The sequence below is a fragment of the Ewingella sp. AOP9-I1-14 genome (genome assembly GCF_052375995.1).
Lineage (GTDB): Bacteria > Pseudomonadota > Gammaproteobacteria > Enterobacterales > Enterobacteriaceae > Ewingella > Ewingella allii.
Genome location: NZ_JBQSVA010000009.1, coordinates 57,098 through 114,467, shown reverse-complemented (window position 1 = coordinate 114,467; position 57,370 = coordinate 57,098). Strand labels below are relative to the sequence as shown.

Annotated in this window: 53 protein-coding genes (2 of these 53 cut by a window edge); 29 read left to right on the top strand and 24 right to left on the bottom strand. The window is 54.1% G+C overall.

Annotation, left to right across the window (positions count from 1 at the left end; genetic code table 11):
- Both ACT3RT_RS20160 and fabR read right to left on the bottom strand, forming a co-directional pair.
- Positions 1–222: the 5' portion of a YijD family membrane protein gene (locus ACT3RT_RS20160; protein ID WP_353503866.1), read on the bottom strand. The gene continues 138 nt to the left of window position 1, outside the view; the window shows 222 of its 360 coding nt (coding positions 1–222); the start codon lies at positions 220–222; the stop codon falls past the left edge of the window.
- A complete protein-coding gene (fabR, locus tag ACT3RT_RS20155; RefSeq protein WP_353503865.1) occupies positions 197–874 on the bottom strand; it encodes an HTH-type transcriptional repressor FabR in 678 nt (225 codons plus the stop codon). Before fabR ends, ACT3RT_RS20160 begins: the two co-directional genes overlap by 26 nt.
- Before the next feature lie 223 nt (positions 875–1,097).
- Between fabR and sthA the strand changes: the two genes are divergently transcribed.
- Complete coding sequence (sthA, locus tag ACT3RT_RS20150) at positions 1,098–2,498, top strand: Si-specific NAD(P)(+) transhydrogenase (protein WP_034794659.1); 1,401 nt, start codon at positions 1,098–1,100, stop codon at positions 2,496–2,498.
- Here the strand turns inward: sthA and oxyR are convergent.
- Complete coding sequence (oxyR, locus tag ACT3RT_RS20145; protein WP_353503864.1) at positions 2,481–3,401, bottom strand: DNA-binding transcriptional regulator OxyR; 921 nt, start codon at positions 3,399–3,401, stop codon at positions 2,481–2,483. The two genes, sthA and oxyR, sit on opposite strands and share 18 nt — an antisense overlap.
- Before the next feature lie 161 nt (positions 3,402–3,562).
- Between oxyR and ACT3RT_RS20140 the strand changes: the two genes are divergently transcribed.
- Complete coding sequence (locus ACT3RT_RS20140) at positions 3,563–4,321, top strand: glutathione peroxidase (RefSeq protein ID WP_353503863.1); 759 nt, start codon at positions 3,563–3,565, stop codon at positions 4,319–4,321.
- A gap of 206 nt (positions 4,322–4,527) precedes the next feature.
- Here ACT3RT_RS20140 and argH read toward each other — a convergent pair whose 3' ends face one another.
- From argH to argC, 4 genes are all read right to left on the bottom strand, one after another.
- A complete protein-coding gene (argH, locus tag ACT3RT_RS20135) occupies positions 4,528–5,904 on the bottom strand; it encodes an argininosuccinate lyase (RefSeq protein ID WP_496203628.1) in 1,377 nt (458 codons plus the stop codon).
- 69 nt (positions 5,905–5,973) lie between these two features.
- The gene (locus ACT3RT_RS20130; protein ID WP_353503861.1) at positions 5,974–7,194 is read right to left on the bottom strand and encodes an argininosuccinate synthase; all 1,221 of its coding nucleotides are present in this window, start codon (positions 7,192–7,194) and stop codon (positions 5,974–5,976) included.
- 61 nt (positions 7,195–7,255) lie between these two features.
- Positions 7,256–8,029: an acetylglutamate kinase gene (gene argB / locus ACT3RT_RS20125; protein ID WP_185688876.1), complete on the bottom strand. Its 774-nt coding sequence runs from the start codon at positions 8,027–8,029 to the stop codon at positions 7,256–7,258.
- A 55-nt stretch (positions 8,030–8,084) separates the two neighbouring features.
- Positions 8,085–9,089: an N-acetyl-gamma-glutamyl-phosphate reductase gene (argC, locus tag ACT3RT_RS20120; RefSeq protein ID WP_496203627.1), complete on the bottom strand. Its 1,005-nt coding sequence runs from the start codon at positions 9,087–9,089 to the stop codon at positions 8,085–8,087.
- Positions 9,090–9,314: 225 nt separating this feature from the next.
- Here argC and argE point away from each other — a divergent pair, with 225 nt between their 5' ends.
- Entirely contained in the window at positions 9,315–10,469 is a 1,155-nt protein-coding gene (argE, locus tag ACT3RT_RS20115) for an acetylornithine deacetylase (RefSeq protein WP_353503860.1), read from the top strand.
- 277 nt (positions 10,470–10,746) lie between these two features.
- On the top strand, positions 10,747–13,395 hold the full coding sequence (gene ppc, locus ACT3RT_RS20110; protein ID WP_496203626.1) for a phosphoenolpyruvate carboxylase: 2,649 nt from the start codon (positions 10,747–10,749) through the stop codon (positions 13,393–13,395).
- A 75-nt stretch (positions 13,396–13,470) separates the two neighbouring features.
- Here the strand turns inward: ppc and metF are convergent, their stop codons facing one another.
- The 3 genes from metF to metB all read right to left on the bottom strand — a co-directional run bounded on the left by metF (position 13,471) and on the right by metB (position 18,239).
- The gene (gene metF / locus ACT3RT_RS20105; protein WP_353503858.1) at positions 13,471–14,385 is read right to left on the bottom strand and encodes a methylenetetrahydrofolate reductase; all 915 of its coding nucleotides are present in this window, start codon (positions 14,383–14,385) and stop codon (positions 13,471–13,473) included.
- A gap of 255 nt (positions 14,386–14,640) precedes the next feature.
- A complete protein-coding gene (locus ACT3RT_RS20100) occupies positions 14,641–17,076 on the bottom strand; it encodes a bifunctional aspartate kinase/homoserine dehydrogenase II (RefSeq protein WP_353503857.1) in 2,436 nt (811 codons plus the stop codon).
- A 2-nt stretch (positions 17,077–17,078) separates the two neighbouring features.
- Positions 17,079–18,239, bottom strand: a complete 1,161-nt coding sequence (gene metB / locus ACT3RT_RS20095; RefSeq protein WP_496203625.1) for a cystathionine gamma-synthase — start codon at positions 18,237–18,239, stop codon at positions 17,079–17,081.
- Between the two features lie 333 nt (positions 18,240–18,572).
- Here metB and metJ point away from each other — a divergent pair, with 333 nt between their 5' ends.
- Positions 18,573–18,890 (top strand): met regulon transcriptional regulator MetJ, encoded by a 318-nt coding sequence (metJ, locus tag ACT3RT_RS20090; protein WP_034794630.1) that lies wholly within the window; start codon positions 18,573–18,575, stop codon positions 18,888–18,890.
- Between the two features lie 236 nt (positions 18,891–19,126).
- Here metJ and rpmE read toward each other — a convergent pair whose 3' ends face one another.
- Positions 19,127–19,339 (bottom strand): 50S ribosomal protein L31, encoded by a 213-nt coding sequence (rpmE, locus tag ACT3RT_RS20085; RefSeq protein WP_353503855.1) that lies wholly within the window; start codon positions 19,337–19,339, stop codon positions 19,127–19,129.
- Between the two features lie 203 nt (positions 19,340–19,542).
- On the opposite strand from rpmE, the gene priA reads away from it, so the two are divergent.
- From priA to rraA, 7 genes are all read left to right on the top strand, one after another.
- A complete protein-coding gene (priA, locus tag ACT3RT_RS20080) occupies positions 19,543–21,738 on the top strand; it encodes a primosomal protein N' (RefSeq protein WP_353503854.1) in 2,196 nt (731 codons plus the stop codon).
- A gap of 173 nt (positions 21,739–21,911) precedes the next feature.
- Entirely contained in the window at positions 21,912–22,982 is a 1,071-nt protein-coding gene (gene cytR / locus ACT3RT_RS20075) for a DNA-binding transcriptional regulator CytR (RefSeq protein ID WP_396132739.1), read from the top strand.
- A gap of 98 nt (positions 22,983–23,080) precedes the next feature.
- The gene (ftsN, locus tag ACT3RT_RS20070) at positions 23,081–24,079 is read left to right on the top strand and encodes a cell division protein FtsN (protein ID WP_396132738.1); all 999 of its coding nucleotides are present in this window, start codon (positions 23,081–23,083) and stop codon (positions 24,077–24,079) included.
- 113 nt (positions 24,080–24,192) lie between these two features.
- The gene (hslV, locus tag ACT3RT_RS20065) at positions 24,193–24,723 is read left to right on the top strand and encodes an ATP-dependent protease subunit HslV (protein ID WP_353503852.1); all 531 of its coding nucleotides are present in this window, start codon (positions 24,193–24,195) and stop codon (positions 24,721–24,723) included.
- A gap of 11 nt (positions 24,724–24,734) precedes the next feature.
- Positions 24,735–26,069, top strand: a complete 1,335-nt coding sequence (gene hslU, locus ACT3RT_RS20060) for an ATP-dependent protease ATPase subunit HslU (protein ID WP_353503851.1) — start codon at positions 24,735–24,737, stop codon at positions 26,067–26,069.
- 93 nt (positions 26,070–26,162) lie between these two features.
- Positions 26,163–27,089, top strand: a complete 927-nt coding sequence (locus tag ACT3RT_RS20055; protein WP_485903793.1) for a 1,4-dihydroxy-2-naphthoate polyprenyltransferase — start codon at positions 26,163–26,165, stop codon at positions 27,087–27,089.
- Positions 27,090–27,198: 109 nt separating this feature from the next.
- Positions 27,199–27,684, top strand: coding sequence for a ribonuclease E activity regulator RraA (gene rraA, locus ACT3RT_RS20050; protein ID WP_034794610.1), 486 nt, complete (start codon positions 27,199–27,201; stop codon positions 27,682–27,684).
- A gap of 85 nt (positions 27,685–27,769) precedes the next feature.
- Here the strand turns inward: rraA and zapB are convergent, their stop codons facing one another.
- Positions 27,770–28,009 (bottom strand): cell division protein ZapB, encoded by a 240-nt coding sequence (gene zapB, locus ACT3RT_RS20045; RefSeq protein WP_100935183.1) that lies wholly within the window; start codon positions 28,007–28,009, stop codon positions 27,770–27,772.
- Between the two features lie 622 nt (positions 28,010–28,631).
- On the opposite strand from zapB, the gene ACT3RT_RS20040 reads away from it, so the two are divergent.
- The 3 genes from ACT3RT_RS20040 to glpX all read left to right on the top strand — a co-directional run bounded on the left by ACT3RT_RS20040 (position 28,632) and on the right by glpX (position 32,230).
- The gene (locus ACT3RT_RS20040; RefSeq protein WP_100935182.1) at positions 28,632–29,483 is read left to right on the top strand and encodes an MIP/aquaporin family protein; all 852 of its coding nucleotides are present in this window, start codon (positions 28,632–28,634) and stop codon (positions 29,481–29,483) included.
- Between the two features lie 44 nt (positions 29,484–29,527).
- Positions 29,528–31,051 (top strand): glycerol kinase GlpK, encoded by a 1,524-nt coding sequence (gene glpK, locus ACT3RT_RS20035; RefSeq protein ID WP_034794600.1) that lies wholly within the window; start codon positions 29,528–29,530, stop codon positions 31,049–31,051.
- A gap of 168 nt (positions 31,052–31,219) precedes the next feature.
- On the top strand, positions 31,220–32,230 hold the full coding sequence (gene glpX / locus ACT3RT_RS20030) for a class II fructose-bisphosphatase (RefSeq protein ID WP_353503849.1): 1,011 nt from the start codon (positions 31,220–31,222) through the stop codon (positions 32,228–32,230).
- 75 nt (positions 32,231–32,305) lie between these two features.
- On the opposite strand, the gene emrD is transcribed toward glpX, so the two are convergent.
- The gene (gene emrD, locus ACT3RT_RS20025) at positions 32,306–33,490 is read right to left on the bottom strand and encodes a multidrug efflux MFS transporter EmrD (RefSeq protein WP_353503848.1); all 1,185 of its coding nucleotides are present in this window, start codon (positions 33,488–33,490) and stop codon (positions 32,306–32,308) included.
- Between the two features lie 316 nt (positions 33,491–33,806).
- Here emrD and fpr point away from each other — a divergent pair, with 316 nt between their 5' ends.
- Positions 33,807–34,553, top strand: coding sequence for a ferredoxin--NADP(+) reductase (fpr, locus tag ACT3RT_RS20020; protein WP_396132733.1), 747 nt, complete (start codon positions 33,807–33,809; stop codon positions 34,551–34,553).
- A gap of 21 nt (positions 34,554–34,574) precedes the next feature.
- Here the strand turns inward: fpr and ACT3RT_RS20015 are convergent, their stop codons facing one another.
- Entirely contained in the window at positions 34,575–34,994 is a 420-nt protein-coding gene (locus ACT3RT_RS20015) for a DUF805 domain-containing protein (protein ID WP_353503846.1), read from the bottom strand.
- Positions 34,995–35,143: 149 nt separating this feature from the next.
- Here ACT3RT_RS20015 and ACT3RT_RS20010 point away from each other — a divergent pair, with 149 nt between their 5' ends.
- Both ACT3RT_RS20010 and tpiA read left to right on the top strand, forming a co-directional pair.
- Complete coding sequence (locus ACT3RT_RS20010) at positions 35,144–35,743, top strand: DUF1454 family protein (RefSeq protein WP_353503845.1); 600 nt, start codon at positions 35,144–35,146, stop codon at positions 35,741–35,743.
- Positions 35,744–35,876: 133 nt separating this feature from the next.
- Positions 35,877–36,644 carry a triose-phosphate isomerase gene (gene tpiA / locus ACT3RT_RS20005; protein WP_034794587.1) on the top strand — a complete coding sequence of 256 codons (768 nt, stop codon included), beginning with the start codon at positions 35,877–35,879 and terminating at the stop codon, positions 36,642–36,644.
- A gap of 147 nt (positions 36,645–36,791) precedes the next feature.
- Here the strand turns inward: tpiA and ACT3RT_RS20000 are convergent, their stop codons facing one another.
- The 3 genes from ACT3RT_RS20000 to cpxP all read right to left on the bottom strand — a co-directional run bounded on the left by ACT3RT_RS20000 (position 36,792) and on the right by cpxP (position 39,990).
- Entirely contained in the window at positions 36,792–37,781 is a 990-nt protein-coding gene (locus tag ACT3RT_RS20000) for a sulfate ABC transporter substrate-binding protein (RefSeq protein ID WP_396132731.1), read from the bottom strand.
- Positions 37,782–37,967: 186 nt separating this feature from the next.
- Complete coding sequence (gene pfkA, locus ACT3RT_RS19995) at positions 37,968–38,954, bottom strand: 6-phosphofructokinase (RefSeq protein WP_353503843.1); 987 nt, start codon at positions 38,952–38,954, stop codon at positions 37,968–37,970.
- Positions 38,955–39,483: 529 nt separating this feature from the next.
- On the bottom strand, positions 39,484–39,990 hold the full coding sequence (cpxP, locus tag ACT3RT_RS19990; protein ID WP_353504052.1) for a cell-envelope stress modulator CpxP: 507 nt from the start codon (positions 39,988–39,990) through the stop codon (positions 39,484–39,486).
- A gap of 151 nt (positions 39,991–40,141) precedes the next feature.
- Here cpxP and cpxR point away from each other — a divergent pair, with 151 nt between their 5' ends.
- The 3 genes from cpxR to trmL are packed head-to-tail and all read left to right on the top strand — an operon-like array spanning position 40,142 to position 42,720.
- A complete protein-coding gene (cpxR, locus tag ACT3RT_RS19985; RefSeq protein WP_034794579.1) occupies positions 40,142–40,843 on the top strand; it encodes an envelope stress response regulator transcription factor CpxR in 702 nt (233 codons plus the stop codon).
- Positions 40,840–42,210 (top strand): envelope stress sensor histidine kinase CpxA, encoded by a 1,371-nt coding sequence (gene cpxA, locus ACT3RT_RS19980; RefSeq protein WP_353503842.1) that lies wholly within the window; start codon positions 40,840–40,842, stop codon positions 42,208–42,210. The genes cpxR and cpxA overlap by 4 nt, the downstream gene beginning before the upstream one ends.
- A 36-nt stretch (positions 42,211–42,246) precedes the next feature.
- Positions 42,247–42,720 (top strand): tRNA (uridine(34)/cytosine(34)/5-carboxymethylaminomethyluridine(34)-2'-O)-methyltransferase TrmL, encoded by a 474-nt coding sequence (gene trmL, locus ACT3RT_RS19975; RefSeq protein WP_353503841.1) that lies wholly within the window; start codon positions 42,247–42,249, stop codon positions 42,718–42,720.
- Between the two features lie 63 nt (positions 42,721–42,783).
- Here trmL and cysE read toward each other — a convergent pair whose 3' ends face one another.
- The 5 genes from cysE to ACT3RT_RS19950 form a co-directional block, all read right to left on the bottom strand.
- Positions 42,784–43,605, bottom strand: coding sequence for a serine O-acetyltransferase (cysE, locus tag ACT3RT_RS19970; RefSeq protein ID WP_034794571.1), 822 nt, complete (start codon positions 43,603–43,605; stop codon positions 42,784–42,786).
- Positions 43,606–43,687: 82 nt separating this feature from the next.
- Positions 43,688–44,707 (bottom strand): NAD(P)H-dependent glycerol-3-phosphate dehydrogenase, encoded by a 1,020-nt coding sequence (gene gpsA / locus ACT3RT_RS19965; protein ID WP_353503840.1) that lies wholly within the window; start codon positions 44,705–44,707, stop codon positions 43,688–43,690.
- Positions 44,707–45,177, bottom strand: a complete 471-nt coding sequence (gene secB, locus ACT3RT_RS19960) for a protein-export chaperone SecB (protein ID WP_034794567.1) — start codon at positions 45,175–45,177, stop codon at positions 44,707–44,709. Before secB ends, gpsA begins: the two co-directional genes overlap by 1 nt.
- Before the next feature lie 68 nt (positions 45,178–45,245).
- Positions 45,246–45,497 (bottom strand): glutaredoxin 3, encoded by a 252-nt coding sequence (grxC, locus tag ACT3RT_RS19955; RefSeq protein ID WP_034794565.1) that lies wholly within the window; start codon positions 45,495–45,497, stop codon positions 45,246–45,248.
- Between the two features lie 49 nt (positions 45,498–45,546).
- Complete coding sequence (locus tag ACT3RT_RS19950) at positions 45,547–45,978, bottom strand: rhodanese-like domain-containing protein (RefSeq protein ID WP_353503839.1); 432 nt, start codon at positions 45,976–45,978, stop codon at positions 45,547–45,549.
- A 303-nt stretch (positions 45,979–46,281) separates the two neighbouring features.
- On the opposite strand from ACT3RT_RS19950, the gene gpmM reads away from it, so the two are divergent.
- The 3 genes from gpmM (at position 46,282) to ACT3RT_RS19935 (ending at position 50,271) form a co-directional block, all read left to right on the top strand.
- Positions 46,282–47,826: a 2,3-bisphosphoglycerate-independent phosphoglycerate mutase gene (gene gpmM / locus ACT3RT_RS19945; protein ID WP_496203624.1), complete on the top strand. Its 1,545-nt coding sequence runs from the start codon at positions 46,282–46,284 to the stop codon at positions 47,824–47,826.
- A gap of 226 nt (positions 47,827–48,052) precedes the next feature.
- Positions 48,053–49,318 carry a murein hydrolase activator EnvC gene (gene envC / locus ACT3RT_RS19940; protein ID WP_496203632.1) on the top strand — a complete coding sequence of 422 codons (1,266 nt, stop codon included), beginning with the start codon at positions 48,053–48,055 and terminating at the stop codon, positions 49,316–49,318.
- Between the two features lie 2 nt (positions 49,319–49,320).
- A complete protein-coding gene (locus ACT3RT_RS19935) occupies positions 49,321–50,271 on the top strand; it encodes a divergent polysaccharide deacetylase family protein (RefSeq protein WP_496203623.1) in 951 nt (316 codons plus the stop codon).
- Between the two features lie 66 nt (positions 50,272–50,337).
- Here ACT3RT_RS19935 and tdh read toward each other — a convergent pair whose 3' ends face one another.
- Both tdh and ACT3RT_RS19925 read right to left on the bottom strand, forming a co-directional pair.
- A complete protein-coding gene (gene tdh, locus ACT3RT_RS19930; protein ID WP_034794554.1) occupies positions 50,338–51,363 on the bottom strand; it encodes an L-threonine 3-dehydrogenase in 1,026 nt (341 codons plus the stop codon).
- Between the two features lie 9 nt (positions 51,364–51,372).
- Positions 51,373–52,569, bottom strand: a complete 1,197-nt coding sequence (locus tag ACT3RT_RS19925; protein ID WP_496203622.1) for a glycine C-acetyltransferase — start codon at positions 52,567–52,569, stop codon at positions 51,373–51,375.
- Between the two features lie 243 nt (positions 52,570–52,812).
- Here ACT3RT_RS19925 and rfaD point away from each other — a divergent pair, with 243 nt between their 5' ends.
- The 5 genes in view from rfaD to ACT3RT_RS19900 are tightly spaced (at most 32 nt apart) and all read left to right on the top strand, a layout consistent with a single transcriptional unit that may run on beyond the window.
- Complete coding sequence (gene rfaD, locus ACT3RT_RS19920) at positions 52,813–53,745, top strand: ADP-glyceromanno-heptose 6-epimerase (protein WP_353503835.1); 933 nt, start codon at positions 52,813–52,815, stop codon at positions 53,743–53,745.
- A 32-nt stretch (positions 53,746–53,777) separates the two neighbouring features.
- Complete coding sequence (gene rfaF / locus ACT3RT_RS19915) at positions 53,778–54,827, top strand: ADP-heptose--LPS heptosyltransferase RfaF (RefSeq protein WP_486033757.1); 1,050 nt, start codon at positions 53,778–53,780, stop codon at positions 54,825–54,827.
- A complete protein-coding gene (gene rfaC / locus ACT3RT_RS19910) occupies positions 54,827–55,789 on the top strand; it encodes a lipopolysaccharide heptosyltransferase RfaC (RefSeq protein ID WP_496200913.1) in 963 nt (320 codons plus the stop codon). Before rfaF ends, rfaC begins: the two co-directional genes overlap by 1 nt.
- A complete protein-coding gene (locus ACT3RT_RS19905; RefSeq protein WP_353503832.1) occupies positions 55,789–56,958 on the top strand; it encodes a glycosyltransferase in 1,170 nt (389 codons plus the stop codon). Before rfaC ends, ACT3RT_RS19905 begins: the two co-directional genes overlap by 1 nt.
- Positions 56,959–56,978: 20 nt before the next feature.
- On the top strand, positions 56,979–57,370 hold the start of the coding sequence (locus tag ACT3RT_RS19900) for an O-antigen ligase family protein (protein ID WP_353503831.1). It continues 871 nt past the right edge of the window; the window shows 392 of its 1,263 coding nt (coding positions 1–392); the start codon lies at positions 56,979–56,981; its stop codon lies beyond the right edge, outside the window.

Here is a 57,370-nt window from a genome sequence, read left to right as displayed (position 1 = left end):
GAGCAGGAAGCTGGCCGCCGCTAAGGTCGGTAATCCCTTGGCCATTTCTTTGTGGTGATAGCGCAGATGCAGGCAATAGACCGCAAGGCAAAGTGCTATCACGGGAAAAACGGAGAAGGTTACTACGGAGCTAAAAAACGCGTCGAACGTGCCGTTGATCGACAGTCCGGCAATCAGAGCCAGGAGCAAAGTGCCATTATCCTGGTTCGGTTGTTCGGTCATCTTCAGTACCTCTGGACTTATTAGTTGGAGACACCGCCGTGCGCTCCTGCTGACGGCGATACCAGTAATATGCACCTTTAGAAATCATACGTAGCTGCAGCACCAGTCTCTCTTCGAGCTGGCGACGCTGGGCTATATCAACATCCAGCGCTTCGGCACCGGCGTTAAAGACGATGATCACCATGGCTTCTGCCTGCGCTTCAGTAAAGCTACGCGGCATGTGGTTTTCGAGTTGTAAATAATCTGCCAGTTCTGCAATAAAGTGCTGAATTTCGCGAGCGACGGCGGCGCGGAAGGCCGCAGAGGTCCCGGAGCGTTCGCGCAGCAGTAAGCGAAAGGCGTTAGGATTATTGCCAATGAACTCCATAAAAGTCGATACGGAGGTGCGAATCACGCTGCCACCTTTGGCAATGCGCTGACGCGCTTGACGCATCAGTTGACGAAGCATTAACCCACTCTCGTCTACCATGGTCAGGCCGAGTTCATCAACATCGCGGAAATGGCGGTAAAAAGAGGTGGGTGCGATCCCAGCCTCGCGGGAAACTTCACGCAGACTTAAACTGGCAAAGCTGCGTTCAGCACTGAGCTGGCTAAATGCCGCCTCAATCAGTGAGCGGCGCGTGCGCTCTTTTTGTTGTGCTCTTACGCCCATAACCTTCATCCGCAGTGTTTTCTTCTTATTAAAGGTGTTAATAAAATGACTCGTTATGATTTCACTATACCAAATTTTTTAACCCGCCGAGGTATAGAAAAGAGAGGATAAAGTGGGTCTGAATGTTGCGGTTTTCCCACGAATTGACAACTGCTTGTAGGGAAAACAGGACTAATATGTTACTTTCTCGTTGTTATTTTGTATAAAAAATAGGTTTCGAACCATGCAACAGCAATCTCATTTTGATGCCATTATCATCGGCTCAGGCCCTGGCGGAGAAGGCGCCGCTATGGGACTGGTTAAACAAGGGGCCAGAGTTGCGGTCATCGAACGCTATAATAACGTCGGTGGCGGCTGTACTCACTGGGGAACCATCCCTTCGAAAGCCCTGCGCCACGCCGTCAGCAGAATTATCGAATTCAACCAAAATCCGCTGTATAGCGACAATTCCCGCACCTTGAGTTCAAGCTTCCCCGACATCCTGCGCCACGCTGACTCAGTGATTAATCAGCAAACTCGCATGCGTCAGGGTTTTTATGAGCGCAACCAGTGCCAACTTTTCGCCGGTGACGCCAGCTTCGTGGATGAACACACTGTCAGCGTGCGCTACGCCGATGGCACCCATGAAGAGCTTACCGCCGACAATATCGTCATCGCCTGCGGCTCGCGCCCTTACCGCCCGCACGGCGTCGACTTTAGCCACCCACGCATCTACGACAGCGACTTAATCCTTGAACTGAGCCACGAGCCGCGCCACGTCATCATCTATGGCGCCGGGGTGATCGGTTGCGAATACGCGTCGATTTTCCGTGGTTTGAATGTCAAAGTCGACTTGATTAACACCCGTGACCGCCTGCTGTCATTCCTCGACCAAGAGATGTCTGACGCCCTCTCCTACCATTTCTGGAACAACGGCGTGGTGATTCGTCACAACGAAGAGTTTGAGAAGATTGAAGGCGTTGAAGATGGCGTGATCATGCACCTGAAATCCGGCAAGAAGGTCAAAGCAGACGCCCTGCTTTACGCCAACGGACGTACAGGTAACACCGACCAACTGGGCTTAGAAAACATTGGCTTAGTGGCTGATAGCCGTGGCTTGTTGAAAGTGAACAGCATGTATCAAACCGCGCTGTCGCATATCTATGCCGTGGGTGATGTCATTGGCTACCCGAGCCTGGCGTCGGCAGCTTACGATCAGGGCCGCATTGCCGCGCAGGCAATGATTCAGGGCGAAGCCAAAGTTCACCTGATTGAAAACATTCCGACCGGGATTTACACCATTCCGGAAATTAGTTCTGTCGGTAAAACCGAACAAGATCTGACCGCCATGAAGGTACCGTACGAAGTGGGCCGCGCGCAGTTTAAACATCTGGCACGGGCGCAAATCGCCGGGATGAACGTGGGGAGTCTGAAGCTGCTGTTCCATCGTGATACCAAAGAAATCCTTGGTATTCATTGCTTTGGCGAGCGTGCGGCGGAGATTATCCACATCGGGCAGGCGATCATGGAACAGAAAGGCGAAGGCAATACTATCGAATATTTCGTTAATACTACCTTCAACTATCCAACCATGGCGGAAGCGTATCGCGTTGCCGCCCTGAATGGATTAAACCGCCTGTTTTAACGCAGCGTTATCCATATGAGCTTGCATGTGAACCTTAATGGCTTCCGCAAGCTGCTCATAGCGGCCACGCAGCGGGGAGCCGGGACGATATACCAGAGCAATGGTGCGTCTCGGTTCCGGCTTGTCGCACACCAAATAGGTCACGCCATCGCGGCTGCGCTCTTTTGGCACCGACAATGACGGTAACAGCGTAATACCACTGCCTGCCGCGACCATGTTGCGCAGGGTTTCAAGGCTCGTCGCGCGGAAATGCGTGTCTTCATCCGCCCCGGCCTGGAAACAGAAGCCCATCGCTTGATCACGCAAACAGTGACCATCTTCCAGCATCAGCAGCTTTTCTCCGGCTAAATCAGCCATGGCAACGCGATCGCGCGAGGCCCACGGGTGCTCGTCATAAATCGCCAGCTTCATCGGCTCATCAAACAGCGGCACCTCGATAAAGGCTTCGCTCTCTTTGACCAAGGCTAAAATCGCGCAATCAAGCTTGCCGCTGTCGAGCTGCGCCAGCAGTTGCTGGGTCTGGGCTTCGTGTAAGTACATTTCCAGCTTTGGAAAGGTTTTGTGCAACGTAGGAATGATTTGCGGCAGCAGGTAAGGCCCAACGGTCGGGATAAGCCCGATGTGCAGCGGCCCGGACATCGCCTCGCCTTGCTGGCTGGCCATCTCTTTCAGCACTTTCACTTCGCGCAGCACGGTTCTGGCTTGATCCACCAGCAATAAACCCGCCTGGGTGAACAGCACTTTGCGGCTGGTTCTCTCAAGCAGCATCACGCCCAGCTCATCTTCCAGCTTGCGGATCTGCCCGCTTAAGGTCGGCTGGCTCACATGACAAGAATCCGCAGCGCGTCGAAAATGACGGAACTCCGCCAAAGCCACCAGATACTCCAAATCACGAATATTCATTTTTCCTCCATTGCCATAACAGGTCGAGACGATAGCTCGCGGCGATAGATAAGATAGCAATCAACGATTATAACTATCAACAACAATCGTTAATAATGGCACACATCGAAACGATACTGACAGAGCGCAAGTTTTATATTTTATAAATTAAGAGGTTACTGATGTTTACAAGCCACGAAGGGAAACAAGTTCCACAAGTTACTTTCCACACTCGTCAAGGAGACCAATGGCTGGATCTCAGCACCGATCAACTGTTTAAAAATAAAACGGTCATTGTATTTTCGCTGCCGGGTGCCTTTACCCCGACATGCTCTTCGAGCCACTTGCCGCGCTACAACGAGCTGGCAGGCGTGTTTAAGAGCCACGGCGTAGACAGCATTCTGTGTGTCTCCGTCAACGATACTTTCGTCATGAATGCGTGGAAGGCTGAGCAAAGCGCCGCCAACATCACCTTCATTCCTGACGGCAACGGCGAATTCACCAAAGGCATGAACATGCTGGTTGAAAAAGCTGATTTAGGCTTCGGCCCGCGCTCTTGGCGTTACTCCATGCTGGTGCGTAACGGCGTGGTCGAGAAGATGTTCATTGAGCCAAACAAGCCGGGCGACCCGTTTGAAGTGTCTGATGCCGATACCATGCTGAAGTATCTGGCGCCGGATTATAAAGTGCAGGAATCAGTTTCCGTGTTCACTAAGCCGGGCTGCCCTTTCTGCTCTAAAGCGAAACAAATGCTGCAAGAGCGCGGCATTCAGTATGAAGAAATTGTATTAGGTAAAGACGCGACTACGGTCAGCCTGCGCGCTGTAACAGGCCGTGCAACTGTGCCACAAGTCTTTATTGGTGGTCGCCACATCGGGGGAAGCGACGATCTGGATGTCTATCTGAACAGCGAAGCAGACGTGTGCGAAGTGGCACAATAAGACGACGCGTAAAGATTGTAAGAGAATTAAGATAAGTAAAACGAAAGAAGCTCAAAATCAGGGTATTGCTGCAAGGCAAGCAGCCTGATGGCGAGTGAGAGACTACGTGAACATTCGGCGGACTTTATGTCCGCCTTTTTTTTGCCGTTTTTCACCTAAAGAAAAGGCCCCTGAACAGGAGCCTTTTGGTCTAACGCAGTGAGCTATTACTCACCTAAGCGACTTTTAGCATCGCTGATAGCCTGAGCAACCTGCTGTGGTGACACGCCGCCCTTGGCTGCGCGCTTGTCGAGGCAAGATTGCAGTTCAAGGATTGGGTAAACGTCATCGCCAATCACGCTGCTGAATTTTTGCAAATCGGCCAATGGCAGAGCTTCCAACGCTTTGCCCTGAGCAATGGCTTCCACCACGGCTTCACCGACAATATGGTGGGCTTCGCGGAATGGCACACCTTTGGCGACCAGATAATCCGCCAGCTCGGTGGAGTTCGCGTAGCCCTGCTGCGCGGCTTCTTTACAACGCGGACGTTTGACCTGAATACCGTCCAGCACCAGCGCCGCCATTTGCAGACAGTCCATCCAAGTGTCGAGCGCGTCGAACAGCCCTTCTTTGTCTTCCTGCATGTCTTTGTTGTACGCCAGCGGCAGGCCCTTCATGGTCATCATGATGCCCGTCAGTGCGCCCTGCACGCGGCCACACTTGCCACGGATAAGCTCCAGCGCGTCCGGGTTTTTCTTTTGTGGCATCAGGGATGAGCCAGAGGTCACGCGGTCGGACAGATCTACAAACGACGCTTCTCCGCTGTTGAAGAAAATCAGGTCTTCGGCGAAGCGCGACAGGTGGATCATGCTGATAGAGGCGTTCGACAGCAGCTCCATCACATGGTCGCGGTCGGAAACGCTATCCAGGCTGTTTCGGGTGGCAGAGGCAAATCCTAACCAACCGGCCAGCTGCTCGCGGTCCATTGGGTACGCAGTGCCCGCCAGTGCGCCAGTGCCCAACGGGCTGACGTCCAGACGTTTCAGAGTATCTTGCAGGCGGCTTTCATCACGCGCCAGCATCTCGACATAAGCCAGACACCAGTGGGCGAAAGTTACCGGCTGGGCGCGCTGTAAGTGGGTGTAGCCCGGCATGACCGCGTCTTGGTTCGCTTGCGCAGTGGCGACCAGCGCCTGCTGCAAGTGGCGCACGGCTTCTTGCAGGTTCAGTACCTGCTCTTTGCACCATAGTTTCAAGTCAGTGGCGACCTGATCATTACGGCTGCGGCCGGTGTGCAACTTCTTGCCGAGGTTACCGACTTTGTCGATAAGCTTGCCTTCCACCCAGCTGTGAATGTCTTCTGCGTCGCTGGCTAAGATGGCGCGCGGATTAGCACGCACTTCTTCCAGCAACACGCCTAAGGCTTCTTCCAGTTGAACCTGCTCTTCGGCGGTCAGCACGTTAACCGTTACCAACGCCTTCGACCACGCCACCGAGCCAATAATATCCTGCTCGGCAAGACGGTAATCGAAACGCAGGGAATCATTTAATTCTTTAAAACGCTGGTCTGCCGCCTGAGTGAAACGCCCGCCCCAAAGTGCCATAACCTGTACTCCTTGATCTATGCAAAAGGGCGCAGCCTGTGCGCCCTTAAAATATTTTCTACGCGCGAATTACTGCTTCTTTGAGTTCAGCGCACGAATTCTGGATGACAACGAGAACAGACGGATAAAGCCGCCCGCGTGGCTGTGATCATACACTTCATCTTCACCGAAAGTAGCGAACTCTTCAGAGTACATGCTGTTCGGAGAACTCTTCTGGATAGCCGTCGCGGTGCCTTTGTACAGCTTCACCACCACTTCGCCATTCACATCTTCTGCCAGCGCGTCAGCGGCGGCTTGGATAGATTCACGCAGCGGAGCGAACCAACGACCATCATAAACCACGTAAGACATTTCATGGCCCAGCTGCTCACGCCATTTGAAGCTGTCACGGTCCAGAACCAGCTGCTCAACGCCACGCAGCGCAGCCATCATAATGGTGCCTCCCGGCGTTTCGTAGCAACCACGGGATTTAATGCCCACCAGACGGTTTTCAACGATATCGATACGGCCAACGCCGTGTTTCACGCCCAGCACGTTCAGCGCTTCGAGGCACTGGAATGGTGTCAGCTCTACGCCGTTAACCGCCACCACTGCACCCTTCTCAACTTTAACGGTGACCAACTCAGCTTCGTCCGGCGCGTCTTCTGGCGCGACTGTCCATGCCCAGCAATCTTTGTTTGCTGCATTCCATGGGCTTTCCAGCACGCCGCCTTCGGTAGAGATGTGCCACGCGTTTTCGTCACGGCTGTAGATTTTTTCCAGCGACGCGGTGGTCGGGATATTACGCTCTTTCAGGTAATCCAGCAGGGCTTCGCGAGAACGCAGGTCCCACTCACGCCAAGGAGCGACCACTTTCAGCTGTGGAGCCAGCGCGGTGTAAGTGGTTTCGAAACGCACCTGGTCGTTACCTTTACCTGTCGCGCCGTGGCACAGCGCATCAGCGCCCACTTTCAACGCCAGCTCAACCTGTGCTTTAGCAATCAACGGACGCGCCATTGAGGTACCGAGCAGGTAGCTGCCTTCATACAACGCGCCGCTTTTCAGCACCGGGTAAACGTAGTCTTTGATGAACTCTTCACGCAGGTCAACCACGTGGCACTCAGATGCACCGGTACGCAGGGCTTTCTGCTCGATCCCTTCGAGGTCAGCACGTTCTTGGCCGATGTCTGCAACGAAAGCGACCACTTCACAGTCGCCGTAGTTTTCTTTCAGCCAAGGAATGATTGCCGAGGTGTCCAGACCGCCAGAATAAGCCAGAACGATTTTCTTGATGCCTTTGGTTGCTGCCATGATGATTTCCTTTAAAAATTTTATTGATTTAACAATTCAGTCAATGGGTTAAGCACGAAGATCACGCCAGAATACGCGTACCGATCGCCGTGCCATTAAACAGTGCCGGAAGCTGCTCGGCGTGACGCCAGCTGGCGATATCCACCGGGCGACCAAGAGAGCGCGCGGCGTCTAACGCGGCGTGAACCTTCACAATCATGCCGTCGGTAATGATGCCTTGCTCAATCAGTTGTTCCGCTTTCTGCGTGGTCATTTCCGGTATGCGCTGGCCTTTGCCGTCGAGAATACCGCTCACATCTGACAGCAGGATTAAATCTGCGCCCAGCGTGGCTGCCAGCGCCGTCGCGGCTTGGTCAGCATTCACATTCATCAGTTCACCATCGGCGGTGATACCAATGGAGCTGATAATCGGCAGGTAGCCTGCGCCAGTCAGGGTGTTAATCAGCGCCGGAGAGCCGACTTCTGCTTTGCCGACATTACCAAGCTCTTCGCTCAGTTGCGTTACCACCACCGAGCCGCCGTCTGCCAAAGACAGGCCAACGGCGTTGATGTCGTTTTTCACCGCCCACGCCAGCAGGGTTTTGTTGGCGCTACCGGCCAATGCGCCGGTGATGATGTCGATTTGGTCCGCAGGGGTTACGCGCAGGCCAGCCTTCTTCACCACGGGCAGGTTGAGTTTCTTCATCAACTCATCGACCAGATAACCGCCGCCGTGAACGATCACCAATGGGCGCTGATATTGCTGGCGATAAGTCACCAGCGCCATGAACAGGCGCTCGAGCGCTTCTTCATTGTCCAGCAACACACCACCTAATTTGATAACTAACGGATTCATAGCTGTTCGCGCCTCAATCGGTTTAAGTAAATGTTTGATTTTAGACCAAGATAAATTAAAGCAGCGATTGGGTTTCTGGGAAACCAAAGCGCAGGTTCAGACATTGCACTGCTTGCGCCGACGCGCCTTTTAGCAGGTTATCTTCTGTCGCAACCACAATCAGGTGCTCGCCTTTCACCACAAAACCGATGTCGCAGAACGGCAGGCCCACCACGTCTTTCAACGCCGGAACGCCCTTGGTGTAGAGACGCACCAGAGGTTTGTCGTGGTAAGCGTTATGGAAGGCTTCCGCCACGTCCTGCGCCGTCACGCCCGCTTTCAGGCGGCAAGTGATGGTGGCCAGAATGCCGCGCGGGAAGTTGCCCAGGTGCGGGGTAAAGATCACCGGCACGCCGAGATGCTCTACAATTTCTGGGTGGTGACGATGATTGAACAGGCCGTAAGGTTGCAGGCTGACTTCGCAGAAGCTGGTGCCGAGAGAGGCTTTACGCCCCGCGCCGCTCACGCCGCTGGTCGCGTTAATCACCGGCCACTGGTCTTCATTCAACAGGCCATTTTCCACCAGCGGTTTTAACGCCAGCTGAGACGCCGTTGGGTAGCAGCCTGGGACCGCGATGAGTTGCGCGGTTTTGAGTTTGTCGGCTTGCCATTCAGCAAGGCCGTACACCGCCTCGTCCAGCCAGTCGAGGTGCTGGTGTTCAAAGCTGTAAAATTCGGAGTAGAAATCAGGCTTGTTGACGCGGAATGCACCGGACAGGTCAAACACCACGCAGCCCGCGGCCAAAAATTGCGGCGCCAAATCGTGACTGACTTCATGGGCAGTGGCTAAAAAAACCACATCGATATCTTTCGCCGCGTCTTCCACGTTTTTCATTGGCAAAACAGGCAGATCGAGGATGCCTTTTAACTGAGGGTGCAAATCAGAAAGCAATTTTCCTGCATCTGCACTTTGCGCTGAAACCATTAAAGCGGTTATGTTCATCTGCGGGTGGCGGTTCAGGTAGGCAGCGAGTTCAGCTCCGGCGTAGCCTGTGGCACCAACAATCAGCGTATTCAACATGGGGTCTGTTCACCTTCTCAACTTAACTGTATGGCTTTGCGATACAGCGTACTTCTTAGGTAACAGGGTTCACCGCGTCATACGCCGTTCACCCGCGAGATTCTCAGCAACTGCGTTGGGTTAAACCGACCGTTCTTTCCGGTTCCCTTACGCGCTGGCATATTGTATTTTTATTCACATAAACTGCATGAATATGAATACTACCCTAACTAAAGGCTGTCAACAGTGAAGATGAAATTACCTCCTTTTATTGAGCTTTATCGGGCGTTAATCGCGATACCTTCGATCAGTGCCACAGACAGCGCATTAGATCAAAGCAACGAAAAGCTAATCAACCTGTTAGCAGGCTGGTTCCGCGATCTAGGCTTTAAGGTTGAAATCCAACCTGTGCCGAATACTCGCAATAAATTCAATATGTTGGCAAGCGTTGGCCAAGGCGCTGGCGGCCTGCTGTTGGCGGGCCATACCGATACCGTCCCCTTCGACGATGGCCGCTGGACTCGCGACCCTTTCACCCTGACCGAGCATGAAAATAAGCTCTATGGTCTGGGTACCGCCGACATGAAAGGTTTCTTCGCTTTTATCGTCGATGCGCTGCGGGATATTGATACGACCAAACTGACTAAACCTCTATATATCCTCGCCACCGCCGATGAAGAAACCACCATGGCAGGCGCGAGCTATTTTTCGAAAAATACCGCCATTCGCCCAGACTGCGCGATCATCGGCGAACCGACGTCGTTGAAGCCGGTTCGTGCGCATAAAGGCCATATTTCGAATGCGATTCGCATCACCGGGCAATCGGGCCACTCAAGTGACCCGGCGCGCGGCGTGAACGCCATCGACCTGATGCATGACTCCATTACCCAGCTGATTGGCCTGCGTAACACTTTGAAAGAGCGCTACAACCACAGCGGCTTTGTCATTCCTTATCCAACCATGAACTTCGGCCACATTAGCGGCGGCGATGCGGCCAACCGTATTTGCGCCTGCTGTGAGCTGCATATGGACATCCGCCCACTGCCGGGGCTGACGCTGTCTGATCTCGACGGCCTGTTACAAGAAGCGCTGGAGCCAGTTAGCAGTCGCTGGCCGGGCCGCGTCGCCATCGAAGAGCTGCATCCGCCGATTCCGGGCTATGAATGCCCGCCGGACCACCAGTTGGTGCAGGTGGTGGAGAAGCTGCTGGGCGTGGAAACGGAGATTGTTAACTACTGTACCGAAGCGCCGTTTATCCAAGAGCTGTGCCCGACGCTGGTCTTAGGGCCGGGTTCGATTGAGCAGGCACACCAGCCGGATGAATACATTGATACCGCCTTCATCAAGCCGACTCGCGAGCTGATCGCGCAAGTGGTTCATCACTTCTGCCATCACGTATAAGTGAAGAAAGAGCAGCCATATCAAGGGCGTCGCAGGGCGCTCTTGATACTGGACAATATGCTGATTAGACAAACTGATACCTTGTGAGCTGTAATTAAATTTCAGCCACATTGACGAAAAATGCCTTTTTTTAGTGAAGGAAACGACGTTTTTGCGGTAAAACAGTTGTGTAATTAAAAAAAGAGAAAGTTTGGCAGACAGAAAAAGGCGTCACAGCCTTACGGGTGAAAGTTATCTACAAATTATAAAAATCGGGTCCGAGGTCAACAGAGGTAATATGAACGAACAATATTCCGCAATGCGCAGTAATGTCAGTACCTTAGGTAAACTGCTTGGCGACACCATCAAAGATACGTTGGGAGAACATATCCTTGATCGTGTTGAGAAAATTCGTAAGTTATCCAAATCCTCACGCGCTGGAAATGAAGCAGATCGCCAAGAGCTGCTCTCCACGCTGCAAAACTTGTCCAACGACGAGTTATTGCCAGTGGCCCGTGCTTTTAGCCAATTCCTCAATCTGACCAACGTGGCCGAGCAGTACCACAGCATTTCGCCTAATGGCGAAGCGGCCAGCAACCCTGAAGTACTGGCGCAGCTAATTGAGCGCCTGAAAGCCAAAAATCTGACCGATCAGCAACTGCGTGACGCGGTTGAAGAGCTTTCTATCGAGCTGGTGCTGACGGCTCACCCAACAGAGATTGCCCGCCGGACGCTGATCCACAAATTGGTGGAAGTGAACAACTGCCTCAAGCAGCTCGACCATAACGATCTGGCGGATTACGAGCGCAAGCAGATTATGCGCCGCCTGCGCCAGCTGATTGCCCAGTCATGGCATACCGATGAAATTCGTAAACACCGCCCTTCCCCGGTTGATGAAGCCAAATGGGGATTTGCGGTCGTTGAGAATAGCCTGTGGGAAGGCGTGCCGTCATTCCTGCGCGAGTTCAACGAACAGCTCGAAACCTCGCTGGACTACAAAATGCCAGTAGAAGCCGTGCCGGTTCGCTTCACATCTTGGATGGGTGGCGACCGCGACGGCAACCCAAACGTCACGGCAGACATCACGCGCCACGTTCTTTTACTGAGCCGCTGGAAAGCCACTGATCTGTTCCTACGCGACGTCGCGGTGCTGATTTCCGAGCTTTCCATGACCGAAGCCACTGATGAACTGCGCGAGCGCGCCGGTGGTGAAGAAGGCATTGAGCCTTACCGCGTGATCATGAAGCGCCTGCGCAGCCAGCTGACCTCCACGCAGGTCTATTTGGAAGCGCGTCTGAAAGGCGAACGCCTGCCACAGCCTCACGATTTATTGGTCAACAATGACCAGCTGTGGGAGCCGCTCTACGCCTGCTACCAGTCACTGGTTGCCTGCGGCATGGGCATTATCGCCAACGGCCAGCTGCTGGACACCCTGCGCCGCGTGCGCTGCTTCGGCGTGCCGCTGGTGCGTATCGACATCCGCCAAGAGAGCACCCGCCATACCGACGCCATTGCCGAAATCACCCGTTACCTTGGTTTGGGCGATTACGAAAGCTGGTCAGAGTCTGACAAACAGGCCTTCCTTATCCGCGAACTGAACTCACAGCGCCCGCTGGTTCCGCGCTTCTGGGAGCCGAGCGAGTACACCAAAGAGGTGCTCGACACCTGTCAGGTAATTGCCGAAGCGCCGGAAGGCTCAATTGCCGCTTACGTCATTTCTATGGCGAAAACGCCGTCTGACGTGCTGGCCGTTCACCTGCTGCTGAAAGAGGCGGGTTGCCCGTTCACTCTGCCGGTAGCGCCGCTGTTCGAAACCCTTGATGACCTTAACAATGCTGACTCCGTAATGACTCAGCTGCTGAATATCGACTGGTATCGCGGCACCATTCAGGGCAAACAGATGGTGATGATTGGCTATTCCGACTCGGCGAAAGACGCTGGCGTGATGGCGGCTTCATGGGCGCAATACCGCGCTCAGGACGCATTAATCAAAACCTGCGAGAAAGCGGGCGTGCTGCTGACGCTGTTCCACGGACGCGGCGGCTCTATCGGTCGCGGTGGCGCTCCGGCCCACGCGGCCTTGCTCTCTCAGCCTCCGGGCAGCCTAAAGGGTGGCCTGCGCGTCACCGAACAGGGCGAGATGATTCGCTTCAAGTTCGGCCTGCCAGAAGTCACCATCAGCAGCCTGGCGCTCTATACCGGCGCGATCCTGGAAGCCAACCTATTGCCGCCGCCAGAGCCGAAAAAAGCTTGGGTGGAGATCATGGAGCAGCTGTCCGACGTCTCCTGCAACATGTATCGCGGCTATGTGCGCGAAAACAAGGATTTCGTGCCTTACTTCCGCGCGGCGACGCCGGAGCAAGAGCTGGGCAAACTGCCATTGGGCTCACGCCCGGCGAAACGTAAGGCCAACGGCGGCGTCGAAAGCCTGCGCGCTATTCCGTGGATCTTCGCCTGGACGCAAAACCGCCTGATGCTGCCAGCCTGGCTCGGCGCGGGTGCGGGCCTGCAAGCCGTGGTAGATGCCGGTAAACGCGATGAACTTGAGGCGATGTGCCACGACTGGCCGTTCTTCTCGACGCGTATCGGCATGCTGGAGATGGTCTTCGCCAAAGCCGACCTGTGGCTGGCGGAGTATTACGACCAGCGTCTGGTGGATAAAGAGCTGTGGCCGCTGGGCCAGAAGCTACGCGACCAGCTGGCAAGCGACATCAAAGTGGTGTTGGCGATTTCCAACGATGACCACCTGATGGCTGACCTGCCGTGGATTGCCGAGTCTATCGCCCTGCGTAACGTCTACACTGACCCACTGAACGTGCTGCAGGCTGAGTTGCTGCACCGTTCACGCCAGTTAGAGAAAGAAGGCAGTACGCCAGACGCGCGCGTTGAGCAGGCGTTGATGGTGACGATTGCGGGCGTGGCGGCGGGTATGCGCAACACCGGCTAGTGCTGACAAGTTAAGAGAAGCAAAAACTAAAAACCGGCGATTAAGCCGGTTTTTTTATGCATAAGATTTGAATGGTTAAACGGCCGCACTCAATGGAGTGGCAAGGCCCGGACGCACCCCCAGCGTGTGGCAGATGGCGTAACTCATTTCGGCGCGGTTCAAGGTGTAGAAGTGGAAATCCTTCACCCCTTCGCGGCTGAGGATTTTCACCATGTCCATGGCGATGTTGGCTCCCACCATTTTGCGGGTTTCCGGGTCATCGTCTAAGCCTTCGAACTGGCGCGTCATCCAGTGCGGCACGCGCACGTTGGTCATGGTGGCAAAGCGCGTCAGCTGTTTGAAGTTAGAGACTGGCAGGATACCCGGCACGATTTCCACATCAATGCCCTGTCCGGCACAGCGATCGCGGAAACGCAGGTAGCTTTCCACGTCAAAGAAGAACTGAGTAATGGCGCGATTGGCACCGGCGTCGATTTTGCGTTTCAGGTTAATCAGGTCAGCCTGCGCGCTTTTGGCTTCAGGATGAACTTCAGGATACGCCGCCACGGAGATATCGAAGTCGCCCACGCCTTTCAGCAGTTGCACCAGATCCGTGGCGTATAACTCAGGAACGCCGCCGCCCGGAGGCAGGTCACCGCGCAGCGCCACGATGTGGCGGATACCGCTGTCCCAGTAATCCTGGGCGATTTGCGTCAGTTCTTCACGGGAGGCGTCCACGCAGGTCAGATGCGGCGCAGCTTCCAGCCCGGTACGCTCTTTAATGCCTTTGATGATGCTGTGCGTGCGCTCACGTTCACCGGAGTTCGCGCCGTAGGTCACGGAAACGAATTTCGGCTTAAGGCTGCTCAGGCGATCGATAGAGCTCCACAGCGTGTCTTCCATCTCGCTAGTGCGCGGCGGGAAAAACTCAAAAGAGACGTTAAACTGGCCCTGCAACTCTGACAGGTTCTGGTTCAAAGCTTCGCGTTGATTGGCGTGGAAAAAACTCATGCTTTCTACCTCGTGGCTCACGACATCTTGTTATTGATTTGTTCTAGATTTGTAAGCATCTAGACGTCTAAACACCTAAACGTATGGATAGACAATGAAGGATGCGAGCAAATGTGTCAACGACAAAAAAGCGTCTAACTATGATTAATCTTCACTCAAATTGAATGAATTTCAAGTTGGGGAATAAAGTATTGGCGAGTAGGAAAAAACGGCATGAAGCCCCTCCCGACAGGCGTCGGAAGGGGTTTAAGAGAATTAAAGTAGCTGGCTCAGACGGTTAAGGTCAGATTGCAACGCGCCGGCGGTGACATCGCGCCCCGCGCCCGGCCCGCGAATCACCAGTGGGTTATCGCGATACCAGCGGCTTTCGATAGCAAACACGTTATCGCAAGGCAGCAGCGACGCCAGCGGATGGTCATCGCGCACGGCTTCCACGCCAACGCGCGCCTTACCGTTGGCATCAAAACGCGCCACGTAACGCAGCACCAGCCCCATTTCGCGCGCCGCTTCCAGACGTTGCAGCATCTGCTGATTCAACGCTTCGCCATCTTCAAAGAATTGGTCAACCGAGCCGGTTTCGCAGCCTTCCGGCACTAAAGACTCGACGCGAACGTGGCTCGGCTCGATATCGTAGCCCGCCTCACGCGCCAAAATAATCAGCTTGCGCATCACGTCCTGACCGGACAAATCAACGCGCGGATCAGGCTCCGTCAGCCCCTGCTGCCACGCCAGATCCACCAGCTCGGTAAATGGCAAGGTGCCGTCAAATTGCAGGAACAGCCATGACAGCGTGCCGGAGAATATCCCGCTAATCGCCAGAATGCTGTCGCCGCTTTCGCGCAGGTCACGCACGGTGTGGTTAATCGGCAAACCCGCGCCCACGGTGGCGTTGTACAGCCAGTGGCTGCCGGTTTTGGCGAAGGCGTCGCGAATTTGGCGGTACTTGTTGCTGTCAGAGGCCCCGGCCAGTTTGTTGGCGCTAATCACGTGGAAACCGTAACTGGCGAAGTCCAGATACTGGTCTGCAATATCGCCGCTGGCGGTGACGTCGAGCACCACCAAATCGTCATACGGGTGAGCACGCATCCACAGGAACAGCGATTCTTCATCGTGATCGCGGGCTTCGTCTTCAAAGAAGGCCAAGGCGCGACTGGCGTCCAGCCCGTCGTAGTTGAGCAAACTGCGTTTACTGTCCACCACGCCGGCCAGCACGAATTCAAAACCACTGCGGGCGGAAATGTTTTTCTGCTCGCGGGCAAACAGCTCAAGCCAGCGCGAACCGATATTGCCTTTGCCAAACAGCATCAGGCCGATACGCTTTTCAGCGCGGAACAGGGTCTTATGCAGCCCCTGAATCAAATGCTCAGTTGGCCCAAGACGCAGCACGGCAACCAGACTAATGCCATCTTCGGCTTGCCAGATGAATTCCACCGGCTGGTCTTTGAGTTCTTGATAGAAACGGTGGCTGTGCAGCGGGTTCTTGCACACCCCGGCCCCCACCAGCGCGACCATCGCCAAACCTTCACGCAGCGATAAACGTGCCGGCAGACCGGCCTCTTCCAGCACCAGCAGCGCGCTGTTTACCACTTCTGAGGTGTAGCAAAGCTGCAGTAGGTTGCGATCCGGGTGGATGCCGGTGGCCAGCGGTTTGATTTGCGCGCGTTTGAGCAGCAGCTCGACGTCTTTATGCGCCAGCTGAAAATCGTGCTCGCTAGGGATAGCGATTTCGATCAGACAGATATCGTCGTGGCTGGTGACGATTTTCGCGCCGGTGCCGGAAGCCAGCACGCGCTCAATGCGCGTCGAGCCTTGCTCCGGCTGATAGCTACAGCGCAGCTGCAAGTCGATATCGCTGCCGGACACCGGCTGAAGCGTACGGGTATGCAGCACTGGCGCGGCAAGGCGGGCCAGCTCGCTGGCTTCGTCCAGACGCAGCAGCGGCAGCAGGCAGGCATCTTTCACTTTGCGCGGGTCGGCGCTGTAAACACCGGCGACGTCGCTCCAGATGGTGACGCGATTCACCCCCGCCAACGCGCCAATTTGCGTCGCCGAGTAGTCACTGCCGTTACGGCCCAGCAGCACGGTTTCGCCCGCATCGTTACGCGAGATAAAGCCGGTAACCACCAGATAATGCTGAGGATGTTGCGCCAGCAGTTGCTGTAATAAAGGATAAGAGCGACCTTCATCCACCTGTGGCTGAGCGGCGCGCTCGGCGCGCAGGAACTCGCGCGCGTCGAGCCACGCGGCAGGAAGCTCTTTTTTCGACAATACGGCGGCCATCAGGCGGGCAGACCACACTTCGCCATGCCCGACCACTTCAGCGTAAACCGCGTCGGTAATCTTGCCATCAAGCAACACGGCCAGACGCTCAAGGTCTTGAATGAAATGAGCAATAAGCGGTTCTGCCATTTCTGGCGGCAGAAGCCCTGTGATCAACTCAGTATGATAGCGACGTAGCGCCTGCTGCACCTGATGTGCCGACAGACGATCGCTTTGGCTTAGCTTCAACCAGCTGATCAGCTGGTTGGTGGTACTGCCCGCCGCCGACACCACCATCATGTCGCCCGGATTGCCGTACTCGGCCATGATCCCAGCCACGCGCAAATAACATTTCACGTCGGCCAGACTGCTACCACCAAATTTGTGCAACTGCCGACTTCCTGCCGGCGCTGCTACCGCTATTGCATTCATTCTTACCTCGTTGCCGCTGCCTGGAATGCGTGTTCCAGATCAGCAATCAAATCTTCACTGTCTTCGAGACCTACAGAAACTCTGAGCAAACTGTCGGAAATCCCCGCCGCTTTGCGCGCTTCAGGTGCCATGCCTGCGTGAGTCATGGTGGCCGTGTGGGATATCAGACTTTCCACCCCGCCCAGAGACTCCGCGAGGGTAAATAACTTCAATTCCGCGAGGAAATGACGCAAATGGGCTTCATCTCCGTCGAATTCAAAACTGATCATCGCGCCAAAACCATACTGCTGGCGGCGAGCGATCTCATGCCCTTGGTTTTCTGGCAGAGAAGGATGATACAGCTTTTTCACCTGCGGTTGCTGCTGTAAATAAGCAACAATAGCTAACGCATTTTCCTGCTGCTGTTTCACGCGCACGGTGAGCGTGCGCAGGCCGCGCAGTAATAAATAGCTGTCGAAAGCCGCACCGGTCACGCCGATGTTATTCGCCCACCACGCCAGTTCGGTCGCGTGCTCGGCAGTTTTCGAAATCACCGTACCAGCCACCACGTCTGAATGACCGTTCAGATATTTAGTACATGAATGGACTACTAAATCCGCGCCAAGTTTCAACGGCTGTTGTAAAGCCGGGCTGAGGAAGGTGTTGTCCACCACGGTAAGCGCACCGACCGCGTGCGAAGCATCGCAAATGGCCTGAATATCTACCACGCGCAGCAGCGGATTGCTTGGGGTTTCAATCAACACCAGCTTAGGTTTTTCCTCGAGCGCCGCCGCCAGAGCCTGCGGGTCGCCTTGATCCACAAACTTCACGCGATAGGCACCGCGCTTGCTCAAGCTGTCGAACAGGCGGTAGCTGCCGCCGTAGCAGTCGTGAGGCGCTAGCAGCAGATCGCCAGGCTTAAGAAACACCGTACACACCAGATGAATGGCCGACATGCCGCTGCTGGTCATTACCGCGCCGGCACCGCCTTCAAGATCGGCCAGCGCGCGCTGCACGATATCGCGCGACGGGTTGCCGCGTCGGGAATAGTCGTGGGCTCGTGGCTGATTAAAATCTTCGAAATTATAGGTGCTGGAAAGGTTAATCGGTGGAACCACACAGCCATATTGCTGGTCACTATTGAGGCCACTTCCGACGGCTATCGTCGCTTGCTTGAGCGTCATACGTTGTTTCTCCCTGCCGGGGGTGCTGAGGATGAGGTAACAAAGATTAATCGCTGACAAGATAGACGTCAATACATCTGGACATCTAAACTTCTTTGCGTATAGATTGAGCGTCAGGGGAATACCCGCTAAAATTGTAGGTATCAGAGCCCTCTGGCCTTGTGCAGCGTGGAAGAGCCGGACTGGCATTCAGTGGCTGAATGAATAACCCAGCGCACATTTCTCTGAAATTACCGGTCCTGAAGGGACATTTATTTAGTGAGATCAGTGAAAATCGGGCATAATCCCCCGGTTTTCAGAACATTATTTTTTTTGATAAATTTAAGGTGTCCCATGGCTGAGTGGAACGGCGAATATGTCAGCCCTTACGCTGAACACGGTAAGAAAAGCGAGCAAGTAAAAAAAATCACGGTATCCATTCCGCTGAAGGTTCTTAAAATTCTCACTGACGAACGTACTCGCCGTCAGGTGAACAACCTGCGCCATGCGACCAATAGTGAATTGCTGTGTGAGGCTTTCCTGCATGCCTTTACCGGCCAGCCTTTGCCGAACGATGCAGACCTGCGTAAAGAGCGCAGCGATGAAATTCCAGAAGCAGCGAAAATCCTGATGCGCGAGCTGGGCGTTGACCCTGATACTTGGGAATACTAAGTAAAAGCTGATGATGAAGACCTGTGCGGCCACGCCGTGCAGGGATCATTTTTAGTGGCAGAGTGTTTTTCAGTGGAAGAGCGTTTTAGTGGAAGAGAGCTCTGTTCGTGCAGGCTGTGCGTGAAATGGATAAGCGAAGCGTTTTAGTGAAACGGGTTGTGGTTTACCAACCTTTTGCTAAATAGCAGGCAACAAAAAAGGCGCCATTGGCGCCTTTTCTTGCTCTACAGCAAATATTACTTGCTGGATGGCACGCTGAAACGCTTGTTGAAGCGGTCAACACGGCCACCGGTAGCAACTTCACGTTGTTTACCAGTATAGAACGGGTGGCAGTTACCACAAACGTCCAGGTTCAGATCGTGACCCACTGTTGAGCGAGTTTTGATCACGTTACCGCATGAGCAGTTTGCAGTAACTTCTACGTATTTAGGATGGATACCGTCTTTCATGGGAAAACCTCTTCTTAAGGCCGCGTCGCTATCCAACCCTGTTTCGTCGGACACCACGCGTAGTGGATGATTAGGTTTTGATGCGAAATGCACCAAAGGCGGCGAATCATACAGAATCTATTTATGCCGCGCAATGATGTTCATGCATTTCGAACGACACAGTGTACACTATCTCGTCATTTTTTTAAAGTCTGGACCCCTTAATGCCTGTTGCCCACGTTGCTTTACCCGTCCCGCTCGCCCGCACGTTTGACTACCTTTTGCCTGATGGCATGGTGGTAGTAAAAGGCTGTCGCGTCAGCGTACCCTTCGGTAAACGCGATGCAATTGGCATTGTCGTCGCGGTCAGCGACAGCAGCGAGTTTGGCATCGACAAGCTCAAACCGGTGCGCGAGGTGCTCGACGCCTCCAGCCTGTTTACCCCAGATTTATGGCGCATCCTGCTGTGGGCCGCCGACTATTACCATTTTCCCCTTGGCGAAGTGCTGTTCCATGCCCTGCCCGTCTTACTGAGACAGGGAAAGCCTGCTGAATTAACCCCGCTGTGGCAGTGGTTCGCCACCGAACAAGGGCGGGCGACGCCCCTTGAGAGCTTAAAACGCGCGGCAAAACAGCAGCAGGCGATGGCGGCCTTAATGCAGGGCGGAATTTATCGCCATCAGGTCAGCGACCTTGAGCTAACCGACGCTGCGCTACAGGCTCTGCGGGCCAAAGGGCTGGCCGACCTGCGCAGCATTGCGCCCGAGACTCACGACTGGCGCAGCGACTTCAGCGTGGTGGGCGAACGCCTGCGATTAAACACCGAACAGGCCACCGCCGTCGGGGCGATTCGCAGCGAAGATCAGCAGTTCTCGGCATGGCTTTTGGCCGGTGTGACAGGTTCAGGCAAAACCGAAGTCTATCTAAGCGTGCTGGAAAATATTCTGGCGCAGGGGAGACAGGCGCTGGTGATGGTGCCGGAAATTGGCCTGACGCCACAGACCATCGCGCGCTTTCGCGAGCGTTTTAGCGCCCCGGTGGACGTGCTGCACTCTGGCCTGAACGACAGCGAACGCCTCGCCGTCTGGCTGCGCGCCCGCAATGGCGAAGCCGGGATTGTGATTGGCACCCGCTCCTCCTTATTTACCCCTTTTGCCCGGCTGGGCGTGATCATCATCGATGAAGAGCACGACGGCTCATATAAGCAGCAGGAAGGCTGGCGCTACCACGCGCGCGATCTGGCCGTGTTCCGCGCCCACGAAGAAAATATTCCGATCATTATGGGGTCGGCGACGCCGGCTCTCGAGACACTCAACAACGTCGAGTTGGGCAAATATCGCCAGTTAAAACTCACCAAGCGCGCCGGTAATGCCAAGCCGCCACAGCAGCAGCTGATTGATTTAAAAGGCATGCCACTCAAGGTTGGCCTTTCTCAGCCGCTGATCCAGCGCATGCAGCAGCATCTGAAAGCCGATAATCAGGTGATGCTGTTCCTTAACCGCCGGGGCTACGCGCCCGCGCTGCTGTGTCACGAATGCGGCTGGATAGCCGAGTGCCAGCGCTGCGACCACTACTACACCCTGCACCAAAACCAGCGTCAGCTGCGCTGCCACCACTGTGACAGCCAGCGCGCGGTGCCGCACCAGTGCCCGCACTGCGGCTCGACGCAGCTGGTTTCGGTGGGTGTCGGCACAGAACAGCTCGAGCAGGAGCTTGCCCCGTTGTTCCCCGACACGCCCATTACCCGTATCGACCGCGATACCACCAGCCGCAAAGGCTCGCTGGAGCAGCATCTAGCGGAAGTGCATCGCGGCGGCGCGCGCATCCTGATTGGCACGCAGATGCTGGCTAAGGGGCACCACTTCCCCGACGTCACGCTGGTCTCCTTGCTGGATGTCGATGGCGCGCTGTTCTCAGCTGATTTCCGCTCCGCCGAGCGATTCGCCCAGCTTTATACCCAGGTTTCAGGCCGCGCGGGCCGCGCTGGCAAGCAGGGGGAGGTGGTGCTACAAACCCACCATCCGGAGCATCCGCTGTTGAAAGTGCTGCTGGAGCAGGGCTATGACGCCTTCGCCAAGCAGACGCTGGCCGAGCGTAAAAGCGTCTTTTTACCGCCATACACCAGCCATATTCTGATTCGCTCCGAGGATCACGATAATCAGCAATCCCAACTGTTCTTGCAGCAGTTACGCAATTTGCTGGAATCCAGCCCGCTAAAAGATGAGTCGCTGTGGATACTCGGCCCCGTCCCGGCGCTGGCCGCCAAGCGCAACGGCCGTTTCCGCTGGCAGCTCTTATTGCAGCACCCTTCACGCCGCGTTTTGCAGCAGCTGCTGAAAAGCTCGCAGTCGCTGATTAACGCCCTGCCCCAAGCGAAAAAGGTTAAATGGACGCTGGATGTCGACCCTATCGACAGCTAATCGATTGCATTTATGCGGGATGGATCTAAAAAAAGCATCTGCGTCACACTTTTGATGCAAATTAGGTAACAAATCCTAACCACAATCTGTTTAGAATGTGATGAGCTACGCAGCCGCCAAAAGCCGGATAGGTTAGGCGCACCCAGAAGGGTGTCGCGTTGAGAGGAACATCCATGTTGTCGTATCAGAATGATGCTGTTGCAAGGGGAGATGCGTTGGACGAGAAGAAAGATTTAAACGCGGCGACGATGAAAGACGTAGCTGAAATGGCCGGTGTTTCGACCGCGACGGTATCTCGTGCATTAATGAATCCGGAAAAGGTCTCAGCGCCCACTCGCCAAAAGGTCGAGCAGGCGGTGCTCGCCGTTGGATATTCTCCTCACGCCCTTTCACGGAACTTAAAACGCAACGAATCCCGCACTATTCTGGTGATCGTCCCCGACATCTGCGATCCCTACTTTGCGGATGTGATCCAAGGGATCGAGCGCACCGCGGCTGAACATGGTTATCTGGTGCTGATTGGCGATTGCGCCCAGCAGAACCAGCAAGAGAAAACCTTTATTAATCTGATTATTACTAAGCAGATTGACGGTATGCTGCTGCTCGGCTCGGACCTACCTTTCGACGCCAGCAAAGAAGAACAGCGCAATTTGCCGCCAATGGTGATGGCCAATGAATTCGCGCCAGAGCTGGAATTGCCGACCGTGCACATTGATAACCTGACCGCCGCCTATGAAGCCGTGCATTATTTGATTGGCTTGGGCCATCAGCGCATTGGCTGCATTACCGGCCCGGACCAAATGCCGCTGTGTCAGTACCGCACTCAGGGGTATATTCAGGCGCTGCGCCGCAGTGGATTAAATGTGGAAGCAGACTACTCGGCGAAAGGCGATTTTAGCTATGAGTCGGGCGCGCTGGCGCTGATCGATTTGATGTCGCAGCCAGTGCCGCCAACGGCGATTTTCTGCCACAACGACGTGATGGCTATCGGCGCGATGTTCCAGGCCAAGAAGATGGGTCTGCGCATTCCAGAAGATTTATCGGTGGTAGGCTTTGATGATATCAAGCAAAGTCAGTACTTCGACCCGCCTTTAACCACGGTGGCTCAACCAAGATTCCAGCTTGGTCGTCAGGCCATGTTATTATTGCTTGAGCAGCTCAATGGGCATTCAGTACAAAGTGGCTCACGTTTGTTGGAAAGCGAACTGGTCATCCGCGGTAGTACCGCCGCACCCAAACGCTAATTATATGTTTATACTTCATTAAGTTTTCGTTTCAGATAAGGTTCAAGGTTCAGTAACATGACGCACTTCTTCCATCATTACGACGCAGCGAAACGATAGTGGCACAAAGAGACTATGTAAGCCGTGGGCGCTCAGGAGCGCGGCGGAAACCAACTAGCCGAAAAAAACGCAGTTCCCCGATGATCTCCAAAACCATGGTGGTATTAGCCGTTGCGGTCCTGGTGGTGTTCATTGGTGGCCTCTATTTTATTACGCACAATAAACCTGAAGATGCAGCGATTCTGCCGACGCACCCTGTTCGGCCGGGCAACGGCTTACCGCCAAAACCTGAAGAACGCTGGCGTTATATCAAAGAGTTGGAAAATCGTCAGATGGGCGTGTCTACCCCGACTGAGCCGACGGCGGGTGGCAATGTGCAGACTAAAACGCAGTTGACGCCGGAACAGCGCCAGTTGCTGGACCAGATGCAGGCCGACATGCGCCAGCAGCCGACCACGCTGTCCGAAGTGCCGTATAACGACCCAACGCAGGCGACGCGCACGCAGCCTGCCCAACGTCAGACCACGTCGCAACAGCCGTATACGCAGCAGCCTCAGCAGACTTATTCTCAACAGAACGTGCAGCCGACCTACACTCAGCGGCAGCCTGTGCAACAGCAGCAACAGAATGTGCAGCACAATACTCAGCAGACTACGCCGAGAAACGTGCAGCAGACGCAGCAGCCGGTTCGTGCTCCTCAGACTCAGGCACAAACTCAGCCTGTGGCGCCGAAGCCGAAACCGAAAGAGCAGCCTCAGCAGCAGCAACCTGCTGCCATTACTGAAGTCGCGCCGGAAAAACCGAAGGACAAACCGAAAGAGCAGGAAAAAACCCAGCGCTTTATGGTTCAGTGCGGTTCTTTCAAAGGTAGCGAGCAGGCAGAATCGCAGCGCGCCAAGCTGGCATTTGAAGGTTTTGAAGGCCGAATCACCACCGGTGGCGGCTGGAATCGCGTCGTTATCGGCCCTTACAATAATCGTGCTGGCGCTGACGGCACCCTGTCGCGTCTTAAAAACGCTGGCATCTCCGGTTGCATTCCCCTCGCAACCGGGGGTTGAAAACCCATTTTCCTCCCCAATCTATAACTTCAATATGCCTCGTGCTCTTGTGTGACACTGATGTGTAACACAAGAGTGCGGGGATCTTTTCCGTCTGCAACGAGGAACTGCTCGTGACAACAATTGTAAGTGTACGCCGCAACGGCCAGGTCGTTATTGGTGGTGATGGTCAAGCCACATTGGGAAATACCGTGATGAAGGGCAACGTGAAGAAAGTACGTCGCCTGTATAACGACAAAGTGATCGCCGGCTTTGCGGGCGGCACGGCTGACGCCTTCACGCTGTTTGAGCTGTTCGAACGCAAACTGGAAATGCACCAGGGCCATCTGGTCAAAGCCGCCGTAGAACTGGCGAAAGACTGGCGTACTGACCGTATGCTGCGCCGCCTTGAAGCGCTGCTGGCCGTCGCTGACGAAAATGCCTCGCTAATCATTAGCGGCAACGGCGACGTGATTCAGCCTGAGAATGACCTGATTGCTATCGGCTCCGGTGGTCCTTACGCTCAGGCTTCTGCTCGCGCGTTGCTGGAAAATACAGAACTGAGCGCTCGTGACATCGTTGAGAAGTCGCTGAGCATTGCCGGGGATATCTGTATTTACACCAACCAATTCCACACCATCGAAGAATTGTCTTCTAAAGCGTAAGGATCGAAAACATGTCTGAAATGACCCCGCGCGAGATAGTCAGCGAACTCGACAGCTACATCATTGGGCAGGACAAAGCAAAGCGCGCCGTCGCCATTGCACTGCGTAACCGCTGGCGCCGTATGCAGCTTGAAGAGACGCTGCGTCACGAAGTCACTCCAAAAAACATTCTGATGATCGGCCCGACCGGTGTCGGTAAAACCGAAATCGCTCGTCGTCTGGCGAAGCTCGCTAACGCGCCGTTCATCAAAGTCGAAGCCACCAAGTTCACCGAAGTGGGCTACGTGGGTAAAGAAGTCGACTCCATTATTCGCGACTTAACCGACTCTGCGGTGAAGATGGTGCGAATGCAGTCCATCGAGAAAAACCGCTATCGCGCCGAAGAACTGGCCGAAGAGCGCATTCTCGACGTGCTTATTCCACCGGCGAAAAACAACTGGGGCCAGGCCGACGAAACGCAGGAACCTTCTGCGGCACGCCAGTCTTTCCGCAAAAAGCTGCGTGAAGGCCAACTCGACGACAAAGAGATCGAAATCAATGTCGCCGCCGCGCCAATGGGCGTCGAAATCATGTCCCCTCCGGGCATGGAAGAGATGACCAGCCAGCTGCAGTCTATGTTCCAAAACATGGCCGGGCAGAAGCAGAAACCGCGCAAAATGAAGATCAAAGAAGCGTACAAGCTGTTGATCGAAGAAGAAGCCGCCAAGCTGGTTAACCCGGAAGAGTTGAAAGAGCAGGCTATCGAAGCCGTTGAGCAGCACGGCATCGTGTTCATCGACGAAATCGACAAAATCTGTAAACGCGGCGGTCAAAGCTCCGGCCCTGACGTTTCCCGCGAAGGCGTGCAGCGTGACCTGCTGCCACTGGTTGAAGGCTGCACCATTTCGACCAAGCACGGCATGGTGAAAACTGACCATATTCTGTTTATCGCTTCCGGCGCTTTCCAGACTGCCAGCCCGTCAGACCTGATCCCTGAATTGCAGGGTCGTCTGCCGATCCGCGTCGAGCTGCAAGCCCTGTCGACGGAAGACTTCGAACGTATCCTGACTGAGCCAAGTGCGTCGCTGACTCATCAGTATAAAGCGTTGATGGCAACCGAAGGCGTGACCGTTGATTTTACCGCTGACGGTATCCGTCGTATCGCCGAAGCGGCATGGCAAGTTAACGAAACCACCGAGAACATCGGTGCGCGTCGTCTGCATACCGTGTTGGAGCGTTTGATGGAAGATATCTCTTACGACGCGAGCGAAAGTAACGGTATCTCCATAAACATTGATGCAGATTATGTTCGTAGCCATCTTGATCAGCTGGTTGCTGATGAAGATCTGAGCCGTTTCATCTTATAATTCGCTCATACGTTTCGAAAGTTATCCATTGGGAGGCGTTATGCCTCCCTTTTTATTTCTGGGCGAAACATCAGTTTAGTGAGCGAAAAAAATATGAGCATGATAACCCCCTGCAATACGACATCGCCGACCAAAGCCTGGCTTGAAAGTCTCCGCCTGCGAACGCTGCCTCTGGCCTTCGCCTCCATCGTGATGGGTTCCGCTGTCGCCAGCCTGCAAGGCGTTTTTCACCCGCTAACGGCGCTTCTCGCGCTGCTCACCGCCGGGCTGCTGCAAATTCTGTCCAATCTAGCCAATGACTATGGCGATGCTGAAAAAGGCAGTGATACGCCGGATCGCATCGGGCCATTGCGCGGCATGCAAAAAGGGTTAATCAACGCCAGCCAGATGAAGCGCGCCATCATCCTGACCGTGGCGCTAGCCGTGATTTCGGGTATCGCGCTAATTGCCGTCGCCTGCCAGAAACCCAGCGACGTGGTCGGCTTCCTGATCCTCGGTTTGCTGTCGATTGGCGCGGCTATTACCTATACCGTCGGCACGCGCCCTTACGGCTACATGGGCCTCGGCGACATTTCCGTCTTAGTGTTCTTCGGCTGGATAAGCGTCGCGGGCACCTTCTACTTGCAGGCAGGGTATTTTGATTGGGTTGTTATGCTGCCCGCCACGGCCACCGGCTTATTAGCTACCGCCGTCCTGAATATCAATAATTTGCGCGATATCGAAACTGACAGCGCCAACGGCAAAAACACGCTGGCGGTGCGCCTTGGGCCAAAAAATGCCCGTCGCTATCACGCATTCATCATTAGCGGTGCCGTGCTCTGTCTGGCGTTGTTTGCCCTACTGCACTTGCACAACGGCTTCGGTTGGCTCTTTATCCTGGCGCTGCCGCTGCTGGCTAAACACGTCCTCACGGTGATGCGCGAACCCACTGCTGAGGGTATCCGTCCCCTGTTGGAGAACATGGTGAAGGTCGCTTTATTGACTAACGTGTTGTTTGCCGTCGGCCTGTTACTCAATTAGCAATCCAAGCTAAGTCTGGCTGAAAGCGAAATTTAACAATTGATGCTTTTGCCAACAGCCTTCAGAAAGGGATATACTGCACATTCATGCAGCAACCAGATGAAATCCTATGAAATACGATACTTCCGAACTATGCGACATCTATCACGAAGAAGTGAATGTCGTTGAACCCTTGTTCTCCAACTTTGGCGGACGTACTTCATTTGGCGGGCAGATCACCACGGTGAAGTGCTTTGAAGACAATGGCTTGCTTTATGATCTGTTGGAGCAAAACGGTTTAGGCCGCGTGTTGGTGGTTGATGGCGGTGGCTCGGTTCGCCGTGCTCTGCTCGACGCCGACCTCGCAACGCTGGCACTGGAAAACCAGTGGGAAGGCATCCTGATTTACGGCGCGGTGCGTCAGGTGGATGACTTGCAGGACTTGGACATCGGCATTCAGGCGATGGCCGCTATCCCTGCTGGCGCAGCAAGCGAAGGCATTGGTGAGAGTGATATCCGCGTCAACTTCGGCGGTGTAACCTTCTTCACCGGTGACCATTTGTATGCTGATAACACCGGCATCATCCTGTCAGAGGATGCACTCGACCTCGAGTGATTCACTAAACGCAGATGCTTCTGCAATAAAAAAGCCCGCAGCGCGGGCTTTTTTTATGGGAGCAAGTTATGCAAAGAAGGCTGGATCAGACTTCTTCCATTTTCCCTAACAGTGCGCGCAGACGATCTTGCCACACGTGTTGTTCTTCTTTCAGCTGCGCGTTTTCACGCACCAGTGACTCATGGTTGCCGCTGGCTTGCTGAACTTCCTGAGACAGGTTGTTGTTCTGTTCTTTCAGTTCTTCGATTTCCATTTGCAATAAAGTAATGGTATCAATCGCTTGCTGAACTTTCGCTTCTAATTTCTCAAATACTTCAAATGACATTCTTCGGTCCTCTTCATGTTCGCAAGGCGTACATCTGGTAAGTTCTGTCGCATCGTCCGGACACGACTCTGAATTCTCGCACCACGCAGATTTTATTGATATTTCGGGATGGAAACGCCGTCAAATCTGCGGATGTCTTGAAATACGATTGTATGTAGCCAGTACTGCCCTGTCTAGCAACAACCCTGCCCTACACGCAGTCTGTTGCAATTTTAACGACAAAACTATCAGCAAATGCTTAAAAAGCGAGACGAGTCGAAGGATCACGCCAGCAATTTCGCCTAAAGTCAGTCTAACAAGGGGTTTGACGGGCGGAAGGCATCCGAATGACCTTGTGCGCGTTAGGGACGCAATCAGGGAAGAAATAGGGATAAACGCGGGTCAAACGCGCGCCAAAAACCGCTTTTTGCGGTTGGTCTAACCAGTCTGGCATTCGAAATCGCTCATTTTTATGACACAACACACAAAATTTGATTTCGCTATTTCTCGTTTATGCTCGTTAACGATAAATTCACATTACATTCTCATTTACTGATGAATGTCTTATTCCGATTACGTTCACGTACGTCTAGTAAGAAAAATTATAACTAACCCTTAACATTATCCTTTATAGGATCCGACTATGAGCCAAACCATGAGTTCCACATTAAAAGGTCAGTGCATCGCTGAGTTTCTAGGTACCGGGCTTATCATTTTCTTTGGTGCAGGATGTGTTGCTGCATTGAAGCTTGCCGGCGCAGGCTTTGGCCAGTGGGAAATTAGTATCGTCTGGGGTTTTGGTGTGGCGATGGCCATCTACCTGACCGCAGCCGTGTCTGGCGCTCACCTTAACCCAGCAGTCACTGTCGCGCTTTGCCTGTTCGCGAACTTTGAAGGACGCAAAGTTCTGCCTTACATCATCGCGCAAGTTGCGGGGGCTTTCTGCGCCGCCGCTCTGGTTTACGGTCTGTACTACAACCTGTTCTTCGATTTCGAACAAAGCCACAATATGGTGCGCGGCAGCGTCGAGAGTTTGGATCTGGCAGGCATCTTCTCTACCTACCCGAACCCACACATCAGCGTGTTGCAGGCATTCTTGGTTGAAGTGGTGATCACCGCCGTGCTGATGGCGCTGATTCTGGGCCTGACTGACGACGGCAACGGCATCCCGCGTGGCCCGCTGGCTCCGCTGTTAATCGGTATCCTGATCGCTGTTATCGGTGCTTCAATGGGTCCATTGACCGGCTTCGCCCTGAACCCTGCTCGTGACTTCGGTCCTAAGCTGTTCGCCTACTTCGCAGGCTGGGGCAAAGTGGCCTTCACCGGCGCGCGTGACATCCCTTACTTCTTAGTCCCGATTTTTGGCCCGCTGATTGGCGCATCTCTGGGTGCTGTAGGTTATAAGACGCTGGTTGGTCGCCACCTGCCTTACGAAATCAATGAGGAAGCGGAAGAGAAAGCGGCCCAGCAGGCATCAAAACAGCGTAAAGCGTAATTGGCTATATTGTTCACAGCTCTCTAATTCGTAGGAATATTATTATGTCAGCAGATACGACTCACGAAAAAAAATACATCGTCGCGCTCGATCAAGGCACCACCAGCTCCCGCGCGGTCGTGCTTGACCATGACGCCAATATCGTCAGCGTTTCCCAGCGCGAATTTACCCAAATTTATCCGAAATCCGGCTGGGTCGAGCATGACCCAATGGAGATCTGGTCTTCGCAAAGCTCAGTGCTGGTAGAAGTGCTGGCAAAAGCGGACATCAACTCTGACCAAATCGCCGGTATTGGTATCACCAACCAGCGTGAAACCACCATCGTGTGGGAAAAAGAGACCGGTAAACCCATTTATAACGCCATCGTTTGGCAGTGCCGTCGTACAGCTGACATCTGTGAGAAGCTGAAAAAGGACGGGATGGAAGAGTACATCCGTGAAAACACTGGCTTGGTGGTTGACCCTTACTTCTCCGGTACCAAGGTGAAGTGGATTCTGGACCACGTAGAAGGCTCCCGCGAACGCGCTAAGCGTGGCGAGCTGCTGTTCGGTACCGTCGACACCTGGCTGGTGTGGAAGATGACTCAGGGACGCGTTCACGTTACTGATTACACTAACGCCTCACGTACCATGCTGTTCAACATCCATGACCTGAAATGGGATGAGCGCATGCTGGAAGTGCTGGATATTCCGCGCGAAATGCTGCCGGAAGTTCGCCCTTCTTCTGAAGTTTACGGCCAGACCAACATTGGTGGTAAAGGCGGTACGCGTATTCCAATCGCCGGTATTGCCGGTGACCAGCAGGCAGCCCTGTACGGCCAGCTTTGCGTGCAGAAAGGCATGGCGAAAAATACCTATGGCACCGGCTGCTTCTTGCTGATGAACACCGGTACTGAAGCTGTAACCTCCAAAAACGGCCTGCTGACCACCATCGCCTGCGGCCCTCGCGGCGAAGTGAACTATGCGCTGGAAGGTGCGGTATTCGTCGGCGGTGCGTCCATTCAATGGCTGCGCGACGAGCTGAAGTTGATCAGCGACGCCACCGACTCCGAGTACTTCGCGGGCAAAGTTAAAGACACCAACGGCGTGTACGTGGTGCCGGCCTTCACGGGCCTTGGCGCACCTTACTGGGACCCGTATGCCCGTGGCGCTATCTTCGGCCTGAGCCGTGGCGCCAACAGCAACCACATCATTCGCGCCACGCTGGAATCTATCGCTTACCAGACTCGCGACGTGCTGGACGCCATGCAAGCTGACTCGGGCGCACGCCTGCAGGCTCTGCGCGTGGACGGCGGCGCGGTGGCTAACAACTTCCTGATGCAATTCCAGTCTGACATCCTCGGCACGCGCGTTGAGCGTCCGGCGGTGCTGGAAGTGACCGCGCTGGGTGCCGCATTCCTGGCGGGTCTGGCAGTGGGCTTCTGGAATGATCTGGACGAAGTGCGCAGCAAAGCCACTATCGAACGTGAATTCCGCCCAAGCATTGAAACCACCGAGCGTAACTTCCGCTACAAAGGCTGGCAGAAAGCCGTGGCGCGCGTGCGTTCATGGGAAGATCACGACGAGTGATCGCGTCCGGTCGGGTTCTCGCGGAACCCGCCATCATCAGCTCCAAGCAAACTCCCCTTAACGGGGAGTTTTTTTATGCGCTTTTTCTGCCCTGCCCCTATGCTAAAATCCGCCCCAGCGATGAGCATTTGCCTCACCCACCTTATTTTTCTTCGAATGGGTTTATCCATGAAACGTGAATTAGCTATCGAGTTCTCCCGCGTCACCGAAGCCGCCGCGCTGGCTGGCTATAAATGGCTCGGCCGTGGCGACAAAAATCTCGCCGACAACGCCGCCGTGCAGGCAATGCGCATTATGCTGAATAAGGTCGACATCGACGGGCAAATCGTCATTGGCGAAGGTGAGATTGACGAAGCGCCGATGCTCTACATCGGCGAGCAGGTTGGCACGGGCAAGGGCGACGCGGTGGATATCGCAGTTGACCCCATCGAAGGCACGCGCATGACCGCCATGGGCCAGTCCAACGCGCTGGCCGTGCTGGCCGTGGGCGACAAAGGCTCCTTCCTCAACGCCCCTGACATGTACATGGAAAAAATCGCCGTCGGCCCCGGCGCTAAAGGCGCGATTAATTTAGACCTGACGCTGGCGGAAAATCTGCAAAATATCGCCAAAGCCTTGGGTAAACCACTGAGCGAACTGACCGTGGCGACCCTGGCCAAACCGCGCCACGACGAGGCTATTCGCGCCATGCTGCAATCCGGCGTGCGCGTGTTTGCCTTCCCCGACGGCGACGTCGCCGCAACCATTCTGACCTGTATGCCGGAGAGCGAAGTTGATGTGCTGTATGGCATCGGCGGCGCGCCGGAAGGGGTGATTTCGGCGGCGGTGATCCGCGCGCTGGACGGCGATATGCAGGGCCGCCTGCTGGCGCGTCACGATGTGAAAGGCGACACCCCAGAAAACCGCCGCATTGGCGAAGAAGAGCTGGTGCGCTGTAAGGCGATGGGTATTGAGGCCGGTAAGGTGTTGCAGCTCGACGACATGGCGCGCAACGACAACGTGATTTTCTCGGCAACCGGCATCACCAAGGGCGACCTGCTGGAAGGCATTAGCCGCAAAGGCAACATGGCGACCACCGAAACCCTGCTGATCCGCGGCAAATCGCGCACCATTCGCCGCATTCGCTCTACCCACTTCCTTGACCGCAAAGATGCTGCTCTGCACGAGTTCATCATCTAATTGGCGGGTTTAACTCGGCCATAAAAGCAAAAAGCAGAGCCATAGCTCTGCTTTTTTTATGTTTCGCGCGCTGAGTTAGATGGTATGCCCCTGCTCCTGCTGGCGATTGGCCATCGGCCACCAGCAGAGCAGAATCAGCAACGCCATGGCGAACATTAGCAGGCCAAGGCTGAACTGCCCGGTTTGCGGCAGCATGGCTGACATCCACGCCACCAGCCCGGAACCGATATTCTGAATGCCGCCCACCAAGGCCCCGGCCGCGCCAGCGAGATAGGGGAAAGGCTCCATCGCGCCGGTGGTCGCCAGCGGGAACAGCATCCCCGCACCGAAGAAGAACAGCGACGCCGGAACAATCAGCGTCCAGATGTTCATCACGCCCAGCCAGCCAGGGATCCACATCAGCACGCCCGCCAGCAGGCAGCTGATCACCGAGTGCCACATCAGCTGGTTGAAGCTCTTCTCCGCCCGCCCGGCATACCACGCGCCGAAGAAGGCCGCCGGAATAGGCAGAATAAACAACAGGCTGACGGTCATCGCGCTGAGCTTCAACACGCCGCCCATCAGCACCCCGCAGCTGGCTTCAAACACCGCCACGCCCGCCAAAGCCCCCACCAGCATCACGAGATAGCGGCTGAAGTTGCCGTCCGCCAGCAGCAGGTGAAGGCTGCTCAGCATACCGCGCGGCTCATCGTTAACCGGGCGCGTCTCTGGCAGCCAGCGATACATGGAAAACGCCACGCCGGCGCACAGCAATAACAGGAAACCAAAACTGGCGCGCCAGCCCAGCCACGCCGCCAGCGCGCCGCCAATGATTGGCGCGACCAGCGGGCTGACCAAAATCCCCATGTTTAACAGGCTGTTGGCCTGACGTAACGCGCCACCGCTGTATAAATCGCGCGGCATGGTGCGCGCCATCACGCCCGCCACGCCGGTGCCCATACCCTGCACGGCGCTACCAATAATTAAAATCGTCAGGCTCTGCGCCATCATGGCGGTGGCGGCGCCGACTAGAAAAATCATCATCCCGGTGAGGATCACCGGCTTGCGCCCAATCTTATCCGACAGCGGCCCGTAGATGAGCTGTGACGAGCCGTAAGCGATTAAATAGGCCGCCATCACTCGCTGAACCGCCCCCGGTTTTACGGCCAGGCTTGATGCCATATCCGCGATATTCGGCACATAGATGGTTTGCGCCATCTGCCCTACGGCCACCAGCAAAATCAACATCACCAGCAGGTGAATATTTTCCAGTTTTTTCATTTTCTAGTTCATTAACCATTAAGGCATCCGAATACCAGCATATTGAGCCAGTTTCGGTGGGGTAAGCAGTCGGCGCATAAATTAACAAAACCGTAGGAATAAGCGAGAGGCAGGCGGAAAACTCTGTTTACGCCAGTGGCGGGCTTTAGTGCCAGTTTCGTAAAGATAACGGTACGACACGCGAGCATCTCTTACCCGTCGTAAACAGGTTGATAACATTTAATCGATAATGGATTCGGTGAATGTGAAATAAAATCAGCGAGGTAAATGAAGCGCCGACGCGCTGCACCATGGACTTAACACGGAGTACTTTTTTATGGCTGATTGGGTTACAGGCAGCATCACCAAAGTCGACCGCTGGACAGATGCCCTGTTCAGTATTCAGGTGAGTGCGCCCATTGATGCATTCACCGCGGGCCAGTTCGCTAAGCTGTCGTTAGAAATCGACGGTGAACGCGTCCAGCGCGCCTATTCCTACGTTAATGCGCCAAGCAATCCCAATCTTGAGTTCTATCTGGTGACTGTCCCGGAAGGCAAGCTCAGCCCTCGCCTGAACGACATGCAGATTGGCAGTGAAATTCAGGTCACTAAAGAGGCTGCGGGCTTTTTCGTCATTGATGAAGTGCCAGAATGCGACACCCTGTGGATGCTGGCGACCGGCACGGCCATTGGCCCGTACTTATCCATTTTGCAGGAAGGCATCGGGCTAGATCGCTTCAAGAACATCGTGCTGGTGCACGCCGCGCGCTTCTCGCAAGACCTCAGCTACCTGCCGCTGATGCAGCAGCTTCAGCAGCGCTATAACGGCAAGTTGCATATTCAGACCGTGGTGAGCCGTGAAGAAGTGGCGGGATCGCTGACGGGTCGCGTACCGGCGCTGATTGAAGATGGTTCGCTGGAAGCCGCCGTGGGGCTGAAAATGGATGCCGAAGACAGCCATATTATGCTGTGCGGCAACCCGCAGATGGTGCGCGATACCCAGCAAATCCTCAAAGACAGCCGCGGAATGCGTAAGCATTTGAAACGCAAACCGGGCCATATGACCAGCGAGCATTACTGGTAAGATCAAGATTAGAGCCGCAGGCTATTTGAACCTAACGCTCTCTGCTTCCGGGCCAAAGCGATTTGTGCCCGGCGTTCCCACAAAAGCGCCGCAATCGATAATCAGCATCACGAAAATCACCGCCGGAAGCAGCCTGCCGACCACCCACTGCCACAGGGTCGGGATCATGTCCCAATGGCCCGCCGCCAGCATCCACGCCAGAATAAACAGCAGTGCCCACCAGGCCGATTTATTGCGGTCGTGCAGGCGTTTCACCATCACCGCGGCGGTGGGCCACAGCAAAACCACCACGGCAAAAGCGGCGGATTGGATTTCGATCCACTGTCTGTCGGCAAAGGTGAACACCGCCACCATCAGCACCAGCCAGCTGACCATCCAAATCCAAAACTCACGGCGGCCCATGCGGCCATTAAATGAAAAGAGTGCGTGTTGCAGGGTCATCGGGGAAGCATTCCATCAAAGTCGGGTCAGAAAACTGCCGCAAAGTGTAACCCAGCCCGGCCAGATGCCGACAATGTTTACGCACTCCTTTTGACATTGCCCCCTGATCCCCGCTCTAATCGGGTATCGCTTCAAAACAGAACAGGCTTATGACTGCAAACTTCATTCTTCGCCTCGCGCTTCCCGCGCTGCTGCTGATTTCAGGGCTGAATCAGGCCAATGCGGAACCACCCGCCGAGCACCAGACCGTCGAGGAGATGCCGAAAGCGCCTTATCTACTGGCGGGCGCCCCGACTTTCGAAATGACGCTGGTGAGCTTTCGCGAAAAATATAACGCGGCCAACCCGAGTCAGCAGATCAGCGAATTCCGCGCCATTACCGACAAAACCGGCAATGACCTGCTGACCCGCGCTGCCAGCAAGATTAATGAGAATCTCTATGCTTCTACAGCATTGGAGAAAGGCACCGGGAAAATCAAAACCCTGCAAATCACCTACCTGCCCATCCAAGGGCCGGAGGCCAAAGCCGCGCGCACGCTGGCTATCAGCTACATGGCGAACCTAATGCGCGAGTTTGACGGTACCCTGACAGTGGAGCAAAGCGTGGCGAAAGTGGCGTCGCTGATCGACAAAGGCAAAGGCCAGCAGTTCTACCAACAGCAGGTCGGCGCGATTCGTTACGTGATTTCAGATAACGGCGAGAAGGGGCTGACCTTCGCCGTAGAGCCGGTAAAACTCGCGCTTTCATAAGCCTTGGATAACGGCAATTAATGACAAAAAGCAAAGCCTTTAGTTGTGATCCTCTCTATACTATTGGGCAGGTAATCTGCTTGTTTGGCAGAAATTTTAATCGACACTCGCGTCCCCTTTTGGAGGAAAAAACATGCGACATCCATTAGTGATGGGTAACTGGAAACTGAACGGCAGCACCCACATGGTTAACGAACTGATCGCTGCGCTGCGCAATGAGCTGAGCACGGTTGAAGGTTGTGGCGTTGCTATCGCACCACCAGAAGTTTACCTGTCACAGGCGAAACACGCGCTGGCGGGCAGCCGCATTGCGCTTGGCGCACAGAACGTTGACACCAACCTGTCTGGCGCATTCACCGGCGAAACTTCTGCCGACATGCTGAAAGACATCGGTGCGAAATACATCATCATCGGTCACTCTGAGCGTCGTACTTATCACAAAGAAAGTGACGAGTTCATTGCTAAGAAATTCGGCGTGCTGAAAGACGCTGGCCTGATCCCAGTGCTGTGCATCGGTGAAACCGAAGCAGAAAACGAAGCGGGTCAAACTGAAGCCGTGTGTGCAAAACAGCTGAACGCCGTGCTGAACACGCTGGGCGCTAAAGCCTTCGAAGGCGCGGTTATCGCTTATGAGCCAGTTTGGGCTATCGGTACCGGCAAATCTGCCACTCCAGCTCAGGCTCAGGCGGTTCACAAATTCATCCGTGACCACGTTGCTAAACAAGACGCTGAAATCGCTAAACAAGTGATCATCCAGTACGGCGGTTCTGTAAACGCAGCTAACGCGGCAGAACTGTTCACTCAGCCAGACATCGATGGCGCGCTGGTTGGCGGTGCTTCTCTGAAAGCTGATGCCTTCGCGGTTATCGTGAAAGCCGCTGCTGAAGCGAAAAAAGCCTAATCCACTTTTCTGACGCACTTGCGGCGTCAGCATAAAAAAACCCGGTCTCTTCGCAGAGCCGGGTTTTTTATTATCAGCGATATCTGGTCAGTGATTCGGGTAAGCAACCGCAGCCAACGCCGAGACAGCGCCAAGTATGACGGGCATTTAGCGTTTGCTGATTTGGTCGAATATCCCACCGCTCGAGAAGTGGTCTTTCTGCGCTTCGGCCCAAGTACCTGCCACCTGATCGATAGTGAACAGCTTCAGTTTAGGGAATTCAGCGGCAAACTTCTTCTCAACGGCTGGGTCACGCGGACGGTAGTAGTTTTCCGCCGCGATGGTTTGACCTTCAGTGGAATAGAGATACTTCAGGTAAGCATCGGCCACTTCGCGAGTGCCGCGCTTGTCGACCACTTTATCCACCACGGAGACGGTTGGCTCAGCCAAAATGGATTCGCTTGGCGTCACAATCTCAAACTTGTCGTTGCCCAGGTCCTTGGTTGCCAGCAAGGCTTCGTTTTCCCATGCAATCAGCACGTCGCCGATGCCGCGCTCAACGAAGGTGTTGGTTGCGCCACGTGCGCCGGAGTCCAGCACTTCAACGTTTTTAAACAAGGCTTTCAAGAATTCCTGAGCTTTCGCTTTGTCATTGTTGTTGTGATGCAGGGCGTAGCCCCACGCCGCCAGATAGTTCCAGCGCGCGCCGCCCGAGGTTTTCGGGTTTGGCGTAATGATAGACACGCCCGGTTTGATCAGATCATTCCAGTCGTGAATTTGTTTTGGGTTGCCCTTCTTCACCAGGAAAACGATGGTGGAGGTGTAAGGCGCGGAGTTGTCCGGCAGGCGCTTGATCCAGTTTTTGTCGATACGGCCGCGTTCGGCAATGGCATCCACGTCATAAGCCAGCGCGAGGGTGACGACGTCAGCCTCGATACCATTGATAACGGAGGTCGCCTGCTTGCCAGAGCCGCCGTGAGATTGACGCACGGTTACGGTGTCGCCGGTTTTACCCTGCCAGTATTTGCTGAACGCCTTGTTGTATTGCTCGTAGAATTCACGCGTCGGATCATAAGACACGTTCAGAATCTGAACATCTTTCGCAATTGCGCCCGTCGCCACCAGCAGTAATGCCAGACCTACACCCCATTTACGCATCTCACTCTCTCCCAGAAATTCTTTCAATGGATTGGATTTATCGTATTAGATGCCTAGAGCCTGCCAGAGAAAAATCGAACAACTAAAGACTAAAAAGTATTTTTCTATTCCATTCAGGAATAACTGTTTTTCGGGCAAAAAAAAGCCCCCACGCGTGGAGGCTTTATCACTAAGTAATTATCTGTTTTAGAATAATTTTTTAGCCGTGTCGTACCAGTCTTCTTTGAATTTACTTTTCTTATTTTCTGGAGAGATACAGATAGAAATTAATTCATGAACCATTTTTTCGTTTTCAACACCGACGCAGAAACCGCCCTGGGTGTAGTCGCGGTCTTCTTCCAGCAGCAGGTCAACAGCATAAGCACCCATGCGAGAAGCCAGAATACGGTCGTAAGCGACTGGTGCGCCACCACGTTGAATGTGCCCTAAAACGGTACCGCGAGTTTCACGGCAGGTTTCTTTCTCGATGTATTTAGCCAGCTCGTCGATATCATCCAGTTTTTCTGTGATAGCGACGATGGCGTGCTTTTTACCTTTGGCGATACCGGCTTTGATTTCAGCAACCAGATCATCACGTTTGAATTCAACTTCTGGGATGGCGATGAATTCGCAACCACCGGCAATCGCAGCGGCCAGAGTCAAATCGCCACAGTGGCGACCCATCACTTCAACGATGGAAATACGTTGGTGAGAAGAAGAGGTATCGCGCAGACGGTCGATCGCTTCAACCACAGTACCCAACGCGGTGAAGAAGCCGATGGTGTAGTCAGTACCCGCTACATCGTTATCGATGGTGCCTGGCAGGCCGATACAGCGAATGCCGCCTTCTTTGGTCAGCAGGTCAGCACCCGCGTAAGAACCGTCACCGCCGATAACCACTAAGCCATCGATACCACGGTCTTTCAGGTTTTGCAGAGCAACCTTGCGGTTTTCAGGATCGCGGAATTCCGGGAAGCGAGCAGAACCTAAGAAAGTACCACCACGGTTGATCATGTCGGACACGCTGTAGCGGTCCAGTGGTCGCATGCGGTTTTCGTACAAGCCAAAGTAGCCATCTTCAATACCGAAAACTTCTAATCCTGCAGATAGAGCAGCACGAACAACGCCGCGAATCGCGGCATTCATGCCTGGCGCATCGCCGCCACTTGTCAGTACACCGATTTTTTTAATCATGACCACCTCTGAACTTGTAGATGCAATTTCTTAAGAATTCTTGAGCATGCCTATTGGCCCGGATACTAGCTGGCACTACTACTAAATGGCTAATGGCGTTTGATGTTTATAGTATAACAAAACACCATCGCTGAATTGATTCAAGTCAGCAAGAATACGCTTACTGCGTTGACCCTTGGCAATTTAATGATTCACCCTGTTTTTACAACATATTTCCGGCATTTTCCTCGCAGAAAGCGGAGCTTTGATGGCCTTTCAAGGGAGCTTTAAATGTAGACGCCAATCGCGAAAGCCAAAAGAACCCGCGCAGGCTTTAAACAGCGTCTTTATTAGCGACTATCCTAAGAATAGCATTGTTCTAAGCGACATCTGACTGATAATACGAGATATGTCTTATCTAAGGTGAGAAAAAGAACGGAGTTCCCCCGCCAGATTTAATGCGTCAATGTGTGGGCTTTACCGCAAAAAAAACCCCACCTTTCGGTGGGGAAGACAGGGATGGTGTCTATGGCAAGGAAAAACAGGGGTATTACTGGGTACTGATACTACTTGGCTTCTGGGCAGAAGTAGGTTGTAAGCCAGCCATTTGCTGCTGCATCTGTTGCATGCGCTGCTCATGTTTCTGGTTTAATACGTTTTTCTGTTCGGGAGTCAGAAGATTGAACATCTGATTGCGAATGCGGGCCATTTCAACCTGGCGATCCACTTGCTCCTGAGCCATGACTTCGGCCTGTGCCCGAACAGCTTTTTGATCGAAATTCTCAGCGGTGACCAGACGATGCATGGTTTCCATCTGATCTACATTAATATGGGGTAAGTCTTTACGAGCCTGATGCATCAAGTCACGCATTTGCTGGCGCTGCTGCTCAGTCAGATTAACGCCATCAAACATGGTGTTGCGTTCCTGAGGCTTGTCCAGCATGTTGGTATCTTGAGCTGAAGGTGCCACTGGCGTCACATTAGCGGTATCCGCTAAAACGACACCCGAACTCAGTGTCAGTATTGAGGCCGTAACTAATGCAGCTACCTTGGACATCATTAACTCCTATATCTTTATCGCTTATCGCGAATCATTGGAAATCAGTCTAAACCGGTCGCTGCAAACATGCGTCAGTGCATGTAAAAGTACGTAAAGTCATGGAATAGCGGCAATTGATGACGTATTTTGCGTCTTAGAGGTAAATACAATGAATAAAATTTTGTTGGTTGATGACGACCGTGAACTGACTTCACTCTTAAAAGAATTGCTCGAAATGGAAGGCTTTAATGTGGTGGTTGCTTACGATGGTGAGCAGGCGCTTGAAAAGCTGGATAACAGTATCGATTTGCTCTTGCTCGACGTGATGATGCCAAAGAAAAATGGCATTGAAACCTTAAAAGAACTTCGTCAACGCCACCAAACGCCAGTCATTATGCTGACTGCGCGCGGTAGCGAGCTGGATCGCGTTCTGGGCCTTGAGCTCGGTGCTGATGACTATTTACCTAAACCGTTCAACGATCGCGAACTGGTCGCGCGTATTCGCGCCATGCTGCGCCGTTCCAACTGGAGCGAACAGCAGCAAACTGGCGAAAGCAACGGCTCGCCAACGCTGGAAGTGGATGGCTTGCAGTTGAACCCAGGTCGCCAAGAAGCCAGCTTCGGCGGCGTCGCGCTCGACCTTACCGGGACTGAATTCACCCTGCTCTATCTGCTGGCGAAGCATTTAGGCCAGGTAGTGTCGCGTGAGCATTTAAGCCAAGAAGTGCTGGGCAAACGCCTGACGCCTTTTGACCGTGCTATCGACATGCATATCTCCAACCTTCGCCGCAAACTTCCCGATCGTCAGGATGGCCATCCTTGGTTTAAAACGCTGCGCGGACGCGGCTATTTGATGGTATCCGCTACATGATCAACAGCCTAACGGCACGCATTTTTGCGATTTTCTGGTTTACCGTTGCCTTAGTTTTGATGCTGGTTTTAATGGTGCCCAAGCTTGATTCACGCCAATTAACCCCGCTGCTCGATAGTGAACAGCGGCAAGGCTTGATGATTGAACAGCACGTTGAAGCCGAGCTGGCGGGCGACCCGGCAAATGACCTGATGTGGTGGCGCCGGCTGTTCCGCGCTATCGAAAAATGGGCTCCGCCGGGCCAGCGCCTGTTGCTGGTCACCAGCGAAGGCCGCGTTATTGGTGCGCAGCGCAATGAAATGCAGGTGGTGCGTAACTTCATCGGGCAGTCAGATAACTCAGATCGTCCGAAAAAGAAAAAGTACGGCCGTCTTGAAATGGTCGGGCCTTTTTCCGTTCGCGACGGTGAAGACAATTATCAGCTCTACCTGATTCGCCCAGCCAGCAGCCCGCAGTGGGACTTCATCAACCTGATGTTTGACCGCCCATTCTTGCTGCTGATCGTCACCATGTTAATCAGTTCCCCGCTGCTGCTCTGGCTGTCGTGGAGTCTGGCGAAACCTGCTCGTAAGTTGAAAAACGCGGCGGACGACGTGGCACGAGGCAATCTCAAGCAGCATCCAGAGCTGGAAGCCGGGCCGCAGGAGTTCTTGGCGACCGGGGCCAGCTTCAATCAGATGGTCAGCGCGCTTGAACGCATGGTTACAGCTCAACAGCGGCTTATCTCGGATATCTCACACGAGCTGAGAACCCCGCTGACTCGCCTACAGCTGGCGACCGCACTGATGCGCCGCCGTCACGGTGAAGGCAAAGAGTTGCAGCGTATAGAGACGGAAGCACAGCGCCTCGACAGCATGATCAACGACCTGTTAGTGCTTTCCCGCAGTCAGCATAAGAACGAACTGGCGAGGGAGACGCTAAAAGCCAATGAGCTATGGGCCGACGTGATTGAAAATGCCCAGTTTGAAGCTGAGCAGATGGGCAAAACGCTGGAAGTCCCTGTACCTCCGGGTCCGTGGAAGCTGTTTGGTAATCCGGCGGCGCTGGATAGCGCCCTTGAGAATATCGTTCGCAATGCGCTTCGCTACTCCAATACCCGTATCGCGCTGAACTTCGCCTGCGACAGTGAAGGCATCACCATCACGGTGGATGATGACGGTCCGGGCGTGAGCGAAGCCGACCGCGAGCAGATTTTCCGTCCGTTCTACCGTACCGATGAGGCGCGTGATCGGGAGTCCGGCGGCACGGGGTTAGGTTTGGCGATTGTCGACACCGCAGTACAACAGCACCGTGGTTGGGTGAAAGCCGAAGATAGCCCGTTGGGCGGCTTGCGACTAATCATCTGGCTACCGCTGCATCAGCGTTAAGATTCTGCTATTCTGCGCCCTCTCACAGGGGGGCGCATGCTTAACATCGTACTTTTTGAACCAGAAATCCCGCCAAATACGGGCAACATTATCCGCCTGTGTGCCAACACCGGCTTCCAGTTACATCTCATCGAACCTCTTGGATTCGGCTGGGATGACAAAAAGCTGCGCCGTGCCGGTTTGGACTACCACGAATTCGCCAACATTAAGCATCATGCTAACTATGACGCCTTTCTCAGCAGTGAGAACCCGCAGCGAATTTTTGCCCTCACGACTAAAGGCACGCCGGCGCACAGCGCGGTGAGCTATGAAGCCGGGGATTATTTGCTGTTTGGGCCTGAGACGCGCGGGCTACCGCCGGTGATTCTGGACAACCTACCAGCAAATCAAAAAATCCGTATTCCAATGCAGCCAGAGAGCCGCAGCATGAACTTGTCGAATGCGGTGTCAGTGGTGGTATACGAAGCCTGGCGCCAAATGGACTACCCCGGCGCGCTGATTAAAAGCTGAGTGTGTTTTAAGTAGAAGTAAAAGCAGAAATGGCATGTGAACACATGCCATTGATAGCCAGACTTAGATCCCGTCGCCGAACTCAAAGCCTTGCGTAATACCGTTGAAATGCTGATCCATGTCCATCGAAGGCCTTTCGCTCTCTGGGCGACCGACGATGCGGGCAGGAACCCCTGCCGCCGTGGTGTGTGCTGGAACGGATTGCAGCACCACTGAGCCAGCGCCAATCTTGGCACCTACGCCAACTTCAATGTTGCCGAGGATCTTGGCACCCGCGCCAATCATCACGCCTTCGCGGATTTTTGGGTGGCGATCGCCGCAGGTCTTGCCTGTCCCACCCAAGGTGACGGACTGCAAGATCGAGACATCGTTTTCAACCACGGCCGTTTCACCAATGACGATACCCGTCGCGTGGTCGAGCATGATGCCGCAACCAATTCGCGCTGCCGGGTGGATATCCACGCCGAAGGTGACTGAAATTTGATTTTGGAAATAGATGGCCAGCGCCTGGCGGTCTTGCTTCCACAGCCAGTTACCAATGCGGTAAGCCTGTAGCGCGTGAAAACCTTTCAGATAGAGCAGCGGCGTAGAGTATTTATCCACGGCCGCATCGCGCTGATGCACTGCGAGAATATCGCGTGCGGCGGACAGCGTCATCTGGGCATCATTGCGGTATGCCTCTTCCACCACTTCACGGATGGCAATCGCCGGCATAATCGGGCTGCCCAGCTTGTTAGCCAGAATGTAGCTTAATGCCCCGTCGAGGTTTTCATGCTTGAGCAACGTCGCATGAAAAAAGCTCGCCAGCATAGGTTCACACTCAGCCAGCGCTCTCGCCTCTGATTTAATGTTTTTCCAGACCAGTTCCAGCTCTTCTAACGACATTACTGTTCCTTACGGCTTCGATAAGATAATAAAAAGCCGCTCTATCGGGTGACCAATAGAGTGGCTCTGTCCCGGCTTACAATCAGTGGCTGCTTTTTTCGTCTTTACTGGCACGAGCCAGCAAGCTGATTGCCGCTTCGCGGGCATCTTTCTGGCAATACAGTACTTGATAGATTTGCTCAGTGATTGGCATTTCAACGTTATAACGCTGTGCCAGCGCACGGACTTCTTTGGTATTACGGTAGCCTTCGACCACCTGACCAATCTTATCCTGCGCGCCCTGAACATCCATCCCCTCGCCCAGCATAATGCCAAAACGCCGATTACGAGATTGATTGTCTGTGCAGGTTAACACCAAATCACCCAGCCCCGCCATGCCCATAAATGTGGACGGATCAGCACCAAGTGCTGAGCCAAGGCGGCTCATTTCTGCTAAGCCACGGGTGATAAGCGCGGTGCGCGCATTGGCACCAAAGCCGATGCCATCGGACATCCCGGCACCAATGGCAATCACGTTCTTCACCGCGCCGCCAAGCTGCACGCCGACGAAATCGGGGTTGCTGTAGACACGGAAACTCTTACCGCAGTGCAAAAGCTGTTGCAGATCTTCAGCAAATTCTGCGTCGGTGGCGGCCAGCGCTATCGCGGTAGGCATGCCGGCTGCCAGCTCTTTGGCAAAGGTCGGGCCAGAAACCACGGCTAGCGGAATGTCATCGCCTAGAATTTCGCGAGCAACGTCTTGCAGCAGACGGCCCGTTTCCGCCTCGAGGCCTTTAGTGGCCCAGACGATACGAGAGTCAGCGCGAAGATGAGGTTTAATCTGCTGGAGCACGTCACCAAACACGTGGCTCGGCACTACCACCAAAATGTTGCGGCTAGCGGCCAGCGCAATGGCGAGGTCAGTTTCCAGCACCAGGCTGTCAGGGAAAGGAACGTCCGGCAGAAATGCCTGATTGCAGCGAGCAGCCTGTAACGTGCGAATGTTATCGGCGTTATGGCCCCACAGCACCACGTTGTGGCCATTTCTGGCGAGCGTTATGGCTAAAGCGGTGCCGTATGAGCCGGCACCGATCACAGTCATTGAAGCATTGACGGTTTTCATCAGGCATCCTGATGTGGTTCTGCACCTTCGCCTTCAGCCTGCTGTTGCAAGTAGTTCATGAACAGCGCGTCGAAGTTCACAGGTGCCAGATTCAGTTGCGGGAAGGTACCGCGAGAAACCAGGCTGGTAATGCACTCACGAGCATATGGGAACAGAATGTTCGGGCAGTAAGCACCCAGGCAATGTGCCAGTTGGTTCCCATCAATGCCGGAGATGGTGAAGATACCACCTTGTTGCACTTCACACAGGAAAGCAGTGTCGTCGCCCAGTGAAGAAGTCACGGTCACACGCAGTACCACTTCATACACTTCATCAGCCAGCTGGCTTGAAGCAGTATCTAAATCAAGTTTAACTTCTGGCTGCCAGTCTTGCTGGAAAACCTGAGGCGCGTTTGGCGCTTCGAAGGAGATATCCTTGGTGTAGATACGCTGGATCTGGAAAGCCATCTCGGTGTTGTTTTGTTCTGACATGTAAGTAGTACCCTTAAGTTAATAGTCCTTTAAACACTTGATTAAATTACACAACTGCCTGATGTCGCTCACAGCAACGGATCAAGGCCACCTTTGGCATCAAGTGCATGTAAATCGTCGCAGCCACCAATGTGCTGTCCGTCGATAAAAATCTGAGGAACGGTAGAAGGACCGCCAGTACGCGCGATCATCTTTTCACGTTTGTCCGCATCGCCATCAATGGCGATTTCTTCAAAAGCCGCGCCCTTGCTGTTAAGTAACGCTTTCGCACGGTGGCAATAAGGACAGGTTGCCTTGGTATAGATTTCAATTTTAGCCATGGTAGCCACCTCAAGTGTCGTAGATGTATTACTGAGTAATTTGAAGCAATTACTTACCGCGAGCCAGTGGCAGGTTTTCGCTGCTCCAGCCAGAGATACCGTCTTTCAGGGTATAAACCTGTTCAAAACCAGCACTCACTAAGCCTTCTGCCGCAGCGCGGGAAGAGGTGCCGTTGGCGCAAACCACGATAACTGGCTGTGCTTTATGCTTCACCAGCTCACCCAAGTTGTTGCTCTTAATGTCGGCGCTCAACACGTTTAAAGACGTGGAGATATGGCCTTTACGGAATTCTTCGCGTGCGCGCACGTCAACCACAACGGCGTCTTCTTTGTTGATCAGGCGGGTCGCTTCACCACGGGAGATCTCTTTTACTTTAGAAAAACGCGTCTTAAAGGTGGTCACAATTACTGCAATCAGCAACGCAACCCACGCTAGGCTGAGAACCGGATGCGCACTAATGAACGGCATAATATCTTGCATGGGGTGTAGCAACTCCCGTCAGTTGGGGGAAAATTCAAGGCTTGAGAGTATACCTGCGCGCTGCGGCAAATACAGCCAGTATGCATCTCCTAATGCCACAAACTGCGGCATATCTCGGAAAATTAACACGCATTTATCCCACTTGTTAATCCATACATTGCCCAACTTTGATCTCTCAGGGCTATTTGTGTTTTCACTCTGACGTAAAATCCTCTCGCAAAAAGTGGGAATAGCCACGCCAAACCCGTGCTGCGGGCCACGGCGAGCCTATTCAACATTTACTCTTTTAATGAGGCTTTTGACATGTCGAGCAACAAAAAACCTATGGTACTGGTGATTCTGGACGGCTACGGGCACCGCGAGGAATCACAAGACAACGCCGTTCTGAATGCCAAAACGCCGGTGATGGATAGCCTGTGGCAGACTTACCCACATACGCTGATCGCCGCGTCGGGTCTGGACGTTGGCTTGCCTGACGGCCAAATGGGCAATTCCGAAGTCGGTCATGTCAATCTGGGGGCGGGCCGCATCGTTTATCAAGACCTGACTCGCCTCGATAAAGAAATAAAAGAAGGTGATTTTTTCGACAATGCCGTGCTGGCAGGAGCTGTTGACCGTGCCGTGGCCGCTGGCAAAGCCGTGCACATCATGGGCCTGCTCTCAGCGGGCGGCGTTCACAGCCACGAAGATCACATCATGGCGATGGTTGAACTGGCCCATCGTCGCGGCGCAAAAGCCATTTATCTGCACGCTTTCCTCGACGGTCGCGACACCCCGCCACGCAGCGCCGAAAGCTCACTCCAGCGCTTTAGCGAAAAATTCCAGCAGTTGGGCACTGGCCGTATCGCCTCCATTATTGGCCGTTATTACGCCATGGACCGCGATAATCGCTGGGACCGCGTGCAGCAAGCTTATGATCTGATGACGCAGGCCAAAGGCGCGTTCACCGCCGATAACGCCGTGGAAGCCCTGCAAGCCGCCTATGCTCGCGATGAAAACGATGAGTTCGTCAAAGCCACCGTGCTGCGCCGCGCGGGCGAAGCCGATGCCGCGCTGGAAGACGGCGACGCGATGATTTTCATGAACTTCCGTGCCGACCGTGCGCGTGAAATCACCCGCGCATTTATCAGCCCCGACTTTGACGGCTTCACCCGCGAAAAGGTGATTAACTTCGGCGATTTCGTGATGCTGACGGAATACGCCGCCGATATCGATGCCGAGTGCGCCTATCCACCCGATTCACTGAAAAACACCTTGGGCGAGTGGCTGATGGCCCACAACAAAACCCAGCTACGCATCTCCGAAACGGAGAAATATGCTCACGTCACCTTCTTCTTCAACGGCGGCATGGAAGACCCGTTCGCCGGTGAAGATCGCATTCTGATTAAGTCGCCGAATGTCGCAACTTATGATTTGCAGCCGGAAATGAGCTCGGCGGAACTGACCGACAAACTGCTCACCGCCATTGGCAGCGGCAAGTACGACACCATCATCTGTAACTATCCAAATGGCGACATGGTGGGTCACAGCGGCGTGTATGAAGCGGCGGTAAAAGCAGTGGAAACGCTGGATGAGTGCATTGGCAAAGTGGTCGAGGCGGTGAAACAGGTGGGCGGCCAGCTACTAGTGACGGCCGATCACGGTAATGCCGAACAAATGCGCGACCCGGCAACAGGGCAGGCGCACACCGCGCACACCAATCTGCCGGTGCCGTTGATTTATATCGGCGCAGACGCGCAGGTGGTCGAAGGCGGCAAGCTTTCCGATATCGCGCCAACCATGCTGTCGCTGATGGGTATGAAAACCCCAGCGGAAATGAGCGGTAAGCCGCTATTTATCGTTAAATAGTCCTGAACGACGTCTAAACGGGCCGCATTTTAAGCATGGCGGCCATTTAAAGGACGTCGGTTATACACTACAGTTTTAAGGCGTATTAGCGCGGCTAGTACGCCTTTTTTGTTTGTGCATCAGGCTGTTGATTAGTGGTACGATAACCTGAAGGACAGCCAGATTGTCTATCATCCACGGTCGGCAAGCAGGAAAAAGTTTGAGCAAATTCATCAATTTCAGCGCAATGAAAAACCGTCTTTCTATTAATGATAAGACGACATCAGGCAGCCCGGCGTCCGCATTTTTGCTTTGCGCCTCGTTACTCGTTCCTGCTTTTGTTGCTCACGCTGACGACAATAAAGACCAGCTCAAAACTCTCCAGCAAAGCATCGCCGAAAAAGAGAAAAGCGTTAAGCAGCAAAAACAGCAGCGCAGCTCGTTGCAGGATCAGCTTCAGGCGCAGGAAAAGATCATCGCCTCGGCCAGCCGTGGGCTGCGTGATACCCAATCGACCCTCGCCACCCTCAATAAAGACATCGCCAATTTAAATGCCTCGATAGACAAACTGCAAAAACAGCAAAAAAGCCAAGAAGAAATTCTGGCGAAACAGCTGGATGCCGCCTTCCGCGTGGGTCAGCACAGTGGGTTACAACTGCTGTTGAGTGGCGAAGAGAGCGAGCGCAGTGAACGCATTCTGGCCTATTTCGGCTATTTCAACCAAGCCCGTCAGAAGTCTATCGAGCAACTTAAGCAAACGCGTACCACGCTGGCCGCGCAGCGCGTCTCGCTGGAAGCCAAACAGACCCAGCAGAAAAGCCTGCTGAGCGAACAGCAGAGCCAGCAGCAGAAGCTCGAACAAGCCCGCGCAGCGCGTAAACAGACGCTGAGTTCGCTGGAAAGCTCCTTGCAGAAAGATGAGCAGAGCCTGTCTGAGCTGCGCGCCAACGAAACGCGACTACGTGACAAGATTGCCGCCGCCGAGCGCGCCGCCCGCGCTCGCGCTGAGAAAGAGGCCAAAGAGGCCGCGGCTATTCGCGCTAAAGAGCAGCAAGCCAAGAAGAAAGGCTCCACCTACAAACCGACGCAGGGCGAGCAGGCGCTGGTGTCGCGTACCGGCGGGCTGGGTCGCCCAGCGGGGCAAGATATTTGGCCAGTTCGCGGCGCTATTCTGCACCGATTCGGCGAACAGCTGCAGGGTGAGCTACGCTGGAAAGGCATCGTGATTTCGGCTCGGGAAGGGAGCGAAGTCAAAGCCGTCGCCGATGGCCGCGTTCTGCTGGCCGACTGGCTGCAGGGCTACGGTCTGGTGGTGGTTATCGAGCACGGTAAAGGTGATATGAGCCTTTATGGTTACAACCAAAGCGCGCTGGTGAACGTGGGTGATCAGGTTAAATCCGGTCAGGCCATTGCACTGGTGGGTACCAGCGGAGGTCAGGGCCAGCCATCGCTGTATTTTGAAATTCGTCGTCAGGGCCAGGCCGTTAACCCACAGCCGTGGTTGGGAAGATAGCATTGCGATATAAAAAGTCCGTTTTAGCCGCGCTGTGCGGCACCGTCCTGTTTGCCTGTCAGGCTCAGGCAGCGAAATTAGCCATCCTTATTGATGATTTTGGTTACCGCCAACAGAATGAAAATCAGGTGTTGCAGATGCCCAAGGCCGTCTCCATCGCGATTTTCCCCAATGCGCCAGACTCGCACATCATGATGGAGAAAGCCCACCAGCAGGGCCGTGAGATCCTGATCCACCTGCCGATGGCGCCCCTGAGTAAACAGCCGCTGGAAAAAGATACCTTAACGCCGTCGATGAGCAGCGAAGAGGTGAAACGTATTGTGGATCAAGCGATTAAGAGCATCCCTTACGCCGTAGGCATCAACAACCATATGGGCAGCGCCATGACCTCCAGCCTGCCGGGTATGGAGAAGGTGATGCAGGCCATGAACACCCACAGCCTGTTTTTCCTCGACAGTATGACCATCGGCAATACCAAGTCAGTGCAGGCCGCCGCCGGGACTCAGGTGCGCGTCATCAAGCGAAACGTCTTTTTAGATGATGTGCAGAACGAAGCTGAGATCCGCAAACAGTTTGAGCGCGCCATCCAGCTTGCGCGCCGCAATGGCTATGCCATCGCCATCGGCCACCCGCACCCGACCACGGTGCGCGTGTTGCAGCAAATGTTACCGAACTTGCCGTCGGATATCGTCTTAGTACGTCCAAGCGATCTGCTCAATGAGCCGACCCGCAGCGCGCCGCCGGGCAAAAACCCGACCAAAGTCGCGCCGCCGAAAACGCTGTTTAAAGGGGCGCGCCTCTGTACCAGCAAGAAACCTGTGGCGCCGGTGTATGCCGATACCATGTTCAAGGTTATTGGTGAGAGCGTGGCACAGCTGCCTGCCGTCACCTTTGTTGAGCGCACTTGGGACACCTGGTTCGCCGATGCCCCGAAAGGCGTGGAAAAACCGTAAAACATCCCGCGCTTTCAATGCAAAAGGCCAGCAAATGCTGGCCTTTGTCTTTGGTGCAGCGGGAGCTTACTCCCAGTTCAGAATCACTTTACCCGACTGGCCGGAGCGCATAGCGTCAAAGCCTTTCTGGAAATCATCGATAGAGAAATGGTGAGTGATAAGCGGGGTGAGATCCAAACCAGACTGGATCAGCGCCGCCATCTTGTACCAGGTTTCAAACATCTCGCGGCCGTAAATGCCCTTGATAAACAGACCTTTGAAAATCACCTGATTCCAGTCAATCGACATGTCGGAAGGCGGAATACCCAGCAGCGCGATGCGCCCGCCGTGGTTCATGGCGTTGAGCATGGAACGGAAGGCCGGTGGCGCGCCCGACATTTCCAGACCGACATCAAAGCCTTCGGTCATACCCAGCTCGGTCATCACCTCTTCTAGCGTCTCATTTTTGACGTTGACCGCGCGGGTCACGCCCATTTTGCGCGCCAAATCCAGACGGTATTCATTCATATCAGTGATGACCACGTGGCGTGCGCCCACGTGCTTACAGATTGCCGCCGCCATGATACCTATCGGGCCAGCGCCGCTGATCAGCACGTCTTCGCCGACCAAATCGAAGGAGAGCGCGGTATGCACAGCGTTGCCCAGTGGGTCGAAGATGGCGGCGAGGTCGTCAGAGATGTTGTCTGGAATTTTGAAGGCGTTGAAGGCTGGCAGCACCAGATACTCGGCAAAGGCCCCCGGACGGTTCACCCCGACGCCCTGCGTGTTGCGACAAAGATGGGTGCGTCCACCGCGACAGTTGCGGCAGTGGCCGCAGGTGATGTGGCCTTCGCCAGAGACGCGGTCGCCAATGTTGAAGCCTTTGACTTCCTGACCGATGCCGACCACTTCGCCGACATATTCGTGGCCGACCACCATCGGCACCGGGATGGTCTTCTGCGACCATTCATCCCAGTTATAGATATGCACGTCAGTACCGCAAATGGCGGTTTTACGAATTTTAATCAGCAGATCGTTATGGCCAAGCTCAGGCACTGGCGCATCCGTCATCCAGATACCTTCTTCACGCTTTAATTTTGCTAACGCTTTCATGCAGGTTCCTCAGGCAATCACGCCAAGCTTTTTACCAATACGGGTGAAGGCGTCCACCGCCTTTTCGATTTGTTCGGTGCTGTGCGCGGCAGACATCTGGGTGCGAATGCGCGCCTGACCTTTTGGTACCACCGGGAAGAAGAAGCCGGTGACGTAGATGCCTTCGTGCTGCAAGGCCGCCGCAAACTCTTGCGCCAGCTTCGCTTCGCCCAGCATCACCGGGATGATCGCGTGGTCAGCGCCAGCCAGCGTGAAACCGGCGGCGGTCATTTTCTCGCGGAACAGCTGGGCGTTGCTCATCAGCTTCTGGCGCAGTTCACTGCCCTGTTCCAGCATGGAGAGCACTTTCAGCGAGGCGGCGACGATGGAAGGTGCCAGTGAGTTGGAGAACAGATACGGGCGCGAGCGCTGGCGCAGCCAGTCAATCACCTCTTTGCGCCCTGCGGTGTAGCCGCCAGACGCGCCGCCCATGGCTTTGCCGAGGGTGCCGGTGATGATGTCCACGCGACCAATCACGTCGCAATATTCGTGGGTGCCGCGACCGTGCTCGCCGACAAAGCCCACGGCGTGGGAGTCATCGACCATAACCAGCGCGTCAAAACGCTCGGCCAAATCGCAAATCCCGTTTAGGTTGGCAATCACGCCATCCATGGAAAATACGCCGTCGGTGGCGATCATGATATGTCGCGCGCCCTCGGCTTTGGCCTGCTCGAGACGGGCTTCGAGTTCGGCTAAATCGTTGTTGGCGTAGCGATAGCGCTTGGCTTTGCACAGGCGCACGCCGTCGATGATCGACGCATGATTCAGTGCATCTGAGATAATGGCGTCTTCAGGCCCCAGCAGCGTTTCGAACAGGCCGCCGTTGGCGTCGAAGCAGGAAGAATAGAGAATGGCGTCGTCCATGCAGAGGAAGTCGGCCAAGCGACTTTCCAGCTCTTTATGGGCATCTTGGGTGCCGCAGATAAAGCGCACCGAGGCCATACCGAAGCCGTGGCTGTCTAAACCGGCTTTGGCGGCGGCGATAAGATCAGGGTGGTTGGCGAGACCAAGGTAGTTGTTGGCACAGAAATTGATGACCGGTTCACCACCAGCAACGGTAATTTCCGCCTGCTGTGCTGAGGTCAAAATTCGCTCTTCCTTGAACAGACCATCGGCACGCGCCTGATCAAGTTCTTCTTCCAGTTGGCGGTAAAACGAAGCGGACATAACGTTATCTCCTGAAAATGACTCATTCGTCAGACACATTACTAATCCGCCTAACGAATAACGAGTGAAGCTGTCAGAATTTCTTTATTTTGTAGCATAGTTCACGCCTTAAGCCCTGATGCACTAGAATCCAACGAATCAGATAGCTTCCGAATGTGACTGACATAATGAAGTGTTATGATATTGCCAACTGTATAGACCGCGCATGGTGCGCGGTTTTCTAAATGATTAAAGGTGAGTCCCATGATAATCGTCACTGGCGGCGCTGGTTTTATCGGCAGCAACATTATTAAATCGCTTAATGATATGGGATATCGCGATATTTTAGTGGTCGATAACCTGAAAGACGGCACCAAGTTCGTCAATCTGGTTGACCTCGATATTGCTGATTATTGCGACAAAGAAGATTTCATCGCCAGCATCGTTGCCGGGGATGACCTTGGTGATATCGACGCAATTTTCCATGAAGGTGCCTGCTCATCCACCACCGAGTGGGATGGCAAGTATATGATGGATAACAACTATCAGTACTCCAAAGACCTGCTGCACTTCTGCCTTGAGCGCGAAATTCCGTTCCTCTACGCCTCTTCTGCGGCCACCTACGGCAGCCAGAGCACCAGCTTTGTGGAAGACCGTAAATACGAACAGCCGCTGAACGTCTATGGCTACTCCAAATTCTTGTTCGACCAATATGTGCGTGAAATTCTGCCGCACGCCCAGTCACAGATTTGTGGTTTCCGTTACTTCAACGTCTATGGGCCGCGCGAAGGCCACAAAGGCAGCATGGCCAGCGTGGCTTACCATCTGAACAACCAGATCAACGCGGGCGAGAATCCAAAACTGTTCGCTGGCAGCGAAGATTTCAAACGTGACTTCATCTACGTGGGTGACGTCGCCGCAGTGAACCTGTGGTTCTGGCAGAATGGCGTTTCCGGCATATTTAACTGCGGGACCGGCCGTTCAGAGTCCTTCCAGGCCGTGGCGGAAGCCGTGATCGAACATCACCAAAAAGGCCAAATCGAAACCATTCCATTCCCTGAAAAACTGAAAGGCCGCTACCAGTCTTTCACTCAGGCTGATATGTCTGCATTGCGCGCCGCGGGTTATGACAAACCGTTCAAAACCGTTGCCGAAGGCGTGGCTGAATACATGACGTGGCTTAACCGCGCGGTCTGATAATCAGTGTTGAGTTAAGGAATGTTTAAGTAATGAAAATGCTGGTCATTGGCCCTTCTTGGGTGGGCGACATGATGATGTCGCAAAGTCTTTACCGCACCATCAAGGCCATTGAGCCAGCGGCAGAAATCGACGTGATGGCACCGGCCTGGTGCCGTCCGCTGCTCGATAGAATGCCAGAAGTCAGCCGCGCCCTGCCGATGCCTCTAGGGCACGGGGCGCTGGAACTGGGTGAGCGTCGGCGTCTGGGCGTTGCCCTGCGCGAGAACCACTATCAGCGCGCCTTCGTTCTGCCTAACTCCTTCAAGTCCGCACTGGTGCCCTTCTTCGCCAAGGTTCCGCAAAGAACCGGCTGGCGAGGCGAGATGCGCTACGGCCTGCTCAATGATATTCGCGTACTGGATAAGCCCGCTTTTCCATTAATGGTGCAGCGCTACGTGGCGCTGGCCTATGACGCCAAGCAGATTCACTCTGCGGCCGACCTGCCCCAGCCTCTGCTGTGGCCGCAGTTACGCGTCACGGAGACCGAAGTCGCCGACGTCAGCCAGGCCTTCGCGCTGTCTGCTGCAAGGCCGGTGATTGGCTTCTGCCCCGGCGCCGAGTTTGGCCCGGCGAAACGCTGGCCGCACTACCACTACGCCGCATTGGCCGAAAAGTTGATTGCCGATGGCTATCAAGTGGTGCTTTTTGGCTCGGCAAAAGACCATCCGGCGGGTGAAGATATTCGCGCTGCGCTGACGGATTCCGCGCAGGCGCTGTGCCTCAATTTGGCAGGTAAAACCTCACTTGACCAAGCCGTGGTGCTGATTGCCGCCTGTCAGGCAGTAGTCAGCAATGACTCAGGCCTGATGCACGTTGCCGCCGCGCTGAATAAGCCGCTGGTCGCACTCTATGGCCCGAGCAGCCCTGATTTCACCCCGCCGCTCAGCCAGCACGCCAAAGTCATTCGCCTCATCACCGGCTATCACAAGGTGCGTAAAGGGGATGCCGAACAGGGTTATCATCAAAGTCTGATCGACATTCAACCCGAGCAGGTTTATCAAGAGTTGTCGCAGCTATTGGTTTCAGGAAAGGATTTGTAATGCGGGTACTGATTGTCAAAACATCATCAATGGGCGACGTCCTGCACACTCTTCCTGCATTAACTGATGCGATGAACGCCATTCCGGGTATCTCGTTCGATTGGGTGGTGGAAGAAGGGTTTGCACAAATTCCTAGCTGGCACCCGGCTGTCGATCGCGTTATCCCGGTGGCCATTCGTCGCTGGAGAAAAAACTGGTTTGGCTCGGAAACGCGTCAGCAACGCTGTGATTTCAAAAGAGAACTGCAATCGCGCACCTATGATGCGGTGATTGACGCACAGGGCTTAATCAAGAGCGCGGCGCTGATCACCCGCGTCGCCAAGGGCCGTAAACATGGGCAAGATGCCAAAAGCGCCCGCGAGCCTTTCGCCAGCTGGTTTTTCAACCAGCGCCACGAGATAAGCAAGCAGCAGCACGCCGTCGAGCGTACGCGCGAGCTGTTCGCCAAAAGTCTGGGCTATGAGAAGCCGGAAACACAGGGCGATTACGCTATCGCTGCACGCTTTTTGGTAAACCCGCCTGCCGATGCCAATCGCTATCTGGTTTTCCTTCACGCCACCACGCGGGCCGATAAGCACTGGCCTGAAAGTCACTGGCGCGAGCTGATTGGCTTATTCAGCAATCAGGACATTGTGATTAAACTGCCTTGGGGCGCGGAGCACGAACATCAGCGCGCTTGCCGTCTGGCGGAGGGTTTCGAGCACGTCGTGGTACTGCCGAAGATGAGTCTCGAACAGGTCGCCAGCGTGCTGGCCGGCGCGAAAGCCGTGGTGTCAGTAGATACCGGCTTGAGCCACCTCACCGCGGCCCTCGATAGGCCTAACATTACGATTTATGGCCCGACCGACCCAGGATTGATTGGCGGTTATGGGAAGAATCAGCAGTCTTTAACTGCGGAAGACAAGGACATGTCGTCTATTTCGGCGGCGAGGGTATTTGAAGCTTTAGGTGGGCAACGCTAATGAAGAAGCTGCATGTTATTAATTTGGAAAAGATGGGAGGCGTTGAACGCCTTTTCCTTCAATACATTAATAATGATCCTGACAACATTAATGAGATTCTTTGTATAAACAGTCAGGTAGGCAGCGAAATAGAGAAAAAGCTGGCCGGAAAAAAAGTGTCATATGCCAACCGGATATTCAACGGCTTCTCAACGCGTTACCCTCAGTTTTTGCGAAAGTTTGTACTTAAACATAAAATCGAAAAAGCCAATGCTGATGTGATTGTCGTATGGGACTTAGTGCCAGTACTTGCCGCAAAACCGAAACGCGGAAAGTTCATTTATTACGATCATGGCTGTTCGTGGCGCTATCCCAAAAACAGCAAAACCTTGGGCTTCTTCGCTATGTTAGATGGCGTGATGTCTGCCTCATGGGCCTCGAAACGCGTGATGGAGCTACGATTCAACTTGCCGATTGCATGTGAAGTGGTACCGAACAGAATTGAAACACCACCCGGCGTACATTACGAAGCCAAAACGCTGCCTGAGACTGTTCGGATTGGTACTGCCTCAAGATTGGTCACACTAAAAGGAATCAGCGTCTCGCTTCTCATGATGCGCGAGTTGCTCAACCGTGGTCACAAGGTGAAACTGGAGATTGCCGGTAAAGGTCCAGACCGGCAATTGCTGGAAGAGTTGACTGAAAGGCTTGAGTTGAAAAATCACGTTACCTTTAGCGGTTTTCAGGACAATGTGAGTGAATTCTTCAATCGCACCGATGTCTACATGAGCACGCCGGTGACCGAGCCATTTGGTCTCTCCTGCGTTGAGGCGCTCTATTTTAGCGTGCCGGTTATTTTTCCCTTTGTGGATGGGCAGCCCGAGGCTGTGAAAGATAAAGAGTGTGGGCTGGGATTAGTCCCTAAAGTCAGCGTTGCAGAGCACCAAAAACTAACGGGGATTAAAGTTGATTTCCCTTATGAGGTTTATGATCCGCTTGAAGATAAATTAGTTACACCAAAACTGCTTTGTCATTTAGAGTGTGCAGATGCGTTTGAACAAATGATTCAAGAACCTAACTATCAAAAATTACGAGAAAACGCGCACAGGTTCACAACGCAATCTTTAGATTACAGCGCCTTCAAAAAACAGTTTGAAGCTATCCTCGCTCGTTACGTTGCCGAAGAATAGGCTATTTGGAATATAAATAGATGATCAGAAGAGAAACGCCTCATCCAATTTTTAGTTACGCTATATATTTTGGATGCCTGCTCAGCATTTGTACTGTTTCATTTGACTGGGGCAACGGCCGCAACATTTTGTTTATCACCAGCTACATTGCTTTTATTGCGCTTATTTTTAACTTCAAATACTACACTCGTCAAAAGTGTTTATTATTAGCCCCTCTGTCCTTTGTGGTGCTAGGACTTGCCAACCTTTTTTGGGTTGAAGCTTTCAAAAAACCTGACGAATACATTGACCTCTATCGGGCATATTTTGTAACTGGGAAAATATTAATTGCAACAGGATTTATATTACTCATTGCACTTAATGAGCAGTTAAAAGTAAAAAACTGGCTTATTCCAGCACTTATCACCTTGGG

Excerpts from the sequence above, each read along its gene's own strand:
- cysE (WP_034794571.1), bottom strand. The coding sequence starts at position 43,605 with ATGTCGTTAGAAGAGCTGGAACTGGTCTGGAAAAACATTAAATCAGAG.
- cpxR (WP_034794579.1), top strand. The coding sequence starts at position 40,142 with ATGAATAAAATTTTGTTGGTTGATGACGACCGTGAACTGACTTCACTC.
- tpiA (WP_034794587.1), top strand. The coding sequence starts at position 35,877 with ATGCGACATCCATTAGTGATGGGTAACTGGAAACTGAACGGCAGCACC.
- ACT3RT_RS20015 (WP_353503846.1), bottom strand. The coding sequence starts at position 34,994 with ATGACCCTGCAACACGCACTCTTTTCATTTAATGGCCGCATGGGCCGC.
- ACT3RT_RS20100 (WP_353503857.1), bottom strand. The coding sequence starts at position 17,076 with ATGAATGCAATAGCGGTAGCAGCGCCGGCAGGAAGTCGGCAGTTGCAC.
- argH (WP_496203628.1), bottom strand. The coding sequence starts at position 5,904 with ATGGCACTTTGGGGCGGGCGTTTCACTCAGGCGGCAGACCAGCGTTTT.
- glpX (WP_353503849.1), top strand. The coding sequence starts at position 31,220 with ATGAAACGTGAATTAGCTATCGAGTTCTCCCGCGTCACCGAAGCCGCC.
- ACT3RT_RS20040 (WP_100935182.1), top strand. The coding sequence starts at position 28,632 with ATGAGCCAAACCATGAGTTCCACATTAAAAGGTCAGTGCATCGCTGAG.
- tdh (WP_034794554.1), bottom strand. The coding sequence starts at position 51,363 with ATGAAAGCGTTAGCAAAATTAAAGCGTGAAGAAGGTATCTGGATGACG.
- ACT3RT_RS20000 (WP_396132731.1), bottom strand. The coding sequence starts at position 37,781 with ATGCGTAAATGGGGTGTAGGTCTGGCATTACTGCTGGTGGCGACGGGC.
- ACT3RT_RS20010 (WP_353503845.1), top strand. The coding sequence starts at position 35,144 with ATGACTGCAAACTTCATTCTTCGCCTCGCGCTTCCCGCGCTGCTGCTG.
- argB (WP_185688876.1), bottom strand. The coding sequence starts at position 8,029 with ATGAATCCGTTAGTTATCAAATTAGGTGGTGTGTTGCTGGACAATGAA.
- rraA (WP_034794610.1), top strand. The coding sequence starts at position 27,199 with ATGAAATACGATACTTCCGAACTATGCGACATCTATCACGAAGAAGTG.
- pfkA (WP_353503843.1), bottom strand. The coding sequence starts at position 38,954 with ATGATTAAAAAAATCGGTGTACTGACAAGTGGCGGCGATGCGCCAGGC.
- rfaC (WP_496200913.1), top strand. The coding sequence starts at position 54,827 with ATGCGGGTACTGATTGTCAAAACATCATCAATGGGCGACGTCCTGCAC.
- ACT3RT_RS19950 (WP_353503839.1), bottom strand. The coding sequence starts at position 45,978 with ATGCAAGATATTATGCCGTTCATTAGTGCGCATCCGGTTCTCAGCCTA.
- ppc (WP_496203626.1), top strand. The coding sequence starts at position 10,747 with ATGAACGAACAATATTCCGCAATGCGCAGTAATGTCAGTACCTTAGGT.
- cpxP (WP_353504052.1), bottom strand. The coding sequence starts at position 39,990 with ATGTCCAAGGTAGCTGCATTAGTTACGGCCTCAATACTGACACTGAGT.
- fabR (WP_353503865.1), bottom strand. The coding sequence starts at position 874 with ATGGGCGTAAGAGCACAACAAAAAGAGCGCACGCGCCGCTCACTGATT.
- metB (WP_496203625.1), bottom strand. The coding sequence starts at position 18,239 with ATGACGCTCAAGCAAGCGACGATAGCCGTCGGAAGTGGCCTCAATAGT.
- priA (WP_353503854.1), top strand. The coding sequence starts at position 19,543 with ATGCCTGTTGCCCACGTTGCTTTACCCGTCCCGCTCGCCCGCACGTTT.
- sthA (WP_034794659.1), top strand. The coding sequence starts at position 1,098 with ATGCAACAGCAATCTCATTTTGATGCCATTATCATCGGCTCAGGCCCT.
- trmL (WP_353503841.1), top strand. The coding sequence starts at position 42,247 with ATGCTTAACATCGTACTTTTTGAACCAGAAATCCCGCCAAATACGGGC.
- ACT3RT_RS20130 (WP_353503861.1), bottom strand. The coding sequence starts at position 7,194 with ATGGCAGCAACCAAAGGCATCAAGAAAATCGTTCTGGCTTATTCTGGC.
- ACT3RT_RS20055 (WP_485903793.1), top strand. The coding sequence starts at position 26,163 with ATGAGCATGATAACCCCCTGCAATACGACATCGCCGACCAAAGCCTGG.
- hslU (WP_353503851.1), top strand. The coding sequence starts at position 24,735 with ATGTCTGAAATGACCCCGCGCGAGATAGTCAGCGAACTCGACAGCTAC.
- cpxA (WP_353503842.1), top strand. The coding sequence starts at position 40,840 with ATGATCAACAGCCTAACGGCACGCATTTTTGCGATTTTCTGGTTTACC.
- metF (WP_353503858.1), bottom strand. The coding sequence starts at position 14,385 with ATGAGTTTTTTCCACGCCAATCAACGCGAAGCTTTGAACCAGAACCTG.
- oxyR (WP_353503864.1), bottom strand. The coding sequence starts at position 3,401 with ATGAATATTCGTGATTTGGAGTATCTGGTGGCTTTGGCGGAGTTCCGT.
- grxC (WP_034794565.1), bottom strand. The coding sequence starts at position 45,497 with ATGGCTAAAATTGAAATCTATACCAAGGCAACCTGTCCTTATTGCCAC.
- gpmM (WP_496203624.1), top strand. The coding sequence starts at position 46,282 with ATGTCGAGCAACAAAAAACCTATGGTACTGGTGATTCTGGACGGCTAC.
- glpK (WP_034794600.1), top strand. The coding sequence starts at position 29,528 with ATGTCAGCAGATACGACTCACGAAAAAAAATACATCGTCGCGCTCGAT.
- ACT3RT_RS19905 (WP_353503832.1), top strand. The coding sequence starts at position 55,789 with ATGAAGAAGCTGCATGTTATTAATTTGGAAAAGATGGGAGGCGTTGAA.
- secB (WP_034794567.1), bottom strand. The coding sequence starts at position 45,177 with ATGTCAGAACAAAACAACACCGAGATGGCTTTCCAGATCCAGCGTATC.
- emrD (WP_353503848.1), bottom strand. The coding sequence starts at position 33,490 with ATGAAAAAACTGGAAAATATTCACCTGCTGGTGATGTTGATTTTGCTG.
- gpsA (WP_353503840.1), bottom strand. The coding sequence starts at position 44,707 with ATGAAAACCGTCAATGCTTCAATGACTGTGATCGGTGCCGGCTCATAC.
- ACT3RT_RS20140 (WP_353503863.1), top strand. The coding sequence starts at position 3,563 with ATGTTTACAAGCCACGAAGGGAAACAAGTTCCACAAGTTACTTTCCAC.
- cytR (WP_396132739.1), top strand. The coding sequence starts at position 21,912 with ATGTTGTCGTATCAGAATGATGCTGTTGCAAGGGGAGATGCGTTGGAC.
- rfaD (WP_353503835.1), top strand. The coding sequence starts at position 52,813 with ATGATAATCGTCACTGGCGGCGCTGGTTTTATCGGCAGCAACATTATT.
- ACT3RT_RS19925 (WP_496203622.1), bottom strand. The coding sequence starts at position 52,569 with ATGTCCGCTTCGTTTTACCGCCAACTGGAAGAAGAACTTGATCAGGCG.
- metJ (WP_034794630.1), top strand. The coding sequence starts at position 18,573 with ATGGCTGAGTGGAACGGCGAATATGTCAGCCCTTACGCTGAACACGGT.
- fpr (WP_396132733.1), top strand. The coding sequence starts at position 33,807 with ATGGCTGATTGGGTTACAGGCAGCATCACCAAAGTCGACCGCTGGACA.
- zapB (WP_100935183.1), bottom strand. The coding sequence starts at position 28,009 with ATGTCATTTGAAGTATTTGAGAAATTAGAAGCGAAAGTTCAGCAAGCG.
- rpmE (WP_353503855.1), bottom strand. The coding sequence starts at position 19,339 with ATGAAAGACGGTATCCATCCTAAATACGTAGAAGTTACTGCAAACTGC.
- rfaF (WP_486033757.1), top strand. The coding sequence starts at position 53,778 with ATGAAAATGCTGGTCATTGGCCCTTCTTGGGTGGGCGACATGATGATG.
- argC (WP_496203627.1), bottom strand. The coding sequence starts at position 9,089 with ATGTTGAATACGCTGATTGTTGGTGCCACAGGCTACGCCGGAGCTGAA.
- envC (WP_496203632.1), top strand. The coding sequence starts at position 48,053 with ATGAAAAACCGTCTTTCTATTAATGATAAGACGACATCAGGCAGCCCG.